The organism is Ruegeria sp. CJ2, from assembly GCF_056536745.1.
The window spans coordinates 1-57,671 of sequence record NZ_JBQFQF010000014.1 but is presented as its reverse complement, the minus strand read 5'-3'; the positions used below and the strand labels follow the sequence as shown (position 1 = coordinate 57,671).

Here is a 57,671-nt window from a genome sequence, read left to right as displayed (position 1 = left end):
CGACTATATCATCAAACCCTTCAACGACCTTGAGCTTTTGGCGCGTATCCGAGCGGTCATGAGACGTCGGCAAAGCGGCCAACAAGGTCAAAAACGCCTGAACCGGTTTGGGCCGTGGGAGCTTGTCGAAAACGAGCGGCATCTCAAGCACGATGATGGGCGCATGATCACGCTGACCTCAAGCGAAGCACGCGTCATGCGGTTCTTCGTCGAAAATCCCGACGTTCTTTGCACCCGAGAGGACCTTCTGGCTGTCGCTCGCACCAGACAGCATGGCGGCGCCGGCGATCGCAGTGTCGACGCCCTGATCAAACGGCTGCGCTCCAAAATCGAAGCCGATCCTGCGAACCCCGATCACATTCGCACGGTGTGGGGACAGGGCTATATCTTCCGGCCCGGCTAGGTGTGTTTGTCAATCGGTAGGAACACGCTTGCCCTCAGCCCCCCGCCTGTGCGGTTTTCCAAGGTAACAGTCCCCCCCTGATCAACAACGATGGTTCTGACAATCGCCAGACCCAGCCCACTGCCCGGCCCCTCTGCGCCAAGCCGCTGAAAGGGCTCAAAAGCGGTCTCAAGCTGTTCGGCCGGAATGCCGGGCCCTTCATCATCGACATGAATCGCTGCCGTGTCGTCGGATGTGGTCAAGGTGACTATTGTGGCACCCCCATATTTGACTGCATTCTCCAGAAGGTTCCGCAGGACCCGCGTGATGGCGTTGTGACGCCCGCGCACGATGGCAGGGTGCTCGATATGGCACGTTACATCGCGGCCCGCGTCAACCTGTTCATCCACCAATGCCTCGATCAGCGAGCGCAGGTCGATCCTTGCGATCTCACCGTCATGGTGCGTCGCGCGGTTCAGGCTTGTGACAGACATGACAATCTCACGAACCGTGTCCAGACGTTCGAGAAGCCGATCCTTGGTCTCTTCCGGGCTGACATTTTGCAGCACGTCATTCATGCGTTCGATCGGGCCTTTCAGGTCGTGACCCAGACTGCGCAACAGGGTTGTTTTGTATTCGAGGGCTAAAACGATCCGCGCTTCCATGCGGTTGAACGCGATGATCGTATTGCGGATGTCGATAGCACCCGTCTCGATCAGCGGTCCGACCTCTTCGCCCCGGCCAATCAGTTCGGCATTGACGGCCATTGCGCTGAGCGGACGCATGACTTTCTGAATGAGAAGCGCAAGAATACAAAGCAGTGTCAACGCGACCAGACTGTCGATTGACCCAACAACGACCAAGGGCACGATGCTTTTGTTTTTCATAAGCAGGTAACAGTTCAGCCACTCATCGTCATCCTTGAGCCGAACCGAAAAAACGCTGACCAGAAACGCGTCAACGCTTTGTGGATCCAGAGGTTCCCCAGAGTGGCTTTTGAACAGTTGCAGCAGCGCGCTTTGGTCGTGTCTTGCATCAACGACCGTGTCCGCGACAGACAGGTCCGCGACGGCGATCCCTCGGTGCTCTAACCGCGCCGTCAGCCAGTCAGCCAGTTCTGGGCGATGACGGCCCCCTGTCAGATCGGTTGCTGCATCCCGCGTGCCGACTCTGACGCTCCATTCTGCGGGAAAGAAGCCTAGCGCTGCTTCGGCGCGGCTGTCTGGCGTCAAGTGGGCCAGGGTCGAAACGACCTGAGCAAGAAAGGCATCACCCCGATGCCGGATCTCTTCAGTGCGAGAATTGCGGATATGAACCATGTCCGTGACAACCGAAAACACGCCAACAATCGTCCAACTGACGAGCACGATGCTCATAATCTGTGTTCGAAGTGTCAGATCATTCCAGCGCATCGCGCGTAGGCCCCTTGTCCATCCCCTTAGATTGGACGCTAGTCCAAATTTGACCGCTTTCCCAAGCGGAAATTGCATCTTCGTTTCAGTAATGGATGTGAAGGATTTTGACCCTGTCCCGGAACGGGGCAAAGCGCGCAGCACAGCCACCTCGCCCCCTAGAGGGCAGAAAAGCCAATTGAATCAAAGTGTGACAAAGCCTTGGGTCATTCGCCTACGGCTCCCACGTATTTCCCACAGACATCAATTGGAGGCCCGTTATGAATTCGCATTCGTCCGTTCATCCTCAGCTCACTGCAGCCAAGCACGCGCTGAGACGCAATCTGATTGCCACCGGTATTTTCAGCGGTGCAGTGAACCTTCTGATGCTGACCGGTCCGATTTTCATGCTGCAAATCTATGACCGTGTGATGGCCAGCCAGAGCGTGAACACGCTGGTTGCCCTCAGCACGCTTGTTGCTGGTCTGTATCTTTTCATGGCCCTGATTGACGGTGCCCGGACCCGCGTCTTGGTCGCCATGGGTCATCGTTTTGAACAAAGTCTGGCCCGGACCGCGTTTGACTGTACCCTCGCGGAACCTTCCCGTATGCGTACCGGTGGAAACCCTGCTGCGGCCATTCAGGATGTCGAGAAAATTCGTGGGTTCCTGTCAGGTCAGGGCGCGGGTGCGCTTTTTGATCTGCCTTGGATTCCGGTTTACTTGGGTCTGGTTTTTGCCATGCATATGTGGCTGGGCTTGGTCGGTGTCGTAGGCGCGCTGGCGCTGGTTGCCATCGCGATTGCCACCGACATCAAAGTGCGCGCTGCCGCTTGCGTTCAGTCCGAGCACTCTGGCAAACGCGCGCGTCTGGCTGAAGCCAGCCGTCGCAACGCCGAGATGATCCGCGCCATGGGCATGCAGTCCAATCTGGGTCGGACCTGGCAGGACGTGAACGACCTGCATCTTGGCGCAAGCGCAAAAGCCGCAACAACGGTTGGCGTTTCGGGCAGCTTTACCAAGGTTTTCCGTCTTGCGTTGCAATCTGGCGTTCTGGCTGTCGCCGCGTACCTGGCCATTCTGGGGCAGATCTCGGCGGGTTCGATTGTGGCAGCTTCGGTCATTATGTCCCGTGGCTTGCAGCCCATCGAAACCCTTGTCGGAAGCTGGCGCAGCCTTGTGGCGGCGCGGCAGGCCTGGGCACAGTTGAAGGACACGCTGTCAGGAACCGAAACGGCGCAAGGAATTTCGCTGCCCAAAGCCTGCAAGTCTCTGACCGTCGACGGGCTGATCGCTGCCCCCCCGAGCGCGACGACCGCAGTTCTAAAAGGCGTTGGGTTCGATATGAAGGCGGGTGAAGCTCTGGCTGTGATCGGTTCGACCGGAAGCGGTAAATCGACCTTGGCGCGCACACTGGTTGGTGCGTGGTCGGCGGCCAAAGGCAACATCAACCTCGACGGTGTGCCGATTGACCAGTATCTGCCCGAAGAGCTTGGCCCTCAGATTGGTTTCTTGCCGCAGGATGTAGAGCTTTTTGACGGCACGATCGCCCAGAACATCGCCCGCTTCGATCCCGAAGCAAAAGATGAACAGGTGATCGCAGCGGCCAAGGCTGCCGGGGTCCATGAGCTGATTGCCAGCCTCAAAGACGGCTATGCCACTTCGGTTGGCGAGCGCGGAGCGGCTCTGTCCGGTGGTCAGCGGCAACGCATCGCCCTTGCCCGCGCGCTCTATGGCAATCCCTTTTTGGTGGTTCTGGACGAACCGAACTCGAACCTGGATGCCGTGGGCGAGGCAGCGCTGAACCAGGCGATCCAGGCGGCCAAGGCACGCGGCGCGATTGTGATCGTCATTGCGCACCGGGCCAGCGTGCTGGGTTCAGTCGACAAGATCCTGATCATGGAAGACGGCCGCGCCGGAGACTTTGGCCCCCGCACCGAAGTGATGGAGAGGCTGCATCAGCGCAACCAAGCCGCCGCTGCCGCTCAGTCAAACCAGACGGCAGTCGAACAAACACCACAGGCAGCCCCCGCCGAGGCGAAACCTGCTGCCGTTGCGGGCTGATATCAGCCTGTTCTGAAACCGAATAGATGGAGGAGATCATGAATACCAACCAAAGTTCCAACCCCTCGACCGAAGGCTTTAAGGACCGCTCTGTCCGATCCATCGGATTTGGTCTGGCCGCCATCGCTGTGCTGGCCATAGGCTTTGGCGGATGGGCGACGACAGCGCGCATGTCCGGCGCTGTGGTGACGGCTGGCAATGTCGTCGTCTCGTCAGACCTGCGCGCGGTCCAGCATCCCGATGGGGGTATTGTCGGCGACATCAACGTCAGAAATGGAGATCGCGTTCAGGCCGGGGACGTCGTTCTGAGGCTTGATGACCAGTTGTTGTCGGGTAGTCAGGCGCTGGTCGATGACAGGCTTGTCGCGATCGAAGCGCAACTGGCCCGTCTGACCGCCGAACGAGATGGGTTGGATGACCTGGTCTTGTCCGATGAACTCGTCTCACGTCAGGACGAGGTCAAAGTGCAACGCGCGTTGACGACCCAAAAGGCGGTGATGGACGCGCGGCGTCTGTCCCAGGACGGAGAGGTTGCCGCGTTGACCGAACAGATTACGCAGATTGAACAGGAAATTACCGGCCTCGACGCACAGCGCACTGCAGCGGACGAAGAGATCGAGTTGATTGAAAAGGAACTTGTCGGTCAGAAACATCTGCTCGAGAAGGGTCTGACGCCCGAAACCCGGGTTATCGCGCTGAAACGTCAGCGCAGCGGTCTGGTCGGCAACAGCGGGGGCCTAATCTCACGTATCGCCGTCGCCCGTGGTCGGATCAGCGAAACCCGGATCAATATTCTGCAGCTTGAAAAAACCTTCCGCGAGCAGGTCATGAACGAAATCTCGACGCTTGAGGTCGAACTGGATGGCCTCAAGGAACGCCGCAGCGCTGCGGAACTGCAGTTGTCGCGTGTCGATCTTCGAGCTCCGGCCGATGGCATTGTGCATGAAATGATGGTGCATACGGTCGGTGGCGTTGTGTCCCCGGGCGAGACGTTGATGCAGATTGTGCCCGAAGGGGACGGTCTGGTGGTGACCGCCAGCGTCATGCCGCAAGACATCAACAATGTCGCGGTGGGACAGTCTGCCAACGTCGTCATCGCGGCCTTCGACCATCACATAGCGCCCCGGCTGGATGGACGGGTTGAGTTTGTCTCGGCTGATCTCAAGACTGATCCGATGACCGGAATGCAATATTACGAGGCCCGGGTCGCTCTGGACGATGATGCGTTTGCTCTTTTGGAAGAACGTCAGCTCAATCTGCTGCCGGGTATGCCAGCCGAGGTCTATATCGCGACCGGAGAACGGACTTTGTTCGAGTATCTGATCGACCCGCTCAGCAAACAGATCAGGACGACATTCCGCGAGGCCTAGAAGGTTTCGTGGGGCGGTAGACACCGCAAGCGATATGCGCATGAAACAGGTACGGCCAGCATCAGAAATGGTGCTGGTTTTTTGCGATCTGGTGTTCAGCGAATTTGACGCGTTTCTACGGGGGGAAGGATAAGTTCAATTCGAATTTTTTGTCATACTTTGTAACATTTTAGCCCTCGTTTTCGCGTTGTAACAGCGGGCCTGAATAACCACCTTTTTATCATACCCGAGGAGGAAGTTCTCAACAATTTTTTGGGTGTCAAACAACATGTGAAACAAGGAGAAATACTATGAAACATGCAACCGCTACGAGCTTCGAGTCGGCCAATGACGACGTCATCGCCGTTCCCCCGATCATGCCTCTTCCCAAGTGCGGCACCGAGGTCCCAAACGATGGTGAAGACCTGGTGGCAGTGAACCCCCTGCCCCTTGGTGCGGTTCCTGCCGAAGGTTCTGGTGACGACGTCATCGCGGTGCCGCCGATCATGCCTGACCCGAGATGCGGGACCGAGGTCCCACAGGATGGCGAAGACCTGATCGCAGTGAATCCGCTGCCTCATGGTGCGGTTCCTGCCGGTGAAGGTGAGGATCTGGTTGCAGTGGCTCCTCTGCCGCATGGCGCAGTTCCTGCCGGTGAAGGTGACGACGTCACTGCTGTTCCCCCGATCATGCCCGATCCCAGATGCGGTACCGAGGTGCCTCAGGATGGTGAGGACCTGGTCGCGGTGAACCCCCTGCCCGTTGACCCGATCGTTCTGGACATGGGTGACGACGTCATTGCCGTTCCCCCGATCCTGACTGATCCCAGGTGCGGTACCGAGGTCCCGGAGGACGAGTATGACCTGACGGACATGACGCCCCCGCCGCTGTGCGAAATCGTTCCGACCATGGGCGGAGAAGACATCTGCGGAACCCCCGTTCCAACCGATAGCTTCTTTGTAGACCTGGTCGCCTAAGTGGGCGAAACCACCGCGATCACATATCGCGGCTCAACCAAAATCCGGGCGTCTGTGTTTCGATCAAGACTGACGCCCGGACAAACAGAGAGACTAGTAATGAGTTACCGGCTGGGGCCTGAAACGGCGCCAGCCGGATTGCCCCATTTCGGATCGGATGAAATAGATTTTTGTCATACTTTGTAACAACTTAACGCGCTTTTCACCGTTGAGATCAACGGTCTGAAAAACCACATCTTTCCTATGAACTGTGATGCGTATGGGTCCGTCGTTCGGGTCCTGATCATCCGGAAAAACAGGAGGAAAGACATGAAACATGTTAGCAAATCTAAGGTTCATTCCGCTGCAAAAGGCACGGTGAACGTAACGATCGGACTCGGCGAAACCGAAGACGAACTCATTATTGTACCGCCGGTATATCCTCAGCCTGAAGGCGCTGATGAAATCTCGATGCACGACGAGCAGGTCGGAGGGTTTCTGACCCTTGACGCCGATGCGGAGCATACAACCGTATCCGCGGATGAGGCCGGTCTTTGGCTCGACAGTGGCAGCACGTCAACCGTAACACCCCCTGCGCCCGATCAGAGCTGGGCGCGCAGCGGCACCGAGTTGAACAAGTTCAGCTATGTGTTCAGCGTGAACAAGTTCCTGTCTGCTGGCGAATACCGTATGGCCGAGGGGCAGACCAACTTCACGAACTCGGTCCAGAACGGGGCGAAGTCCAACGAGAAAAAAGCCTATACCAAGATTGTCGGCAACAGCGGTGACAATGTCATCTATGGCATGGGATCTCTGACCTACCAGCACCGAGGAGAAGATATTCACACCTATATCCATGATGACCTTATCTATGGCGGTGCTGGCAACGACATCATTTATGGCTTCGCGGGCGATGATGTTCTCTTTGGTGAGGCGGGCAATGACGTCCTCTATGGCGGAGACGGAAACGACTACCTGTCGGGTGGTGAAGGCAAGAACGTCCTCGTCGGTGGTGCTGGCAATGACATTCTGGTTGCCGGGAATGAAGGTGACAAACTCTTTGGTGGCACCGGCAGCGACCAGCTTTATGGGGGGGACGGCGACGACATCCTGTCATCGGGATATATCGAGGCAGGCAGCGCGGATTTCCTTCACGGTGGCAAAGGCGCTGACACCTTCATCATAGGAGCCGTGCCGGAGCCAGCACCGGTTGTGCCTGGCACCGAGTCGTCAGGCGGCCCATCCGCAGGTCTGATCACGGGTCTGACCGGTTTCGCGGTTGCCAAGATGATGCCCGGCAAAAAATTCATGGAGTATGTGGCCAAGACCGTGGTCGGCGGACTGATCGACATGTTCAAAACGGACGAACAGCCGGTTCATACAGAGGAACCGACCGCATTGGCGCTGGTGACGATCAACGACTTCAACCCGCTTGAAGACAAGATCACCGTGCCGGTGAACGTGACAGGTCTTGTGGCGATTGATATTCAAGCGTCGATGGTGGCCAATGCCGCCTTTGACCTGGTGACAATTGATCCCGCCGACAACAAGCCCAAGGTGATCGCAACATTTTTCTGGGATGATGCCGCGAACATCTTCCCGTGGGCTGAAACCATCTCGCAGGGGAATGCGGATGCGTTTATCCAGCGGTTGCGGGAAACGGCAATCATCAGTGGTCCGGATGGCGTGCAGTACGGCATGGGGCAGCGGATTGATCTGGGCCTGAGTGCCGAGGAACTCGCCGGGCTTGGAACCAGCAAGTTCGTCTCGTTTGGTGCCTTCGGCGGTATTTCGATGGTCGGCAGCGATGACGGTGACCGGCAGCTTGGTACCAACCATAACGATGTTCTGCAGGCCTATGTCTCGGAGCGGGATATATATGGCGGTGACGAGGCCGAAATCCGCAACGACGGGAACGACGTGCTGCACGGCTTTGGCGGTGATGACATCCTTGCAGGTGGTGGTGGCTTCAACAAGCTCTATGGTGGCGAAGGCAATGACACCGCCTGGTATGGTGATAGTCTGAGCGGCATTTATGTCGACATGACCGACAAGAAGACTGATACCCACGGCGACTATTACTGGGCGTGGCACGGCAACAGCGCCGGTTCTTTCGACATCCATGCGGAAGATCGTGACACCGAAGGGCATGACTTGCTTTGGAGTGTCGAGAACATCCATGGCAGTGATCATGACGATGTCATCATCGGCGACGACGATGACAACATCTTCACCACCGGTGCAGGCAATGACGTTCTGACAGGTGGCGGCGGTGCCGACACGTTTGTCATGACCGGCGGAGAGAACGAGATCACCGATTTCAGTGCCGAAGACGGCGACCGGATCGAAATCGACATGGGAGCCTATGGCATGACGAACTGGTTCGATCTGGATCATCGCATTGAGAACGGAAAGATCGTGCTGTTCAGCAAGGCGACCGGCGAGGTCATCGTGCGCTATGATGATGACGGGAATGGCTTTGACATTTCCCTGATCGACCTGCGCAGTCTGGTTGGTAGCGACGAAGACGGCTATCAGGTTGTCTATGAACCGCCTTTCGGCGCGAACACGCTGGAGTGGTTCGAGAAATACGGCAACCAGATCAGCGTTGAAACCGGCGAAACCGTCCATGGTACTGATAGCTGGGACTATATGATCGGTGGCGAAGGCAACGATCTGACCAACCTCTATGGCGGCGGCGGAGACGACTATCTTGTCGGCGGTGGCGCTTCCTTCACCACTCTGGATGGGGGCGACGGCAACGACATCCTCATGATCCGCAAAGGGGCGATGATCACCAATGCCTACGGCGGTGATGGAGATGACGTTCTGATCCTGGATGCGGACCAGCAGATGCAGGCCGGATTTGCGAGCCTGTTCGGTGGGGAAGGCAGCGATACCTTTGTCATCACAGGTCCGGGCAGCCAGTATGGTGGTCAGGTGATCCGGGACTTCGACGAAAATGACTCGATTGTCCTCGATCTGGACGGGTTCGGGATCTCATCTCTGGACCAACTTCATATCGAATGGCGTTCCAATACGCATTGGGTCACGGCAAACGGCCAAAAGGTCATCAGTGTTCAGGGGGTCGATGAGCATTTCGACGTCATGCAGCACATCAGCGAACTGACGGTTCAGCAATCGCAGGACTGGGGTCTCTGATCATCGCTTAACCTACAAAACGCCTCAGCCGGTCCGGATCGGCTGAGGCTTTATTGACAGCTTCGATCGGGCAGTGACGCAAAGTTAATTTTTGCGTCATTCTCAATTTGGCAAAGACCCGCGCAACCGCGCCAATCAATTGCCGAAAATCCCGATAACCCCATGACATATGGCGATTTTCTGCGCATCGAAAAGGGCAATCTAGGCCCGTATCCGCGCAGATAAATTTGTTAATGAACTCTTAACGTGCCCTGAACATCTAACTTGTTACGCAAGTTGGGCCCGACGTGATCGGGCTTAGAAAGCCGCAAAAATTGGGCTGAAACAAAGACAAGATGGGAGTCTATTTCAAGATGAGTAATGGTACATATGAAGAGTTTCGCGACGCGTTACGCGCGTTTGAATCTGGCTGGGACCGGGAACGCTATGACGCTGGGGTCATCCAGGATTGGCAGTTGAACCAATGGGCCGGAGGAGAGGTCACGGATTTCTATCCAAACTATTCCAGTTGGTCGGACCTGAGCAGCGATGAATGGGACGCCATGTCTTATCGCTCGATGAATTCGCTGGGTTTCGTAGGCTATCAATTCGGCGAGGCACTACTGATCGACCTGGGATATTACACCGACGACGTCTATTACGGAAACGGTGCCGCGTCGAACACATGGGACGGGACCTGGACCGGAAAAAACGGGGTCAACTCTCTGGCGGACTTCACCACCGCCGAAGCGCAGGAACGCGCGATTCAAGAAGCCTTTGGATATAACCTTCAGGTCATCGAAACCGGGCTTGGGTATCAGGGGGAAAGCCTCTCCGACTATCTGGGGACAACCCGGACCTATATGGAAAACGGTCAGGAGGTTTCGGTCACCCTCACTCTAACCGGCATTATGGCCGCTGCGCATCTTCGCGGCGCGTGGGGAACATTGTCGCTGCTGCAAGGCGGAAATGTCTCGACCGACGAATATGACACCTCGATCCTGCGCTATGTTTCGCAGTTCGGCGGGTATGATGCGCCATCGGTTGAAGATGCAATCAAGGTCTACACGGATGGTGTTCTGCCCACGGATACAGGCGATACCGGGGAAACCTCTCCACCCGTTGTTCCGCCAACTACCCCGCCGACGCCAACCGAACCGACCGGCAACGGGACGGCCAATACGACCGAGGCGACGGCTGATGTGGTGATCACCTGGGCGTGGGGGTCCAACACCACGGTTCCCGAATTTGATCCCGCGACAGATACGATCTTTATCTCATGGGTCGGCGCAGACGCGCTGGATGTCAGCGAGGTGAATGGCTCGGTCGTGTTCGCAATCCCGTCGAACAACCAGACGACAACGCTCAGCGGTGTGACCCTTGCCGAGCTCAGCGCGGCCAATTTCACCATTCTGGACGCCACCGCAGCGACCGAAGTTCTGAGCCTTGTCGGAGGCACCACCACGCCGGACCAAGGCGGCCACGGCCATCAGCACATGCATGTTACCCTAAACCTTGCCAGTGCCGCGCAAGTCATCGACGGGTTCATGCCTGCGATGGGGGACGTCATCGAAATCGGCGCGGATATCACCGCCGAAGCCTTCGCGATCTTTGAAGAAAGCGGAGATGCCTTGGGCCATACTGTTCGGATCGAATTGAACGACGGAAGCGGAACCAAGCAGATCACTTTCACCGGATTTGGTTTGTCTGATCTCGATATCAGCAACTTCTCGGTCACCGATCAGGCGGTTCTGAACGAGATCTCCGCGGCGCTCGGGCAAGTCGTTACCACGCCGGGCACTGGGCAGGAATACACCCTTGCCTATGATACGGATGGATCGAACCCACCGGCGATCAATGGAAACACGGATGCCGGAGGGTTGAAATACCGCGCCGACAGCAATGCCGACGACATAACCGGCTTCCGTCCCGGTATTGATGAGCTGGATTTTGGCGGAACCTCGGTCCACGGCATGATCGTGACCAAATCGCTCGCCGGAGAGATCGTCATCGACAGTCCGTGGTCCGATGCAGCGCAGATTGTTCAGGGCGTGACATTTCAGGACGTCACGATTGATGATTTCGGCATCGTCGGGAACGAGCACCTGCGTCAGGACATGGGCGGCGTCATCAGTTGGGAACAGGGGCTTGGCCCGCGCGCGGCTGACACCGTTTATGTCCGCAGTCACGAATACGGCGTGCATGAGGTGATCGACGGGTTTGACCCCGCCACCATGAAGCTCAGCTTTCTCTACTTTGGGACACGCGAACGCCTGACCGTCGAGGACAGCAGCGAAGGTCTGCTGATCTCATCCCTTCCGACCGGGCAGAGCATCACACTGACCGGTGTATCCAAGGCCGATCTGATCCCGGGTCTGGTCGAGTTCCACCACGACCAGGTGATGGAGGATAATCTGGAGGTGCCCTTCGGTTTCGATCAGAACGATGTGACGCTGGTTGACCGCACTATGTTGCTGACCCCGCAAGCTCCTGTGGGACAGACAACGGACGGGGATCAAACCAGAACCGGCGATTTGACCGGAACCTCTGCGGGTCCGGACAATGGCGATGGCACGGGTGACGGGTCCTCCGGGTCGGGTGACAGTCAATCCACCGACACCCAGACGTTTGGCGCGGGAGCGGATGTCGCCGAACTTACCTGGAACTGGGGCGCGAAGACCGCGATCGCCGGGTTCAATCCAAACGAAGATGTGTTGGACTTCAATTCTCTGGGTGCAAGCGATGTCGCGGTCAGCGAGATTGGCGATGATCTTGTGTTTGAGGTTGTCGGCAACGGGGCCCATACGATCACCCTCAGGGATGTTCAGGCAGAAGACCTGAGCCTTGGCAATCTGACGGCCGACGTTTGGAACTCGATCGACGAGGCGAACAGCGCGCTGGTGAGCCAGCTTGAAAACCTCGGGATGTCGATCGCCTGATTTGTTGAACGCCAAACGCCCGCCCGGTTTCTGGGGCGGGCGTATTCGATCAGAAACATCGGGACCTGTCGCAAGGGGCGAATGACTTACGGTTTTTTCAAATCGAAAACTGGGTCGTCATCTTTCTTGAAACGCCATATCCCAAAGAAGTGATCCGCCTCGCTGTGTTCATCTTTGCCCGATACCGATAGAGGTGGTGAGGTGAAAAGACCTGAACAACATCGGCGAACGGGGCCACCCGTTTCGTCCATTTCCAGTTTTGGCAAGCTGAACCTGAAATGGCCGCTAATCTCTGCGACCGACCCGGGCCTTTGCAACGGAACAACACCAATTGCGCGACCGTGAACTGGACAAACACCTATATAATCCAAGCCGGGTCGATCTGATCTCAACCAAACAGGAAGATACGCATGTCCTTGTCACAGATTTCATTGCCCGAATTCGCTGGTGCAGCAGTGCTTATCACGGGAGCATCAACCGGCATCGGGGCCGAGCTTGCGCGTGCGTTCGCCCAGCAGGGTGCCAAGGTCGGGTTGCACTACAACTCTTCCAAGGACGCGGCCGAGGCGCTGGCGGACGAAATCCGCACGTCAGGTGGCACGGTCGAGCTGGTCCGCGCGGATGCGAGCAACCCCGAGGAACTGGCCGCCGCAGTCAAGGACGTGGCCAACCGTCTGGGTGGGTTGCGCGGGTTGATCAACAATGCAGGCGGCATGGTGCGTCGCGTCGCCTATGAGGACGCAACCGACAAAGATTATGACGAGATCATGGACCTGAATGCACGGTCTGTCCTTGTCGCCTCGAAAGCCGCCTTGCCCTATCTGAAGCAAGACGGTGGATTCGTCATCAACACCACGTCCATTGCGGCGCGAAATGGGGCAAGCAACGGCGCCGGGCTATATGGTTCATCCAAATCCTTCGTTTCAAACGTCACGCGGGGGATGGCAAAGGAATGGATCGCTTACGGCATTCGCGTGAACGCCGTGGCGCCCGGCGTGATCACTACGCCGTTTCACGAGCGGTATTCGACGCAGGAACAATTGGACGCGATGCGGGCAACGGTGCCACAGGGCCGATTGGGGATCGCAAGCGACTGCGTCGGCGCGTTCCTGTTCCTCGCATCGGATGACTTGGCCGGGTATGTCATCGGGCAGACCATCGAGGTGAACGGTGGCCAGCTTATGCCCTAGCGATACAAAGGTGTTCGAAGGACTTCGTCGCCTGATGGGTGAAACGAAAGCTGACGGCCCCTGAGGTCAGCCAATCCGCCGTCAGCCCCGTTTTATTGGCTGCAAGTGTCTTAATTCCGAAGGTTTCAAATCGGCGACGCAGGACCTGCTGTCGCTTTCGGATCTGCCCTTCGAGCATGTCCTGCCCATTCACGGTCTGCCGGTGATTGGAGACGCTAAGGCGCAATACGCCCTGGTCATCAGAAAGTTTGCGCGCAAAGGCAGGCCGTGACGCGTTTGGGTCAAGTAACCCAAGCGGTATCCAACCCAAATTACATCGTTGCGCCCCGTTTTGCCCCGGTGACGTGTCTTACTTTTGAGTGATCAAAATGAGGATTTGAGAATGGCCAAGAAAGTAATCGTTCTGGGTGCCGGGCGGGGCGTTGGACGCGCCACGGCGAAGGCTCTGACCCGCGAAGGACATCACGTTGTTGCGGTGGCGCGGACAGCGTCGGACCTGGCAAGCATGTCTTCTGAAATGCCGGGGATCGTAACCGAAGAGATGGACGCGTCCGCCGATGGTGCGATTTCGGAACTGCTTGGGAAGCACGCCCCCGACACGGTTTTGCAGATCGGTGGGATCAAACCGGAGCTCGGATTATTGAGCGCCTATAGCTGGTCAGATTTCTGCGCGCCTTGGTACAGCGACACGAAAATGAGTTTTGAACTGGTGCAAGCCGCTTTGAACGGAGCCATGCCAAGCGGTGGCACCGTCATCGCATTTGCAAGTGGAGCGGCACTGAATGGCTCACCGTTGTCCGGGGGTTATGCCGGGGCAAAACGAATGCAGCATTTTGCGATGAATTATGCGCAGATGGAATCGAACAAGCGAAATCTGGGGCTGACCTTCACAACGATCTATCCCCTGCAGTTGATCGAAGGGACACAGATCGCGCAGGACGCAGCACATGCCTATGGACAGATGCGGGGCGGTGACGCAGCCGGTTTCATGGCCCAGTGGGAGAATCCACTGACGCCCGAGGCGATTGCGCATCACATGTGTGGGGTGGTTTTGGAGGCCAAGGCAGGAACCTATGGTATCGACGGTGCCGGCATGAAAGACTTGCCCTGATATGAAGCCTTCTGTGCCGTCGACCCGTCCCGACCTGATCAAAGCGATCACCGCATTGCGCCCGGACCTGCATCGGTTTCTGTCGCGCATGATGGGATCGGTTTTTGACGGCGAAGACGTTCTGCAGGACGCGCTGATTTCCGCTTTGAAAGCGATCGACGCCGGAGCCGAGGTCAGCAACCTGCGCGCGTGGTTGTTTCGGATCGGTCGGAACACTGCGCTCAACGCCATCCGCGCCCGGAATTCGGAGCAGGCCATGAAGGATCGTTTGACTCAATACGAAGCCATCACGCGTAGATTGCCAACCTCTGGCGGCGCATCGGATGCGCTGCGCCCGCTCATGGCTCTGACGCCACGACAACGCAGCGCGGTCATCTTGTTTGACGTTCTGGGTTACAGCGCGACGGAAGTTGCGGATATCTCGGATGCAAGCGTTGACGCTGTGAAATCGACACTCAAACGAGGTCGCAAGGCGCTGAGAACAGCGCCGGAGGCCCAACCGGGCGATCTGAGTGACAGGGACAAAGCCCTGATGGAGCAATATACCGCCTGTTTCAACGCCCATGATTTCGATACGATCCGCGCGATGCTGGCAGATGAGGTTGCCTTGGACGTGGTCGGCATAGAACATCGAAATGGCGCGGCTGCCGTCGGTGGATATTTCACCAATTACGCGCAGGTCGCCGATTGGCTGATGGTACCCGGCCATGTTGATGGCACACCAACAGTTCTGGTCTTTGACCGCCAAAACCCTGGTGACGAACCAGCCTATGTCATTCGGGTCGCTTTCACGGAACGGAAGCTTTGGCGAATACAAGATTTTCGGTACGCGAGATACATCATGCAGGATGTGCAGTGGCAGAAAATGCGGTGAAAACTTGTGATTTACATCCGAGTGAAATGGACGTTGGCCTATCTCTGTCGCGCGATTGATGAATATGGCAGGGCACCTGAATTCGAGGTGGCTGCGTTCCTACGCACGCAACAAACCTTTGCCTTGTGAACGCCAGTGTTTTCAAAAGCGATAGAAGCGTTTTGACGTGTCATGAAACACGTCCTTTTGGCTTGCACCCGGAATCAGTTTCTGGTGCCGTAAAACGAGCTCTTCATACGTAGAAGACAGGCTGTCGACCGGAAAATTCGATCCAAACATGCAGCGTTCGGCTCCAAACTGGGACAGGCAGGTTGATATGATCGGCGCAACACTGTCAGCGCTCCAGTTATGGTCGAACATTCCTAGGCCAGAGAGTTTGCAACAGACCTGCGGCAGGCCGGACAATGCCGTCAATTCATCTGCCCACTTTTGCAATCCCTGTGGCGTCCGATCGTGTGGCGAACCTGCGTGGCACAGTGCTATCGGGGTGTGCGGAGCCTGCGCAACAACCTCAGCGGTTTGGGCCATAAGTTCTGGCACAAGCTGAAGGTCAAAGGAAAGGCCGCGCGTACCCAGTTGCTTCAGACCATCCAAGAACGCCGGGTCTTTCAGCAGCGCGTTCGTCCCATTTGTCGCATCTTCGCCCGGCGCCCGGCCAATGATCTGACGAACGCCCCGCACCGAAGGCAGCGTTTGAAGACGGTCGAGCTGTTGATCCAGGTCTTTCGCAGTCAGATCGCAGAAGGCCACCTGCACCAATGGCCAGTCGGGGAATTGATCAGCCACGGATTGCACCCATTGCGCCTCGGCCCAGGGGTCGGCCGCGCCCACCTGGATGTGGACCGACGCGGTCATACCTTGCGCCCCGGCATCTGCTCGGAATTCCGGCAAAAGATAGTCGCGCTGGATCGGCGTGGGGTCTCCGAAGAAACGGACCGCACCTTTCTCCATCAGCCAGGGGTAAGTGACGGCCGACAGGTCCCACAGGTGGTGATGCGCGTCGATACTCATGGTGTTTCGACCCCCGTGGTGCGGGTCAGGATATCGACCCCCTGCCCGCGCCAGAAATGCAGCAGGTCGATGAAAATCCAATTCTCGGCAAGCTTGTCACCGGCGCGCCTGTAGATGTCGATGACCCGAAACTCACCGGGTTTGCCGGTGGCGGGCATCCCCATGAAACCACCTGACGGTACAGCCGTGAAGTTCGGCCAGCCGAAGAACCCGCCATACAGCCCCTCGGCCATGCGACAGACATGCGTGGTTTTGGATCTGTCGGTAAAGCCAGCCCGAAATGGGCCCGAATGCTGTTTGGCGTATCGTTCAATCGTATAGGTCGCCCCGATCCCCTCGGGGCCCCACCAGATCATGTCGTCATGCCATGTTCTGGCCAGCTCATCCTCCAGCGACAAGCCGCTGTTCCATTGACCCAGATCCGTGATCATTGCGTTGATCAAGGCCAACGTCTTTTGGCCTTCTTCCGGCGGCTGAGGGTCGAGCAACACACCGTCATGCGGCATCGGTCCGGGCTGAACCAAATGCGCAGCGGTCTGTGGGGGGAACGGGTTTTGGCCAGCCTGTACCATCAGATGCGGGATGTCGAAATACATCGCCGTTTCCGTGATCGTGTTGTTCACCACCTTGTAGAAGGCGCAATACCGCAGGAAGGCCATTTTGCCAGTGGGCCGAATGCCCAGCCACGGCCGATCGAACAGACCCATCAGATGCCCCATGCAAGCGACCCAAACCCCGTCCTCGTCACTAAGCGAATTCTGTCCCGCAAACAGGATATCGACCCGGTTTTGTAAGCGGGTCAGGCTAGTTTTGAGCGGCTGCCAAAACTGTTGGGCGACGTTTTCGGCCCCGGTGATTTCATTGAATGGATGAAAGCCCCGCCACAGCATATCTGGGGCGCAGAATTGGTTCATTGCATTGGGCAGATCAGCTTCAATCGCGGAATGGAACGCGCGGACAAGTTTTTTTTCGGCTTGGGAGTTCAATGTCTTTTTCCTTTTTTGCCAGTGTATTACGAGCCTTCTCATCCCGGTGTGAGTCGAAATCTCAGCGTAGTTTTGCATACGTATGCAAAAATGTCTTGCCAGAAATGATGTACGTTGATTACATTTTTGCAAACGTATGCAAGCGAATCTTTCTCGGGGGGATCATGGCGGAAATTCAGCTGCGCAATGTTGGCAAGCGCTGGGGCTCTTTCGTTGGGGTCCATAATTTCGATCTGACCATCGCAGACCGAGAGTTCCTGGTTCTTCTTGGCCCATCAGGGTGCGGCAAGACCACGACCATGCGCATGATCGCGGGGCTTGAAGATGTCACGGAAGGGGACATTCTGATCGACGGAAACGTCGTCAACGATCTGGAGCCGAAGGACCGGGACGTGGCGATGGTGTTCCAAAGCTATGCGCTTTATCCGAATATGAACGTCTATGAAAACATCCGCTTTCCTCTGAAAGTGCGCGGGATTGATCCCTCGACCCATGACAAAAAAGTCCGCCGGGCCAGCGCGATGGTGGAATTAGATGACTTCCTGCACCGCAAACCTGCCGAACTGTCCGGTGGACAGCGTCAGCGCGTGGCGCTGGCCCGCGCTATCGTGCGCGAGCCGAACGTGTTCCTGATGGATGAACCGCTGTCCAATCTTGACGCCAAGCTGCGGGTATCGACGCGGGCGCAGATCAAGAACCTCAGCCACGAACTGGCGGTTACGACGATCTATGTGACCCATGACCAGATCGAGGCGATGACGCTGGCTGACCGCGTCGTCGTCATGAAACAGGGCGTGGTTCAGCAGGTCGGCAGCCCGACCGAGATTTACGACCGGCCTGCCAATACGTTTGTCGCCAGCTTTATCGGCTCGCCGGCGATGAACCTCATGGACGGAGAGGTGTCAGACGGTGTGTTCCGCGCCGAGCACGTCCAGATTCCGGTCGATGCCCCCGACGGCCCCCTGACCTTGGGTTTCCGCGCCGAAGACGCGGGGCTTGCCGAAGGACAGGGCGAAATCACGGCTCCGATCTACACGCTCGAACTGCTGGGCGATGCGACCATGATCTCGGTCCGCGTCGGTGGAGCTCTGGTCTCGGTGAAGGCCGACAAAGCATTCCGCGCCGAGATTGGCGAAAACGTCTCGTTCTCGGTGCCGAAAGACATCTGCCACCTCTTTGAAGCTGAAAGCGGTGCGCGGATCGGGGCGTAGCCCCATAACAGCCCAACCGGGCAAACAACCGGTCCGGACGTCGACGACGGACCGATCCTGACAGGGAGTAACGCATGAAACTCAAATCAATCCTCTTGGCTGGTGCCATGTCCTTTGCCGCCGCAGGCGCATGGGCGGACTGTGCCTTTGAAAACGATGTCCCGCTAAAGTCGCTCTCAGCCGGGTTTGAAGCCTGGAAAGCCGTGACCGACGCGATGGCCGAGTGTGGCAATTTCAGCGCCTCGCTCGATCAGGAATTCCGCGAAAAGCAGCCCGAAGCGTTTGCGGCTGATCCCGCGCTCTACCAGATTGGCGGCGTCTCGAACGCCACGCTGGTGCCGTTGCTGAACGCGGGCACAATCCGTCCGCTGGATGATCTGGTTGAGAAATACGGGCAAGACCTGCTGCCGAACCAGTTGATCAAGGTGGACGGCAAAACCATGGCGATTGCCATGATGGTGAACGCGCAACACCTGATGTATCGCGATGACGTTCTGGCCGAGCTGGGCATCGAAGAGCCCAAGACCTACGCCGATGTTCTGGCCGCAGCCGCCAAGATCAAGGAAGCAGGCGTCATGGACTATCCGATTGGCGGTACGTTCAAGACCGGTTGGAATCTGGGTCAGGAATTCGTCAATATGTACCTTGGCGAAGGCGGTCAGTTCTTCGGTGACGGCAACATGCCTGCGATCAACAATGATCAGGGCGTCGCCGCGCTCGAGATGATGAAGGCCATGACCGAGTATATGGACCCGGAATATCTGGTGTCGGACTCGACCTATGTTCAGCAGCAGTTCCAGCAAGGCAAGATTGCGATGGCGAACCTGTGGGCCAGCCGCGCGGCTGCGATGAATGACGAAGCCGAAAGCCAGGTGGTTGGTAAGGTCACGATGGCCGCCGCCCCGATGGGCTCGTCCGTTCCTGCAACCACGATCTGGTGGGACGGTATCGTGCTGGCCTCGAACATAAGCGATGAAGAGGCCGACGCCGCCTTCCGCGTCGCGCTTGAAGGTATGGACGGTGACATGGTCAGCGCCAATAACGACACGGCGGTCTGGCTCAGCACGGCGTATACTCCGGGCGACCTGGCGGCCGGTGCCGCGGCCTCGGCCGAAGGTGGCGCGAAAGCCTATCCTGCGTCCGGTCCGATGGGCATCATGCACACCTCTCTGGGCAATGGTCTGGCGGACTATCTGACCGGTGCCAAGGATGCGCAAACCACACTGGCCGACATCGAGGCGGATTACATCACCGCCGCGAAAGAAGCTGGTCTGATCAGCAACTGATCCTCTCTGGGGAGGGCCCTCGTGCCCTCCCGCTTTTTCCACCCGAGAACCATGAGAAAGGCAGAGCCATGAATTTCCGGACATTTGCCGCCTTTGTCGGCCCCTCTGTCTTTATGATGCTTCTCTTTATCGCGTTCCCGCTGGTCAGCGTGTTCAAGCAGAGCTTTTACATCACGCAGCCGATCTACGAGACGGTTGAGAAGGAAACCTGCACACCGGGCTTTATTACCCAGACCTGTGTGACCGAGCAGGTCTCGCAGCCGAAACTGGACGAACACGGCGAGATTATCACCCAGACCCGGTATGTCGGATTGCAAAGCTATCGTAACGTGCTGGAGCCGGAGCGGGCTTGGCGGGCGATCAGCGACGGGAATTGGCAGGTTCTCTCCACGATCAACTTCTGGAAAGCACTGCGCTTCACGCTGACCTTCACGCTGATCACGTTGCCCTTGGTGGTCGGATGCGGGCTGGGCATCGCGGTTTTGATCAACAATGCGGCCCGGTCGATACGAGGCCCCGTGATCTTTGTCTCGCTGCTGCCCTTCATCATCACGCCTGTGATCGGCGTCTTGTCGATCAACTGGCTGTTTCGCGGTGACGGGATCATGACAGCGTTGATCGAATGGTGGCTGAACCGCGATATCGCGTTGTTTGCACAGGCGCGGACGATCGAAATCCTGATGATGCTTTACCGCGTCTGGCACGTCGCGCCTTTTGCCGCCATCGTCTTTTATGCGGGTCTGCAAACGGTCAATCAGGACAGTCTGGAAAGCGCCATCATCGACGGGGCAACCCGCTGGCAGCGGATGAAGTATATCGTGATCCCGCATCTGATGCCGCTGATCATCTTCGTGTCGATGATCCACCTGATGGACAGCTACCGGGTGTTCGAAGAGATCGTCGGCTTCTCGAGCCAGGGCTACGTCATCTCGCTGCAGTGGCTAACCTTCGATTACCTGACGCCGGATCAGGCGGGCAACCGGTCGATCAGCCGGGCCTCGGCCAACTCGATGCTGACCATGATCGGTGTTGTCATCCTGCTTATCCTGCCGCTGCGCCGTACATGGCGCGATCACAAAGGAGGCCACTGATATGTCCTCGCGCGCGCTTCGCCAGCCTTTCAGCCTGCGGTTGACCTCGAACATCTTTCTGGCGCTCTGGTGCCTGATTGCAGCCTTCCCGATCTTCTGGATCGTGGTGATGAGCTTCAAGTCACCCGTCGACGCCTTCGACAGCAACGCGCTGAACGTGATCTTTGGACCCGCGACCCTGGGCGTCGGAAAGGGCTTGTCCCTGCTGGACATCGTCTTCGGTATCGCGGTGATCTGGGGAACGATCACTCTGGCAACCAAAAGGCTGCCGTCGATGATCAAATCCTACGCCAAGCCCGGGCAGGAGTGGTTCGGGTGGCTGATCGGTGTGCTGGCCCTGCTGGTCGGTTTCCTGTTGGTGTTCTTTGTCGTACTTCCCGCCATTCTGAATGTGCTGAATCCGGTATTCGGTCCTTTGGGGCGGGACGTGCTGGGCCTGACCACCGAACATTACAAAACGGTCTGGATTGACCGGGGGTTCTCGAACAACTTCAAGAACTCGCTGATCGTCACGACCGGGGTGGTCACCGTGTCCCTGACCGTCGGAACGCTGGCCGGGTACGGTCTGGCGCGGTCTGGGTCGACGCTGGCGTTCTGGATCCTGATCGTGGCGTTGGTGTTCCGCGCGCTGCCGCATTCGGTTCTGGTTGCAGGCTACCTGCCGGTTTTCATCAATTCGGCCGAATGGCTCAGCCCCATTCTGGGCGATAATGCACCGACCCTTTATGGCAAGCCTTTCGCGGTCATCGCGGTGCTGGTTGCGATCAACCAACCCTTTACCATCTGGATGCTGCGGTCCTTCTTCCAGAACATTCCTGCGGAACTGGACGAGGCCGCCCGCGTCGATGGGTGCAGCCATTTTCAGGCGTTCCGCCGTGTGATCATGCCGGTCATGTGGCCGGGGGTTATCACTACCGGACTGTTCAGTTTCCTTCTGGCTTATAACGATTTTCTCGTCACCGCGCTGCTGCTGGATGCGCAGAACCAGACCATGGTTCCCGCCATCGTCGGCATGTTCAACCGCGAGACCACGACCACCGATCAGGTCGTCGCCGTGGCCGCCGCCGTGTCGATCACCGCGCCGCTGATCTTCCTTGTCCTGATTTTCCAGCGCCAGATCGTCAGCGGTCTGACAGCCGGGGCGGTAAAAGGCTGATGAGCAACCACGCCCGACATAACGCCATGTCGCGCCACCCGGCGCTGAACAGGATGCCCAGAGATTTTCTGAGTGTCGGGGGTCACGCCCCCTACACCACCCTCTGGCAACCTGAAAGGATATGGAAATGAAAGGTTCGCGCCCCGAACAAGCGGTTTTGACCCGTGACACTGACCTGAGCAAAACTGACGACACGCGCCGGGTTATCGAAACCATGGTGGACGGTCTGAATGACCATCGCATTGACGACATTGGCGAGTTCTTCGCGCAGGGCTTTCGCTGGCTGGGCAATCAGGGCTGCGGCACGAAGACGGGTCTGGAGGAATTCCAGAACAACTGGCAGCGCCCGTTTCAGGCGGCGTTTTCCGACAAGGTCTGCATTGATGAGGCCCGCCTTTACATGGGGGAATGGGCCGCCGCCTTCGGCCGTCAGGAAGCAACCCATTCGGGTGAATTTCTGGGTATCGCCCCGACAGGAAAGCGGGTCGAGATCCGGTACATGGATTTCTGGAAAGTCGTCGACGGCAAGATCGTCGACAACTGGGTGAACGTGGATTTTGCCCATGTCGCAGCCCAACTGGGCGTTGACCTGTTCAACGGCCAGGGCTGGGAAGCATTTGACCGGGGGGAAAAACGTCCGCCTCGGCCCGAAAACTGAGGAATGAAAAATGGCAATCGAGTATCTCAAACGCGGCAAGTCCGACGCTGACCGGGCCGAAGATGACGCCAAAACCCGCGCCGTTGTCGAAGCGACGCTGAAGGACATCGAAACCCGTGGTGACGACGCCGTGCGCGAGCTGAGCGAGAAGTTCGACAATTATTCACCGGCCTCGTTCCGGCTGTCGCAGGACCAGATCGAAGACCTGATCAGCCAGCTAACCGTGCGTGAGCTGGCGGACATCAAATTCGCGCAAGAGCAGGTGCGCAACTTTGCGCAGGCGCAACGGGATTCGATGCTGGATATCGAGGTCGAAACTCTGCCGGGCGTTATACTGGGCCACAAGAATATCCCCGTGCAGTCCGTTGGCTGTTATGTCCCCGGCGGTAAGTTCCCGATGGTGGCCAGCGCGCATATGTCGGTGGCCACGGCGTCCGTTGCGGGTGTTCCACGCATCATCGCCTGTACACCTCCGTTTCAGGGCAAGCCAAACCCGGCGGTCATCGCGGCCATGCATCTGGGCGGCGCGCATGAGATTTATGTCATGGGCGGCATTCAGGCTATTGGCGCAATGGCGCTTGGCACTCAGACAATCGACCCCGTTCATATGCTGGTCGGCCCCGGAAACGCCTTCGTCGCTGAAGCCAAGCGCCAGTTGTTTGGCCGTGTCGGTATCGACCTGTTCGCAGGCCCGACGGAAACGATGGTGATTGCAGATGAAACTGCCGCCGATGCGGAACTGTGCGCGACCGATCTGCTGGGTCAGGCCGAACATGGATATAACAGCCCCTGTGTGCTTCTGACCAACTCGCGCAAACTGGCCGAGGATACTTTGGCCGAAGTTGACAGGCTGCTGGACATTCTGCCGACGGCGGACACCGCCAAAGTGTCGTGGGCGGAATATGGCGAGGTCATCGTTTGCGACACCTATGACGAGATGCTGAAAGTGGCGGACGACATTGCCTCGGAACACGTGCAGGTGATGACGGATCGTGACGACTGGTTCCTTGAGAACATGACCTGCTATGGGGCGCTGTTCCTTGGGCCCCGCACCAATGTGTCGAATGGGGACAAGGTGATCGGGACAAACCACACCTTGCCCACGAAGAAAGCAGGGCGCTACACGGGCGGTCTTTGGGTCGGCAAATACCTGAAGACGCATTCCTACCAGAAGGTCCTGACCGACGAGGCCGCAACACTGATCGGTGAATATGGCTCGCGCCTGTGCATGCTTGAAGGGTTTGTGGGGCACGCGGAACAATGCAATGTGCGCGTCCGCCGGTACGGGGGTATCAACGTGCCTTACGGTAAGGCCGCGCCGTATAGGGATGCGGCGGAATGAGTGATCGGCACAGTCTGCACAAAGACCTGATCGCCCCGCTGAGGGCGGCGATGTACGACTTTTCCGAAGCTGGGGTGCGTCGCTCTCTGGCTGATCTTTGTGAACTTGATGCCTTGTTTCGCCTATGTCATCCGTTCGGCGACACGACCGGCAGCGATACCTACTACGACCGCGTCTACAAGGGCTTGCTGACGGCCTGGCCCGATCTGGAGCGGCGCGACTATATCGTCATGGCCGGCCCGGATGAGTTTGGCACCGATTGGGTTGGGTGCGGCGGGTATTACACCGGCACCTTCACCGGACCATGGCTGGACATCCCGCCCACAGGTCATCAGGTCACGATGCGGTTCCACGAATTCTACCGGTTCGAGGATGGCAAAGTGGTCGAGATGCAGGCGCTTTGGGACATCCCCGAAGTGATGATGCAGGCAAATGCGTGGCCCATGGCCCCCAGCCTTGGCCGCGAATGGCACGTGCCCGGCCCTGCGACCCAGGATGGGTTTGTGCCCGGCCCCTACGATGCGGCCAAGGGCAAGGAAACCTGTCAGCACATCATCGACATGCTGGAATACCTCAAGAAACACCCATCAGAGGGCGGCCCGGACGTGATGGAGATGGAGCGGTTCTGGCATCCCCGCATGAACTGGTACGGCCCGTCGGGGATCGGCACCGGACGGGGTATTTCCGGGTTCCGCAACTGGCATCAGATTCCATTCCTGAACGGCATGCCCGATCGCGGGCAGTATGTGGATGACATCACCTATCACTTCTTCGGAGATGGGGAATACGCGGCCGTCACTGGTTGGCCCAACATGATCCAGACCGTGACCCATGACGGCTGGATGGGTATTGCGCCGTCGGGCAAGAAGATCACCATGCGCAGCCTCGATTTCTGGCGTCTCGAAGACGGCAAAATTCGAGAAAACTGGGTGCTGGTCGATCTTCTGGATGCATACCGTCAGCTTGGCGTTGACGTCTTTGCCCGTCTGCGGGAATTCAATAAGGCCCGTAATCTGGGCCGTATCGAAATACCTGACGGAATGAGCCAATGACAGACCTGCCCCGCACGCCCTCTTTTTCCCTAACCGGCAAAACCGCCCTGGTGACCGGAGCTTCCTCGGGCATTGGGCAGGGATGTGCCGTTGCTCTGGCCGAGGCCGGGGCTCATGTGGTGTGTGCGGCGCGCGGGGCTGATCGGTTACAGGGCACGGTGGCCGCGTTGCAATCGAACGGCTGGTCCGCAGAAGCTTTGGCGCTTGATCAAACGGATCTGGATGCGTTGAAGGCCCTGTTTGCATCCCGTGTGTTTGACGTGGTCGTCAATTCCGCGGGATTGGCACGGCACAGCCCTGCAACCGAGACAACGCCCGAGGATTTCGACGCGGTCACAAATCTGAACCTCAGGTCCGCGTATTTCCTGTCGGCTTATGCAGGCAAGGCTTTGATCGACGCGGGCAAGCGCGGCTCGATCATCCATATCTCAAGCCAGATGGGTCATGTCGGCGGGATTGACCGGGCGGTCTATTGCGCGACCAAGCACGGGCTGGAGGGCATGGTTAAGTCTATGGCCATCGAATGGGGCAAACAGGGCGTACGGATCAACACCGTGTGTCCGACCTTCATCCGCACGCCACTGACGCAATCGACATTCGACAATCCCGAACGGGCCGCATGGATCATGGACAAGATCAAGCTGGACCGCGTGGGCGAGGTCGAGGACGTCATGGGTGCCGTGCGCTACTTGGCGTCGGACGCCTCGGCGCTTGTGACCGGAACCTCCATGTTGATCGACGGCGGGTGGACGGCTGACTGATGGCTGAGAAAGTCACATCCCTTCAGGTCGCAGAGCGCGCAGGCGTCAGCCAATCCGCCGTCAGCCGCGTTTTCACGCCCGGCGCATCCGTCAGCAAGAAGACCCAGGAAAAAGTGCGCAAGGCCGCCGAGGAACTAGGGTATCGCCCAAACGTGCTGGCCCGCGCCATGGTCTCTGGCAAAAGCCGCATTATCGGCTTGGTGGTCGGTTATCTGGACAACTACTTTTATCCCGAAGCGTTGGAAAAACTGTCGAACGGTTTGCAGGAGCATGGCTATCACGTTCTGATATTCATGGCCTCTCGGTCGGCGGGCAATATTGACGACGTGATGGAGGAGATTCTGGATTATCAGGTCGACGGCGTCGTTTTGGCCTCGGTCCCGATGTCTTCGGATATCGCGATGCGGTGCCAACAGGCAGGTGTCCCGGTTGTCCTGTTCAACCGCAGTCAGGATATCGAAGGGATCACCACCGTCACATCGGACAACTACGCAGGCGGACGCAAGGTTGCCGAATTCCTGTTGGCGGGCGGGCACGAGCGGATTGGCTATATCTCGGGGTGGCAAGGGGCCTCGACCCAGCGAGACCGCGAGGCGGGTTTTCGGGCGCAACTGTCCGAAGTGGGCCGATCCGTATTTGCCATGCAGGACGGGATGTTTCACACCGAAAACGCCCAAGCTGCTGCGCGTCAGATGTTTGATGTGGACCCCGGCAAACGCCCTGACGCGGTATTTGTGGCCAATGACCACATGGCATTGGCCGTAATGGACGTGATCCGGTTTGAACTGGGGTTGCGCATCCCCGAAGATGTTTCGGTCGTCGGATATGACGATGTTCCTCCGGCAGGATGGCCAGCCTATAACCTGACAACGATCCGACAGCGGGCCAATCTTATGGTCGCTGAAACCGTCGCGGCCCTGCTGGATCACATTCAAAATCCCGATGCAGCTGAGCCACGCAAGGTCGCGATTGACGGCCCGCTGGTCGTGCGAACCTCGGCGCGGCTGCCGCGGGGTTGGACTCCACAAAGGACAGAAACATGAAGGGCTTTGATCCGAAATTCCGGGATTTCCCGGACTATATCATCGGTATCACCAAGGAAATCTGGGAAGATCGCGGCATCGCGACCTTGCACGACTATTACGGTGAGGACATCGTGGTCCGGTCACCCGGTTCCGTTGTTCTGGGGAACCAGAATGTGATCGGCGCGACCATGGCGACCTTGGCAGAGTTCCCCGATCGTCAGCTTCTGGGTGAGGACGTGATCTGGTCCGGTACACCGGAACAAGGCATGCTCAGCTCTCATCGCATTCTGTCTACGGCCACACATCTAAGCGAAGGTGTCTATGGCAAGCCCAAGGGAACCAAGCTGCAATACCGGATCCTCGCGGATTGCCATGCCAAGGATAACAAGATTGATGATGAATGGCTGATCCGGGATCAGGGGGCGATCGTCCGTCAGTTGGGTTGGGAGCCCAAAGACTATGCCGCAGATCTGATCGCCCGCGAAGGTGGCCCTGAAAACTGCGTCCGGCCCCTGACTCCGTCCAACGATATCGAAGGTCCCTATAAGGGAAACGGAAACGACAACCCGTGGGGCCAGCGCCATGCCGATCTGCTGACCCGTATGATGAACGCGGATATGGGCGCGGTCGAGCGTGACTATGACCGGGCCGTGCAATCGGAATATCCGGGTGGTGTCACGGGGCACGGTTGGGATCCGGTCGACCGGTTCTGGATGTCCTTGCGTGCCGCGATGCCCAACGCCACCTTCACCATCCATCACCAGATCGGGCGCGACGATCCCAACATGCCGCCGCGTTCTGCCCTGCGTTGGAGCCTGCACGGAACCCATGACGGTTGGGGCACATTTGGTGCGCCCACAGGGGCCGAACTTTATGTTTTGGGCATCAGCCATGTCGAGTGGGGAGAGTTGACTGGCGGCGACATCAGGGTTCGCCGCGAGTGGACCCTGTTCGATGAAACCGCTGTTTGGAAACAGGTGCTGCTGGCCACCGGGGACGTGTAATGCCGTATAGCCTTGCCTTGCTCGACACCAGTGAAGGAACCCGGCGACTGCATTGTCACCGGGCGTCTTTGCGGGCAAGGCGGCTGAACAATCGTCCTCCGGGTGTGATGGGTTTGATCGACCTGTCGCACCATTATTCGTTTCGGAGACTATCATGAGCACAATCCAACACCGCATCGTTCGCTATGGCGAACTCCGGCCCTGCAAAACCGCCTTTATCGACGCCCACACGCCGGGTTCGGACCAAAAGGAAAACTTCACGATCATTGGTGGCGGGGTGTCCGAGTCGCCTGATCAGCACGTCCACATCACCGACAAGATCGGATTCAACATTGGCGCGGCGGGGCAGCCGCCAAAGTGCCGCAACTCGCTGCATAGCCATACCACGGCCGAGGTGTTCTTTGTTGCCAAGGGCCGTTGGCGCTTTTTCTGGGGTCGTTATGGGACGGCGGGTGAATTCATCGCTGAAGAGGGTGATATCTTCAACATTCCCACAGGCATCTTTCGAGGCTTTGAAAATGTCGGTCAGGACTACGGCATGATCATGTCGATCCTTGGCGGGGATGATGCAGGCGGTGGGGTGACGTGGGCCCCGCAGGTGATCGAGGACGCGCAGGCGCATGGGTTGATGCTGGGCGATAACGGGGTTCTTTATGACTCCAAAAAGGGGCAGGACTTGCCCCACAACGTGCGCCCAATGCCCTTGCTGACCGAAGAACAACTGAAAGAGTATCCCGAGGTTCCTGTCGAGGATGTCGTCGGTCAATATGTCGCGCGGTATTGGGACCTTATGGCGTTGTCGGCCAACAAACCCGCGCAGGTGATCGGCGAGTACGGGATGATCAAAGACAAGCCCGGGTTCGAGGTTGATTTCCTTGGGCGCGGCTCCTCTGTGACCGACCCGGTGAAGGCCGAAAAGCCGGTGGTTCTTATGCCCGCAAGCGGCCACTGGCGTATTGCGGTCGATGGATATGAGACCACTTTGTCCGCTGGTGACACCGCTTTGGTTCTTCCCGGTGAGGCCTATAGTGTTTCACCGTCGATGACCGGGCAGGCAGGCTTGTATCGCATCACCGCAACCGACGATCCGGCAGGCGCAACCTGGACCGGGCAATAGCAAATCGGAGGCTCCGCATGACCAAAATCCAGACCACACATGTGGGGTCTCTGCCCCGAACTCAGGACGTCGTGGACTTTATCTTTGCCCGTGAAAACGGAAATACCTTCGATCAGGGTGCTTTCGATGCCTGCATGACCGATGCAGTTGCAGAAACAGTGCGCAAGCAGGTCGCGGCTGGGATCGACCATGTAAGCGATGGGGAAACCTCAAAGATTTCCTACGCAACTTATGTCAAAGACCGCTACACCGGTTTTTCCGGCGACAGCCCGCGCAACGCGCCAGCCGACCTGAAGATGTTTCCCGGCTTTCTGCAACGGCTGGCGGATGACGGCGGCACACCCCAATATGCGCGGCCGATGTGCACGGGCGAGGTCCGCTCAAAAGGGCAAAGCGAGCTTGAAAAGGACATTGCGAACCTGAAGGCGGCGATGAAACGTCATGAGGTTGATCGCGGCTTCATGAACGCCGCATCTCCGGGTGTGATTTCGCTGTTTCTGCAGAACGATTTCTATCCCACGCGTGAAGCCTATCTTTCGGCCTTGGCCGATGCGATGAAAGAAGAATACGAGACGATTGTGGCGGCGGGTCTGGACCTGCAACTCGATTGTCCCGATCTGGCCCTGTCGCGCCATATGTTGTTCACGGACCTGACCGACGAGGCCTTTGTTCAGATCGCAAACATGCATGTCGAAGCTTTGAACCACGCGCTTCAGAATGTCCCGCAAGACCGCGTTCGGGTGCATATCTGCTGGGGTAACTACGAGGGGCCACATTGTTGCGACATCGCGATGGACAAGGTGTTCAGCACCCTGATGGCCACCAAATCGCGCTGTGTGCTGTTCGAAACTTCCAACCCACGCCACGCGCATGAATGGACCGTGTTCCGTGATCGCAAGGCTGAAATCCCCGATGACAAGGTCCTTGTCCCCGGAGTGGTCGATACAACCACCAATTTTGTCGAGCACCCCGAGCTGGTCGCCCAAAGGATCAGGCGCTTCACCGACATTGTCGGCGCGGATCGGGTCATAGCCGGCAGCGATTGCGGCTTTGGAACATTCGCGGGTTTTGGCGCCGTGGACCCGCAAATTGCCTACGCCAAGCTTCAAGCCCTGTCCGAAGGCGCAAAGCTGGCCTCGGCATGATACCGTTGGTCTTGCTGCCGGGCATGATGTGCGATGCCCGACTTTTTGGCCCTCAGATCGAGGCTTTATCGGGCCGGTTGCCCGTGATGACATGCCCGTTGACCCGGCACGACAATGTGCAGGACCTGGCAGGTGAGATCCTGCGCCACACCCCTGAGGTGTTTGCACTGGCGGGGCTGTCCATGGGCGGTATTGTGGCAATGGAAGTGGTGCGACAGGCCCCTGAACGCGTTGCAGGGTTGGCCCTGCTCGACACCAACCCTTTGGCGGAAAACACCGAGGTCAAGATCCGGCGCAAACCGCAGATGGCCGCCGTTCAGGAAGGCCGGTTGTGGCACGTGATGCGCGACGAGATGAAGCCGAACTATCTGGCGGACGGCCCGCATCAGGGGGCCGTTCTGGACTTGTGCATGGCCATGGCAACGGATCTGGGCGCGGACGTGTTTCTGCGCCAATCCCAGGCCCTGATGGACCGCCCCGATCAACGCGCAACCCTGTCCGCCTATTCCGGGCCGGCGCTGGTTCTGTGTGGCCGGGAAGATGGCTTGTGCCCGGCCGAGCGGCACCAGTTGATGCACGATCTGCTGCCTGACAGTACGCTCAAGGTCATCGACGGTGCCGGACATCTGCCCACCTTGGAAAAACCTGACGAAACGACGGCGGCCTTGACCCGCTGGTTGGAGGACACATGACACCCTCACTTTTGGAATTGCTCCGCAAGTTCGATACACCCACCGTCTGCAACGCCATCGAAGTGGCGCAAGGCAAACGTGGGTTCGACAAATTCACCCGCGGTACCATGCAGTGTTCTGCGCCCAATGAACCCGCGGTCGTCGGCTATGCGCGCACGGCCAAAATCGCGGCGGTTCATCCGCCCACCGAACCGCCCGAGGTCATCAAGACCCGCCGCATGGCCTATTACAAATACATGGCCGAAGCCCCCTGCCCCGGTGTCTCGGTGATCGAAGATCTGGATTATCCCGATTGCATCGGTGCCTATTGGGGCGAAATCAACACCACCGTTCACAAGGGGTTCGGACTAGCCGGAGTCGTAACCAACGGTGTCATGCGTGATCTCAGGGACCTACCCCAAGGGTTCCCCGTTGTTGCCGGTTCCATCGGTCCAAGCCACGGTTTCGTCCACATCCGCGAGATTGATACCCCGGTGTCAGTATTTGGCCTGACAGTTCATCCGGGCGAGTTAGTCCATGCCGACCGTCATGGTGCGTTGGTCGTGCCCGAGGATGTCGTCGATCAATTGGAAGCGGCCATACAAAAACTGTTGTCAACAGAACGCATCATCTTGGACGCAGCTCGTCGTCCGGAGTTTGATTTCGAAGCCTTCGAAACCGCCTGGGCCGCCTTTGAAAAAGCCAGGGTTTGAATGGCAACGTCACAGGCCAAGTGCGAATTCTGCGTCAGAGGTGATGTTTGCATGAAGGATGCCGAAGGGTCTGCTGGTATTTCTTGATTTCGGAGTGCCTCGGCAAACGGTCAGACTTACACGCCCTTACCCATAGCACCCGAGGCCAGAAATTGGCTCGGGTGCGGTGCGCAAGACAAGTTTGCAAATTTGGAATAGCGGTCGGCGTCAGTTCACCAATCCTGACTCTCTTGCCGAAATCAGATAGTCCGCTTCGATGTCAGCCAAGGCTTCGCTGGCGGATTTCTCACCGTTCAGGAAGGCAGGAATGCCGTTTCCAAGCGCGGTGTGCATGATCGCCATCGCTTGGCTGGACGGATAGAAAACAGCCCCGCCCTGCATGGTATCGACCACGCCTTGCGCTTCCGGTCCAGGTTCATACCCGTCGACCAACCAAACCGCGAGGTCGTTGTTGGCTTTCACAGCCTCGGTATCGGTGCCTTCCATCGCGATCTTAAAGGCGGCTTCGGCGGCTTCGTCACTGATGTTCTTTGAGATGGCCCAGCCACCCCACCAGTTCGACGAGGCCGGGCGGCCACCTTCAACCGGCACTGGCGCTATGGACATGGTCACAAGGCCCACCACCTGGCTTTCCGCTTCGTCGTCCATGGCTGCCGCGCGCGTGGCCCAGAGGTTGGCCATGGCGATCTTTCCTTGCTGAAACTGCTGTTGCACATAGGTAGAGTCCGACACCGAGTATTCGGGATCCATATAGGCGGTCAGTTTCTTCATGGTTTCCAGCGCGGCAACGCCGTTGGCGTTGTTGATGGTGGGCATGTTGGCGCTGTCAAGGAATTCACCCTTGTAGCCCAGATACATATTCACGAATTCCTCGGCCACATTCCAACCGGATTTGTAGGTTCCGCCAAGCGGATAATCCACGACACCTGCTGCCTTGATCGCTTCGGCAGCGGCCAGTACATCGTCATAGGTTTCGGGGGCCTCAAGGCCGAGGTCGGCGAAGATGTCCTTGCGGTACATCATATGCTGATTGTTCACCCGCGTCGCAATCGCCATGATTTGACCGTCATAGGTGATGAACTGGTTTTCTCCCAGTGACGCACCATGTTTTTCGACCAGATCATTCAACGGGCGTATCGTGCCGTCGTTCAACAACGATACGATACCGCCATTTGTGACCATAACAATCTGGTACAGCGCCGGGTTTACTTTCAGCGCCTCGTTGATTTTCTTCTGGAAGTCGGCATCCAATTCAGCGGTGAAGTTCCCGCATTCGGCCATAGCCTCAGTTTCCGCTTTCACCGCAGGGAAGGAATTCCCCAGAAATGAAATCGGGATCGTGTTCTCAAACGCGCAATCTGCCCAAGCAGCACTTGCGGTTAACAATAGTGCCGTAATCGTTCCAAGCGTTCGCATCACTTTTTCCTCCCTGATTGTTTCTCATGCTCCGAAGGCACGGGTCAGCCTGTCCTGACGTCGTGGCGGCATGTTTTCGTCCAGTGTTTTCAACAACCGCTCGCGCACCATGAGATGCGCGGCGTCATCCCAAATGTTGTTCATCTGATGGGGATCATTTTCGTAAGCATAAAGTTCACCCGCGCCATTCGGGTATTTGTCGGTCCGGTCATACCGCGTACAAATGAAGTCGCGGGTCACGATGGATGACATAGCGATGGTCTGGCCGCTGTGTTCCTGTTCCCATTCGCAGATGATGAAGTCGCGCTCTTCATCCACATGGGTCGGCAGGACATGACCTTGCATCCATGAGGCAGGTTCGGCCCCTGCCGCACGACAGAAGGTTGGGGCCAGATCCACAAGGCTGACGGGTTGCCCATAGGTGTGGGCCTCGTAGTCAAAGTCTTTCGATGGCCGCCAGATCAGAGGCACGCGCATCAGGGCATCTACGTGGAACGGTCCCTTGAACAAAAGGCCATAATCCCCCTGAAGCGATCCGTGATCGCTGGTAAAGATGATATGGGTATCTTCCAACCACCCCCGCTCGGCCAGTTTTTGCAACACATTGCCGATGGATTCATCCACAATTTCATTCATGATATGGACCATCGCGTTGATCTCGCGCACCTGATCGTTTGTCATGTCCTTCGGCACGAACGTGTTCGGCATCTCGCTGTTGGGATAGCGCGTGCCTTCGTAATATTCCGACCAATGTTCGGGTTTGGTGGCCAGCAGCTTGCGAATAGCCTCAGGTGTTCCGGGATGCGCCTCCGGCAGATCAAGGCCGTCCCATTTCACCCGCGCTTTTTCTGAACTGGGTGGCTGGAATGGGTGGTGTGGATCGCCGAAACTGAGCCAGAGGAACCAATCCTCGTCATCTTGCCGCCCGTCCAGCCATTCGTTTGACCGATCCGCCAGCCAATAGGAGTGATAGAACTCTTTTGCGATCTGGTTGTCATGGACCTGGATGGCACCTGTATCTCCGCCACCCTTGGTATTCAGCTTTCCGTCATCACCTTGCTGGCTGAGATAATGCTCGAACTGACCGGGGCAGTTGCGCTCCATCCAGACCTGATAATGGTTCCGTGCCACCCCTTTGCCATGGGACGAAATCAGCACATGTTCGAAACCCCTATAGGGTCCGGTGTCATCCCGCCCCGCCGAACCAACCTCCCAATACTTGTCGGGTTCACCCAGCACGGGTTGCAGGTGGCTTTTACCGATCAGGGCGGTTCTAAATCCTTTTGCGGCCAGATGCTCTGCGAATGAAGGCGCGTCCTCGGGCAGTGGCACACCATTCACGTATACGCCGTGCGTCGCGGGGTATTGCCCAGTCACCATCGTCGCCCGAGAGGGCATGCAGGTGACGTTATTCACATAGGCGCGCTCATACAGGATGCCCTCTTCGGCCAGGCGATCCAGGTTCGGTGTCCGCGCCACCTTGCCGCCCATACAGCCCAAAGCGTCAAAGCGTTGCTCATCAACCGTAATGAATAAAATGCGTGGCATAAGAGGAGTCCCCGTTTGATGTGCACCGACAATACAGCGACTTTTCATGCTCGAATAATATTGTATTGTTGCACATCATTCGAAAATGATATGATCTGCGCCATGCTGAACCCAAGACATCTTGATGCTTTCGCCGCGGTGGTACGCACGGGGTCGACGATTGCCGCTGCGGACGCGTTGAATACCTCGCAACCCAGTATCAGCCGGATGCTGGCCGCTCTCTCTGCCGAGACGGGGATCACCCTGTTTGAAAAGTCTTCGCAACGGTTGCGCATCACGCAGGAAGGCCAATTGTTTTATGAAGAGGTGGTTCGGTTCTACGATGGCTTGGACCACTTGCAGGGTCGTGTCGCCGAAATCAGAACGCTCGCCAAAAGCGAGTTGCGCGTGGCGTCGATCCTGGCCGCCTCGATCGAGGTTGTCCCAAAGGCGCTCTGCGCCACTCAGGAACAACACCCACGCCTGAAGACGATCTGCAATGTCAGATCGCATAGTCGCGTCGTGGACATGGTCGCCGCAGGACATGCCGATATTGGCGTATGCAACAAGATCAAGCTGCCGGAAGGTGCCAAGCAGGTGCATGCCTGGTCTCCCAAATGCGTGGTCGCAATACACCCCGACAACCCGCTTGCAGAGAAAACGGTCGTGACGTTGAGCGATCTCGAAGACGCAAACTTTGTGTCATTGGGCGAATTCTTCAACAGCACCTATGCGGCTGACCCGAATGTCGCAGAGCGTTTGAATACGGCGACACAGGTGGTGAACCTGTCCTTACCCGCAGTCTGGCGTATCCGCGACAACAAAGGCGCGGCGGTGATTGATCCCTTCACTGCCAGTCTCGCATCACAAATGGGGCTTCTGGTTAAGGAATTTGACGAGGAGGTAACCTACCCGATTTCGCTGATCCAAACCACAACCGTCCCACAGTCTGTCACCGGGCAACAAACACTCGATTCAATTGCGGCAGAAATTGAAAACTTGTTGCAGCTTCACACGCTTGAAGCGTCGATGCCTGAAACCCCGTTTGGCGGGGTCAATTCCAGTGGCTATGGCCGCTAACGGGTTACGGAAGGCCTCGACAACTATATGGACGTCAAGAATGTCTGGCGCGCTGCCACCATTGCCTAAGGGCGACAGGGCAAAGTTTGCGACAGAACCGTCAAACCACTTTCAGAAGATAGGTCCGCATCGCTTCGGACTTGCCCTTCAGAAAGAGTTCACTTGTTTCGAAGTCGAGCCTTCGAGAGCTCAGTTTGTTGTATACAGCTTCTGACAGAAGGATTTCATTTTCCAACGCTTGGCTTTGGAGACGGGCAGCGGTGTTAACAACGTCACCGACGGCCGTAAAACTTCTGGATGAGCCAGTGGCCATCTCTCCTACCTGCGCGACGCCCAGATTTATTCCGATCCCAACGCCCAGCATACTGGGTTCAGATCGTATTCTGTCCAACAGACGTTGAGCTGCCCGAAGCATTACGTCGGCCGTTTGGTCCCTGAGCGACGCCATCTGAACTGGATAAATCGCCATGACCTGATCTCCGATAAACTCGATCAAAGCATCGTCACGGGCAATTTCTTTTTCGGCGATACCATAGAACCGAGTCAGCATGTCGGCGGCTTCGGCGGGTGAATGCTGTTCGGACCAAGGCGTAAAGCCTCTCAGGTCGGCGAACAGCAACCCTACCTCGGCATCAAGTGTTTTCGTCGGCAAGCCTTCAAAACAGCTTCTACAAAAGTTCGGGTTTTCCGAGGAGGGTTTAATGCCCAAAACCCTGCCAAAACCGCGAAAGGGAACCAGGCATAGACGGCACCTGGGCGATGCAGGAAGCAACCGAGTGAACATCCGAACACGCCCCACGAAACCGCTCTGGCAAAGACTGAAGGCGAGTGGCTGATTGTCCGACGTTAACTTTTTGATCAACCAAGCGTCGTGATTGTAAATCAAAACTGTAAAACCAATAACGAGACACAGAAATAAAAGGGCGCCTGCGAGGATCGAAAACTTGAGCCCCACGTAGATCGCCGCGGCCAGAAACGCGATCTGAAAGGTTAAAACACCTGCTTCGATGAGTCGGGCGTTTCTCATCATCAATCCTGTCGAAAGATATCCGGCATCCTATCATTTTTGGCGATTCGTAAAAATATGGGCCACGTTATCTGCGCCTAGTGGAAACTATGTTCGGTTCAGGTCTTGTTGGAGCCCTCGGTCGTTCCTGTTGATTGCGTCGATCCAGATTGAATTTCGGCGTTTCTTGGAATGACAAACCGTTCTGACGTAAGCTCCATCAATGGAACGTCGACTTGCCGCGATCTTGGCCGCCGATGTGGTTGGCTATTCACGCTTGATGAGCGCAGACGAGGTCGGCGTGCTGCGTGCGCTCAAAGCCCTTCGGTCAGAGTTGTTTGATCCGCTGATTGAGGCGCACCATGGTCGCATCGTCAAACTGATGGGTGATGGAACACTCGTGGAGTTCGCGTCGGTTGTGGATGCAGTGAACTGCGCAACCGAGATTCAACGTGAATTGGCGGAGCGAAACGACGGCCTGTTGCCGGAAGAGCGACTTGACCTGAGGATCGGCATAAACCTTGGCGACGTGATGATCGACGGCGATGACCTTTATGGTGACGGCGTCAATGTCGCGGCGCGGCTTGAGGAGTTGGCGGAGCCGGGAGGTGTTTGCGTGTCTGAAGCTGTTGCAACTCAGGCAGCGGGCAAAGCGAATGCGGGATTCGAATATCTGGGCGAATCTCGCTTGAAGAACATTTCAGAACCGGTGCGGATTTATAATGTGAACCCCCAAAGCAGGGCGATCAGCCGCCAGAGCTGGAGCCGGAAACACGGGACTGTGGCAGCAATCGGCGGAGCGCTTTTGACCATTGCGGTGTTTGCGGTTTGGCAATTCGCCCCCGGACCGGCGTCCGAAGATGCAGCTTCGTTCGACGAATCCATGACGCTGGTCCGGCCAACGGGACCGACGATTGCAGTTTTGGCATTCGAGAATTTGAGTGGGGATCCGGCGAAGAACTATTTGTCCGACGGCATCAGCGAGGATGTGATTATCGAACTCGGACGCTACCGCGACCTCAACGTCTTGTCGCGGCATACCACCTTCGCCTACCGCGGGCAGCATCAGGATGTGCGCGGGATCGGTGAATCCTTGGGGGCAGATTTCGTGCTTGAGGGAACTGTACGACAGGCGGGTGATCGTCTGCGGGTCACCGCGCGCCTGATTGACACTCAAAGCCGAGCACAGGTCTGGTCCGAGGCATTCGATGAGAAACTGACAACTGCCAATCTATTCGATGTGCAATCTCGGATCACAGAGCGGGTTGCAGTTGCGATAGGCGACACGCGGGGTGCCATCAGGCGCACCGATGAAAAGCGAGCCAGGGCGAAACCACCTGAAAGGCTGTCATCGTATGAATGCACTATGTTTTATGACGATCTGTACGATAGGCCGGATGTTCAAAAACGGGTCCACGGCTGCATTGAAAGAGTGGTCGCAGAAGAGCCCGACTATTGGCGCGCATGGGCACAACTGGCCGAAGCATTGCGTGTAGATCTAAGTTTTTTCGGCAATCGCTACGCCGGCACCTATGACGAAAAACTCAACCGGGCTTTGGCCGCTGCCAACAAAGCCAAGGCACTGAACCCAAACTCGGCCCGCGTCCGATTGATCTTAGGTACTCTTTTGCTCATGAATGGGGATCGTGGCGGTTTTCTCACCGAGGCTGAAGACGCTCTCGTGGTTGGTGGCGACCGCAGTGTGGAAGCTGAAATCGGGTACTGGCTGATCTGGACCGGGCAATTTGACATGGGTGCGGCGCTTATCAGGCGGGCAATCGACCTTGACCCGGGGTCGACCTTCAAGGACTGGCACCAGGCGCTCTCGGAATACCACTTTCACAAAGGTGAATACGAACTTGCGCTTGCCGAAGCGCAAAAGGGCGTGCTGCTGGATTATTGGTGGTCAATGCTCCCCGAAATTGCCGCGCTCGCTGAACTTGGACAGGCTGACGAACTTGAGCGCGCCCTCAACCGGCTAGAAGCCGCACGTCCCGGCGTGAAAGTTGCCGATATTGTGTGGGTGTATCGCCGTTATCAGCGTCCGGACTCTCTCATAGCGCCCTACGTTGACGCCTTCCGAAAAGCAGGGTTGCCGGAAGGCACCTACCGGGCACTGGATATGAATGACCGGGGCTAGATCCGCCGGATATGTTCGCGGCGCACGCTCATGGAGTTTATCGGGACGATGCCAGGCTCGCTTGCCCGGTACTATGGCGGAAGCTACAGTCAAGGCATGAAGTGCTAGTGGGGAAGCGCGAATGTCAGTTCAAACCGGTTATTTACTGATCGCCGATATCACCGGGTATACCGGATATCTGACGCGGTCAGAGTTGGAGCATGCCAACCCGATCATACGGTCACTGCTCGAGGCGATTGTTATCGAGTTGAAGGACCCGATGAAATTGCGGGGCCTGGAAGGTGACGCGGTTCTTGCCTATTCAAGCGGGCCATTCCCTTCTGGCGAAACCTTCCTCAACATATGCGAAAGCCTCTATCGGGCGTTCGCCGAACGCCGCCGGAACATCGTGCAAAACACGACTTGCCCCTGCAACGCCTGTCGCAACGTCGCCGATCTCGATCTGAAAATCCTTGCGCATCACGGGAAATTTGAAGAGCTGTCGATCGGGCCGATGAAGGATATTTCCGGCGCCGATGTCATATTGGTGCATCGTATGGCGAAGACCGACGTTAAGGAGGAAACCGGTATCCGCAGCTACGCCCTGTTCTCGGAAGACGCGTTTCAGGCAATGGGCATCACATCGGATCTCATGCAATATAGCGCTCAGTTCGAGCATTTTGGTGACGTGCCCATGCGGGTCTACGACCTTGCAGCGGCCTGGCAAAGATACCGAGAGATCGCCGGGCCGGTGCGCGTGACCGATGAGGATGCCGTCTTCACAACCCGGCACATTCTGAAGGCCCCACCGGTGGTTGCCTGGGAAATGCTTACGGACCCCACGCTCAAGATGCGCTGGATGATGTTGAGAGACGCTTATCGGGAAGGGGATGTGTCGCGAACGTCGGCTGGCGTGCGTCTGCATTGCATTCATGAAGCGGCTCATTTTCAGATGCTGATCGTCGATTGGAATCCATTCGAATATGTGACCGATATCCTCCACAATTCGTCCATCGAGGGCCTTACAAATCTTGAGACCTATGAGTTGGCCCCGGTGGAAGGAGGGACCGAGATTGTCTATCGGATGGGGCGGTTGACGGACGCCGACGGCAAACATCATCCCGCAGAGGAATCTGCGGTCATTGATCTGTTCGAAAACTTTTATCCGGTGGCTTTCGGAATTCTGGACGACATGGCGTCGGAGCTTCATCAAAACAAACAAGAGTAGCCGAAAAATTCCGGTCGACTGACAGTCGGAACTTCCATCGAGGGGTATCCAATCCCCGTGAAACCTATCTCGTAGGGTTATCTGTCGTTCGACCGATCAGGATCGTGTTTCAGGCAATTCTACCCCTAATCCAAAAGGGGAAGCATCATCACGAAGGAGCTGAGGCCATTCAATGCGTTAAGGGACTGGTCAGATTGGGCGTCTCAGTAACGGAACGGATTTGTTTCAGAGTCTCAAATTCCCTCGACGCGATGTGAATTGGCAGCGCGCGCATAGTCTGCTCAGACTCCTTCCATCTTAGATTTGGACAGGACTTTCGCCATGACGATCAAACGCCGCCAATTCATGAGGCTGGGACTTGCTTCTGCAGCCGCACTCTCATTCGGAACTCCTGCTGCATTTGCCGCAGACAAGGAACGCACCGGCAGTCTGTCCGGGCGTCGTGGGTATAACGTGAAGGGGACGGTTTCGGTCACCGGCGATACCGTCACACTCAAAAGCGACTATGTTTTTGACCCCGGTAAGAACCCACCGGACATCAAAATCGGTTTCGGCAATGGTGAGACCTATGCCAAAGGCTCAAAGATTCACGACAAGCTGACCGTCAAGAAAGGCGAAGCCTCGTTTAAAATCCCAGCCGGGATCGACATCTCCAAGTACAATGAGCTTTATATCTATTGTGAGAAGTTCACTGTGATCCTGGCCGTGGCCCCGCTGAGTTAAGCGGCCTCTGAAAGCATTGGAAAACCGCCCGCCAAGATGGGCGGTTTTCGTCTTTTTACCCGGCATCCGGGGAGGACAGATTTGTACCGTCAGGATTCCTTCTTTGACCTGTCAGGTTGGGGGCAGGTCGGGTTGACGTTACTAAGCGCCATCCTTTTTCTGCTGATGGTGCTACTGGCTCGGCGTGTCTTGCGCCGTTTCCCGATCTGGGCGCGGTTCTTCGGGGCGCTTTCCCTGTTCTGGCTGTTCGTGTGGCTGTCGCCGCAAATCTATTACATGTATTACCGGTTGGTCATTCCGGACCTGCCATTGCAATGGGTGATCTGGCCGCCCCGAGATCCTCTCAAACCTTTGGAAATGCTGGTTTTCTCGTATGAACGAAATCTCAGCGCCCACGGACAGGGCATCCTTGGCTGGGCGGTCATTCTGGCGGCTGTCCTACCACGCAGGCGAGCGGGTTGATCAGGGGGTTAGCTCTGTTCCCTGGTCGGCTCGATCTGATCAAAAATCGCCGTACATATCTGGTCCATTTCCAGCGCAAAGAAGTTTTTGGCAGCGGCCTCATTCGGATGGTACGGGTCCTTGACCATGCCGTTCTTGTTCAACCGGAAATATTCCTTGTTGCCCTGGTTGGCCGCGACCGTTTCGGGCGTGGCACCGGGTATGAACGAGCACCGCAATCCCGTGACCTTGAACGCGTCCATCAGGTTCTTTTGCGCCCGCAGACGCAGATCCACGATCTTTTTCTTGTAAGCAGGCGCGGTGGTCATGAAAATGCAGGGCAGGTCCGGGGGCAGTTGCGCCTGAAGGCGTTCAACATCCCGGACGGCGGCTTTGGGGCTGTTGGCCCACCGCTTGGCCGAGTTGCCCAGAAAGGACATGAGGATCAATTTAGGGTCATAATAACCGTCCCGCAGCATCTCTTCGAGCGGCGAGGTTTTGGCGGCGCAGAACTGATATTCCTTCCCTTTGCCAATCTGCACATACTTGTTGTCGGTTTTGTTCACGAACCCGTAAGTGCCAGCGTTCACGTTCCATTTCGGATCCACCTTGCAGATCGTGTCCTTTGCCCGCCCCGACCTGGCGGTCCACGAGTCGATTGAACTGGACCGGACACCAATCACCCCGACCCGCATTTCCCCAAGGCGTTCAAGGTGCTTTTTCTGCCGGGCATCGGGGTGGCAGTGCTTTTTGATATCACTGAAAAACTCCAGAAAAGCCGGGCCCGACCCAAAGGATATCTGGCTGTCCCCGATAATCAGGATCTCGGGCGAGGTGAATTCCCCTGCGCCTGCCCCCGGAGTGGTAAAGGCCAAGGCGCAAACAGTTGCGATCATCTTTTTCAACACCTGCATATCCCCCCTGCAGTCATTGCGTCTATTTCACGGCCGAAAACACCGCGTCGCAGAATTCGGTCGTGTTGATCTCAAGAAACGCCCGAACCGCAGCCGGGCTTGGATGGTGCGGGTCCTTGACCTTGCCCGCGTCGTTGCGCCGAAAGTAAGCGGGCTTGCCTTCAATCGCGGCACGTGTCTTGCTGTTGAACCCTTCGACCACGGCACATTGCGTTCCTGCCTGCCGCAAGGCGCGGGCGATTGCGGTTTGGGCCTTCATCCGTTTGTCGTTGGTCTTTTTCAGATAGACTGGCACGCTCGAGATGAAGATGCATGGAATGTCGTCCGGAATTTGCTCCAGCGTGCGGCGTGCATCCTGTTGGGCCAATTCGGGCGTATTCGCCCAGCGATCGGATGAATTGCCCAGAAAGGTCAGGACCAGCAATCCGGGACTGTAATACCCGTCATCAAACATCGCCTGAAACGCAGTCTGTTTGGGTTTGCAGAACTGATAGGCGCTGCCCTTGCCGATCTGGATGAACACGCGGTCGCGTTTCCCTTCGATACCATAAGCACCAGCGTTGACCCCGAATTTCTTGTCGACATCGCAGATCGCGCCTTTTGCAGCCCCATTGGGCGATGTCCATGACTGCAAGGACGTCGAGCGGACGCCGATCGCAGCAGTCTCGCGGTTGCCTAACTTGCCCAAGGCCTTTTTGCGTTCAGGCGTTATCTTGCACCGATCCTCCAGCTCATCGAAGAATCTCAGGTACTCTTTGCCTGCGCCGAACGAAATCTGGCTGTCCCCCAGGATCAGAATATCCGGTTGCGCCGTCGCGGGCTGTGCACTCAAAACCGAAACAGCGGCCAGCCAAAGTCCAAAAACTGATGTTCTGAGCAATGCCACACATTCACCTTCTACAGTCGCGACCGAGACCGGACCAAACCCGGCACTTCGCGCCACAATGCGCGATCATGCGGTGTAACACCAATCAATACCTGGTTATATCCGCCGCGCCTGCGGAAAATCGAAATATCATGACAGTGCGGGCGCGATGGTTTAGGTATTCACCTTAGCAAAATACCCAAGTCTCGGTGGGCTCCTTGGAACAAGTTACCTTTACGTTTGAGATGGGAGTGGTGTGCGTTCTGTTGGCCTTCACCGTCTTCTTGTTCGTTACAGAGATTGTCAGAATTGACCTCTCCGCCATACTGGTTCTGGTCCTTGTCGGACTTCTCAGCTACGCGCCGGGGCTTGAGAACCTGGCAGATGTTACGCATCTGTTTGATGGGTTTGCGTCAAACGCTGTGATTTCGATCATCGCGGTCATGATCGTCGGGGCCGGTTTGGACAAAACCGGCATCATGAACAAGGTTGCCGCGGTCATTCTGAAATATGGCGGCACGGCCGAAAATCGGGTCCTGCCGATTATTTCGGGAACGGTCGGGGTTATTTCGTCATTCATGCAGAACGTCGGGGCGGCCGCACTGTTTCTACCGGTCGTCAGCCGCATTTCCTCGCGGTCGGGGATTCCACTGTCCCGCCTGCTGATGCCCATGGGGTTTTGTGCCATTCTCGGCGGCACGATGACTATGGTTGGGTCTTCTCCGCTGATCCTACTGAACGACCTCGTCCAGACTGCAAACGAAGGGCTGCCTGAAGGCCAAAAAATTCAACCCTTTGGCCTGTTCTCGGTCGCGCCAATCGGGGCGGCCCTGATCCTGACCGGGATCGGGTACTTTCTGCTCTTTGGGCGCTGGGTGCTGCCCGGAGATACCGGATCCGACAACACCGGCACAGGGCAAGGAACGCAGGAATACCTGCAACGGGTCTACGGGTTGCAGGCAGAAGTTTTCGAAGTGATCGTGTCAGAAAAAAGCCCGTTGGTCGGGCAGATACTGGCTGACATCAACCATGAAAATCATCTCTACATAATATCCACCTTCTATCGCGGTAAGACGTCCATGGTTCAGGTGCTGACCGCCGAGATCGCCGCTCCGTGCCGGCTTGCCATCATAGGAAATCGCTTGGTCGTCGAACAGTTTGCCGAGAAATTCGGCCTGACGGTTCTTCCTGAACTGGATATCTTCGTCGAAGAATTTGCACCAACCAATGCAGGAATTGCCGAGGTTGTTGTAACACCTGACAGCAAGCTGATCGGGAAATGCCCCCGCGAGCTTTTGTTCCGCAAGACCTATGGCATGTCGCTGCTTGCTATTCACCGCGGAGAAGAAACACTCAGCCACGTCGAGACTGAGACGCACGAATCTACTCAGATCGGGCTCGAAAACTTTCACGCGGGCGACATGCTTGTTGCGCATACAAGGTGGGACAACCTGATGCGGGTCAAGAGAGATCCCGATTTTGTGGTCGTGACAACCGATTTTCCACAGGATGAGCTGCGGCCCCAGAAGGTCGGTTGGGCTTTGGCCTTTTTCGCAATTTCGCTGTCGATGATACTGTTCACCGACGTTCGCTTATCCCTTTGCCTTCTGACAGGCGCCGCCGGAATGATGCTCACGCGAGTACTCAGTGTCGATGAGGCATACAGGGCGGTGGGTTGGAACACGGTTTTTCTGCTGGCATGCCTCATACCGCTGGGACAAGCGGTGCAAAATACCGGGACTGCGGCGTGGATCGCCCAGCAAATCATGATCATTTTGAACGGTTGGCCAATTTGGGCGCTTCAAGCCGGTGTCGCGATCTTGGCCACCGCGTTTTCACTGGTTATGTCAAATGTCGGGGCCACCGTTCTGCTCGTGCCCCTTGCGGTTTCGATTGCCGTAGCCGCCGGCGGAAACCCCGCGGCCTTTGCGCTTACAGTTGCAATCTCGACCTCGAACAGCTTCATCATTCCAACCCATCAGGTCAACGCGCTGATTATGGGGCCCGCGGGGTATAAGGTAATGGACTTCGTGCGCTCCGGCGGCATCATGACTGTTCTGTTTTTGTTGGTTTCCTTGGTGATGCTCAACGTGATTTTCTGAACAGCCTGTGCAAAACGGACATCCGAGCAAGCGCATTATCCTAAGCCGTTAAGGGTCAGATGCGCGGACATTGCCGCAAAATAAACTGCCTGAAAAGTTCCACTGGTTGTTCTGGAAGAGTTTCAGTGTCGAACAAAGCTGTCGATGTTAGCAATCATTTTGGCAAAATCGGGCTCTGACGAGAATAGCAAGTGGTTGGGGCTATTCAATTGCACGAACGACGCATTCGGAATCTGGGACGCCAGTCGTTTTCCCTCCGAGAGCGGGGCCACCGCATCCCTGTCGCTGTGAAGAACTAGTGTTGGCAAAGAAACTTTCGGTAACAGTCCGCTGACGTCAATATCGTCAAACAAAGCGCGAAACTGAGCGATATTCTCTGCTGGCCCGCAGAGCTTTTGAAACTCATTAAACCATTGCATTTCTGCCTTGGTTGCATCCGGCATGAACATCGTGGTCAAGATTTGCCGTATTGCAGGATTTTCGTTTCCCCAGCTATTGCGGATCAAATTAACAAGGGCCTCACTTTCCTCAATCTCTGCGTCATTGCCGCGATGTTTGCGCCCTCTTGAGTATCCTCCACTTAATACGAGATGGGAAATGCGTTCCGGATGTCTAAGCGAGTAAGCCACCGAAACAGACGCGCCCTGCGACAAGCCCAGTATTGCCACCTTTTCATAACCGTAGGCATCTATCACGACTTCCATGTCGTCGACCATGCGCTCAAAACTAATGTCAACATCCGTCCATTGAGACAGACCATTTCCACGCTGATCATAGCGAATGACGGAAAACTTGTCTGACAGGTGTCGTATGTAATCGCCATAAGCTGGGTTCTGCCAATCTTGTTCCAAGTGGGTCATCCAGCTTCCGGAAATCAGCAATGGGGGCCCTTCGCCGGAAACAGTATGGGCTATGGATGTTCCATCCCTTGAGTGGCAAAATTTTACGGGAGGCAACGGATCAGGTTGGTCTGGGAAATGACCAGAGTGAGAAATCTGATCTTCACTGGAAAGAATGGAAACCGGCCCGATCAGCCTAAATCCGCGTCGGCCCACGGTCTCAATGTAACGCGGGTTTTTTGCATCATCGCCAAGCGCTTTTCGAATCTCGAAAATGTACTCACGCACAAGATCAGGATTAACGAACAGGCCGTGCCACGCACCTCGAAGAATTTCTTCCCGAGACAGGACCGCCCCGGACTTGGAAATCATATACTCTAGCACTTCGGTTGCTTTTGGCGATAGCGTCGATTGAACCTGTCCTGATGACAAACTGCCATCTTTAAGATTCAATACCCATCGCTTCATGCATGCCTCCAACGCTGCCCACAAGGTTCAACGATACGACAACGATAAGTCAACGGCGTCGTCAGCTTAATACGGATACCCTAGACCGCAGAGCCAATCAGGAAATTGCGCTATGCCTCAAATATCAACGAACAAACTGAAACGGACAACAGCAACTAGAAATCATGTAACCATCGGCGAAGCTGGGCCGTTGTTACTGCGGCTTGCAAACCAATTGGAGGAAGCGATTTGCCACGCGCTGATGGATGGCAACGTCTCGTTAGCTGAAAGGTTGGTTGTGTCACAAACCGAGTTAAAGAAACTCGCCTTAACTTTTGATGGGCACAACTCCTAAACCAATTGGCGACCAAGCCAGTCGATTTAGTGGTCAACGAAGTCACAAGGTATGAAACACAGCGGCCGTTGTATGGCGGGTGCGATAATCTGCGTCCTGCGACTGACACATTCTCATTCGAAAGCACGTTACGGGCTATACATCTGCACCAAATACCATTATCGGCGGGTCTTTCCCGGCATTTGGTGACCCATGCAAGACTTCTCCGCCCTTCCGAAAACCCTATCCCTAGCGCTAACCCAAAAAGGCTATAGCGGTTTGACGCCTGTACAAAAGGCTGTGTCAGACGAAGCGCTGGCGGGAAAAGACCTGCTTGTCTCTGCGCAAACCGGGTCCGGCAAAACCGTAGGCTTCGGGCTGGCAATGGCGAAGGAGCTTCTCGACAAGCACGGTCGGTTTGACCGACCAGCCGTGCCGCTGGCTATGGTCATCGCACCCACGCGCGAGCTGGCCTTGCAAGTCCGGCGAGAGTTCGACTGGCTGTTTGCCGAGGCCGGGATCGTCACTGCGTCGGCCGTGGGTGGCACGGATGCGCGCACCGAACGCAGGACGATCGAGCGCGGTGCGCATGTCGTGATCGGCACACCTGGACGCCTACGCGATCATATCACACGCGGGGTCATCGACCTGAGCGATTTGAGGACCGCCGTTCTCGACGAAGCCGACGAGATGTTGGACATGGGGTTCGCCGAAGACCTTCAATACATCCTTGATCAAACGCCTGAAAGCCGCCGCACCCTGATGTTCTCGGCCACTGTTCCGCGCGGTATTGCCAAGCTTGCGCAGACTTACCAGAAAGAAGACGCACAGCGGATCAAGGTCGGCAGCACAGAAGCTCAGCATTCGGACATTACCTATAGCGCCTTGAACGTGGCGCCGTCAGATATCGAAAAAGCGATCATCAACTTGCTGTGCTATCACGACGCACAGACCACGATCGTGTTTGCAAATACCCGATCCATGGTTGCGCGTCTGACAGCAAAATTCTCCAATCGGGGGTTTTCTGTCGTCTCTCTGTCAGGGGAACTTAGCCAGACAGAGCGCACCAATGCACTGCAAGCCTTGCGTGACAGACGCGCGCAGGTCTGCGTCGCAACGGACGTGGCCGCCCGTGGCATTGATCTTCCGGGGTTGGAGTTGGTGATCCATGCCGATCTGCCTTCGAATGCGGAAACGTTGCTGCATCGCTCGGGGCGCACGGGCCGCGCCGGGCGCAAGGGAATGTCCATCCTGATTGTTCCAGGTCGGCACCGCTCCAAGGCGCAACGATTGCTGAAAACGGCCAAGTTGGAGGCCGAATGGGGCGTCCCGCCCTCGGCGGATGAAGTTCTTGCGCGGGAAGAGGCGCGCATCATTTCCAATCCTGCCTTGGATGAGGTGCCAAGCGCCGAGGAAACTGCTTTTGCAGAACGGCTGCTTAAGGGAAGGACACCAGAACAGGTCGCGGCAGCCTATTTGCGCCTCTACCGAGAACGCCACTCAGCGCCGGAGATTCTGGGAACGGTGCCGGAGCCTGGAAAACGCAAACCTGATACGCGCGCGGCGTTTGGGCCAAGCACTTGGTTCTCGCTTTCCCTGGGTCGCAAACAGCGCGCAGAGCCGCGTTGGTTGTTGCCAATGCTGTGCCGCAATGCGGGTCTTTCCAAAGACGCCATCGGCGCAATCCGCGTTCAATACCAAGAGACCTTTGTCGAGATTGCCAATGATGCCGTGCCCGCAATGAAACAAGAATTGGGGGCTGGGCTCACCATAGAACAAGGCGCGACCCTGACCGAGCTGGCGGGCACACCAGATTTCGATGCCTCTCCTAAGGGGCCGCCTGCGGCAGCACATTCATCGGACGACGCCGCCGAGACCAAAAAGCCGCGTTCAGGCAAACCGTCAAAAGCTGCGCGCAATTCCAAACCTTCAGAGCAAGATACCCAATTCGCGCCCAAACACCCAAAGGGCAGAGGGAAATCCGCCGCAAGCAAATCGCATAAGCAAGCGCGCAAAGACAAACCAAAGCAGGCCAATGCATCGGACGCGCAGCGGACAAGCGAGCGCGGAACGGCAAAGCCACAACCCGCAACGAAGGATCAGAAGCAGCAAAAACGAGACAAGAACGCCTCGGACGCTTCCAAATCTCTGAGAGAGCGAAAGACGCCTCACAACGCCAAGAACAAAAACACCGCGCGTTCGAAAAGCAGAAACGTCAAGGGCGGAGAAGCAATACCTTTCCGCAAGCCCTCAAAGAGAAGTTGAGCCGTCAGATACCTGTCAGTAGGCGGGGGGACAAAACCCGATCCCCCTGCCCCCAAAGGCAATTGGACTCGCGCATCGCGTATCGCCAGCACAGGATGATCTGAATAACCCTTTCCTTCGCAATGGTGGTCTTTCACTTCTACGTGGTCATTCGGAGCGCCGCAGCTTTGAAAAACATGGTTGGCGCTGCGCATCAGGAAACGCTTCCTCCCGCGCCGGGCTATCATCTGAGAGCTCTGTAGGCGTCCAAAATCTCGTTGGCGAGCAGGTCGATATCAGGGTAGTCGGTTGCATGGTTGATCACCGAAACGCGAATGATCTGTCGATCGTTCCAAACGCCATGGCTGGGATACACCCGGGCCCTGTCTTGAATTCTTTCTAGGACCTTCGTCGTTAACTCGTCTGTTTCGAAGGCTATGGCGACCTGGTTCAGAACGACCTCATTCAATATCTCGACGCCCGGAACAGCGCCCAATCGGTCTGCCAAATGTGTTGCAAGGGCGCAGTGACGCGCAATCATCGACCGTACGCCTCGCGCCCCTAAATGTCGAATAATTGCATAGCTCGGAATGCCCCGCGCACGCCGGCTTAGCTCGAGCGTGGAGTCGCTTGGTTCCCAAGTCTCGCCCAGTTCTGGAAGATATGCGCCGCGCGCGCTCATCGCGGACACCAAGGCTGCACGGTCGCGCACAATGCAAAGCCCGGCGTCATACGGCGCGTTGAGCCATTTATGCAGGTCCACAGCCCAGCTATCTGCACCATCAACGCCTTCCACCCGATCGCGCAAATCGGGCACGGCATGCGCCCATAAACCAAAGGCGCCATCCACGTGCACCCAGCCACCCGCGTCGTGAACCATCGGAATGGCCTCTGCAAATGGGTCGGAGGCACCCGTATTGATCTGGCCAGCTTGGAGAATAACCAGTGGAGGTTGCTTGCATTCCGCGAGCGCCACTTCGAGCGCACTGATCGAGATGCGACCTTGATCATCGGTTGAGAGGCGTGTCGCTCGACCAAGCCCAAGCCCTGCGTAGCGCACGCCAGCCATCGGCGCGGAATGGGCCGCATCCCCCAAAATGACCGGAATGTCCGGTGCGCCGAAGAGACCATTCTCAACGACGTCCCATCCTTGTCTTTGCAGTAGGGCGTCACGTGCCGCGATGATGCCCTGGGCATTGGCAACAGTTGCCCCGGAAACGATCCCAACGCCGCTGTCCACAGGCAGGCCCAGAAGTTCAAGGCACCATTGGCAAACAGTTTGCTCGATTAGGGCAGCCGACGGGCTTTCCCAAGAAGAGGCAGAGTTTTGACCCCATGAGGTCACAAGAAAATCCGCAGCCGCGCCCACTGGCATAGAGCCACCACACACATAACCAAAGAACCTGGGGGACGTATGGGCATGGAGGCCCTTGCCAGCAATCGCAATCAAATCCTCGATCACGGACGATGCGGCTGTCCCTTGATCGGGAAGTATGCAGTCGAACTCCATAGCCAAGTCTGACGGGCGCAGTTCTGGCTTGACCGCGGCCTCCGCAAGGGTACCTCGGTACGCTACCGCCTCGAGTGCTGCGGTTAACATAGCCGTGCGGTCGTCTGCACTCAGCGGCGCTATCTCATTATCCGGCATGCAAATCTTTCTCGATCAAATTTTGTAGAAGAGAGGCTAGCTGGCGTTGGGAGAGCAGTCGAGCTTTTCCTCAGTCAACGCAGGTGTTTGCCTGCGGCCAGACCGGACATTCATACACTTGCTTTGACGGGCAGCGAGTTCCGTACGTCGGAAGTTGCAAAGCCCAGTTTGTCAGGCTTCAAAGCTCTCCATTTGAGGCTTTGCCGAGTGCAGACAACATTCAATAATTTGTTAGCTGGCTTCCAAGAAACTAAACACAAATACCTCAGTACCAGCAGCTCACCTCATCGGCTTGCACTGCCTTGCCACCGATCAGGAAATCTCGGCATCAGATTACTCTCAACACGAGCAGGGTTGAAACATTTGCCGCGCTTGCGCCGACACACCCAGACTGAGTTTAATCTCTATCGGACAGCTTCCAAATTTTCTGTTCACTAAATCCTCGAATGGCCCTTGAGCCTATGCTTTCAAGGTCAAACTGGTCTTTGAGGACCTCAGCGACCTCATCCTGCACAGTGATCTGCATGGGCTCCGAGAACTCTTGCAAACGCGAGGCGAGGTTAACCGCCGGACCAAAGATGTCGTAGACATATTTCTGGATACCAACGACAGATCCGACCACGGAACCGGAGGCCAGACCGATGCGGCACCGCCATTGATGCGGGTGGCTCAGATTGCGGCGGTTGAGGTAGCGCACGAAACGGATGGCCGTATTTGCAATCGCCTTGGCGTGATCCGGCGTCGGATCTGGCAATCCTGCCACGGTGATATAGGCATCTCCGATTGTTTTGATGCGCTCGCATCCGAATTGCTCACCGATCCGGTCAAACGCGCTGTAGATGTCGTTCAATTCCGTAACAGTGACACTTGGGTCTTGCGAAGCAACCATCTCGGTGAAGCCAACGAAATCCAGCATCAGCACCGACACCGGATCATAAAGCTGAGGCGTTACAACACCGAAGGTCTTATATTCCTCGTAGACAGATCGAGGCATCAAGTTCAGCAGCAGTTTCTCGACCTGTTCCTTTTCCCGTTTGAGCTCACGCGTGTTCCGCTCGACCATCATCGAGTAGGAATCGATCATGGATTCCAACTCTTTGATGCGGGTTATGTTCTGGCAGACCAACACCAGCACGTCGTCATGGGCGACCGTGAAATCCATCGCGATCACCAGGGTCCTGCGTTTCTTCTTGAAACTGATTTCCGAAGTGTGACGCCCGGCTTCGAGCAGGTTCTTTTGTACGGTGCCAACATCCAGATCGGGAAAAAGCTGCTGCAACTGGCGCGATTGGTTTTCACCGTTGAACCATTCGGTAAACGTGTCGTTGCAGAACCCGAATTGCAGCGTCTCGCGGTCCAGTAACGCGACACCGACACCGATGGCACGCAGGAGCTGTTCATTAATGGCTTCGATAGTCATGGATTACCTAACAATCAGGGGGCGACGTTTCCCGAATTCAGCGATGACGGCCGCAATATCATCGGTTTCCACCTTGTGTTGCTGCAGGGCGTCTTGCAAAACCACTTCCAACTCATCGAAATGCGCGTTGGATATGTCGAGATGCGAATGCAACTGGCGCAACTGGTTGTCGGTATAGGAAGCTGGGCCACCAAGAAGAGATGCAATAAATTTGGTTTGGTGATCGACCAATTTGGCCATATTCACCTCGTCGAAGAATGGGCCGACTTCATCATTGTCGAGAAGTATGTCGTAAAACGTGATCACGATCTTGCTGATGTTCGAAAACCCGCCGTATTTCTCATAAAGTGTGCGTTCAGCCATGCTGAAACCCTTTTCAAAAGCGATTGCTACAAATTCAAGTCACGCATTTTAACGGTAGATATCCAACACCAGCTGGCTTGCAACCAGAAGGTGTTGGACAAAAGCGCCGTAATATCAGCGACGTACGGCTACGATTTCGGCATATTCCGACGAGATACACAGGGTCTCATTTGTCGAAACATCAAACTTTTCGATTAAAGCCATGATGTCGTCACGCAACGCCGTCTGTCCCGCTGGATCAAGCGCGTCAAACGCCTTTTGCATGGGGCCGTAGAATGTTTGGAAGTATTCCAGAAAATGCTCTGCCGAGCGGTAGCGGAACATGAAGTTCTTGCGTTTGAACGATGCCACGTCACAGGTGCCTCCAAAGGTTTCGTCCACCCAATCGCGACTGCCCCAAAAAGCTGGAGAATTGACGCCTGCTGGCGGCGCAACGTGTTTGCCGATGGTTTTGAAAAGCAAACCGATAAAGCTGTCAGGGGTCCAATTTGCCATTCCGATCTTGCCGCCTGGCTTGACCACACGCTGCAATTCCGCAGCTGATTGCTGTTGGTTCGGCGTAAACATAACCCCAAAGGTCGAAACAACCGCGTCAAAGGACTGGTCGCCGAAAGGCAGGTTTTCCGCGTCGGCCACCTTGTAGGTGACGAACAGACCTTCAGCCTTGGCGCGCTGGCCGCTGGCCTGTAGCAGCGCCTCGACGTAGTCTGTCGAGGTGACATCGCAAAAGCGCCGGGCGAAGGCCAGTGTCGCGTTGCCGTTTCCTGCTGCGACGTCCAGAACCGTGGCACCCGGCATCATGTCCATGGCCTCGGCAAGCTCTTCACCGGTGATCTGAAGGGTCACACCGACCTTGCTGTAATCGCCTGATCCCCAGGCGACGTTCTGCTTTGCTTTGATGGCTGTAAAATCCGGTGCGGGAGTATTGGATGCTTGAACATTCATTTTTTTGATCCTCTTTGTGTTGTGCTGATCTGACTTCAGCGATTGCTTAAATTGCAGGTGGGTTACGCGGCTTTTTGATCCGGCCAACTAATATTCACCGCTGGGCGTTCGGAGTTGGTTACATGTTCGATAATTCTCGAGTTGACCCAGTCGGGCTGGAAAACCGGAGCCATGTGCCCCAGTTCCGGCAGCAATGCGACGCGTGCACTAGGCAGTGCCTTGGCAATAGACAGCGACGTCTGCTGGGCGATCTCAGGCGAGTCCAGCCCGGTCATCACCAGCGAAGGCATTCGCAGCCCGGACAGGTCCTTCAGGTCCCAGGTCTCGGCAAATCCGTTGGCAAAGTCGGTCATGACCGACGAGATCTGACCAGTAAACCGGTTCTGAACCGCACTTGGAAGGCTGCTCCAGAAACCGCCTTCATTCCAGAAATCCAGAAAGTGCCGCATACCTGCCGCGGGGTTACCATCACGAACCGCAGCCGTGACCATATCTGACAAACGATTGATTTGGTTAAACAGCCCCTGGCTGCGATCATCCCCGTGCTTGAGGAAATGAAACGCCGCAGGTTCATAGACCGTCAGGCTTTTCACCAGATCAGGGCGCAGCAGGGCAACCTTGAGTGCAATACCGCCACCGTTCGAATGACCGACCAGATGTACCGGGCGCTCTAGCGCCTCGATCTCGCGGATGACAGGGACCGCCGCAACTGCCGCGCCTGTCTGTGTCATGTCCCCCTCAACAGGGTTCCGGCCATATCCGGGCAGATCAAGCGCATGGACTGAAAACCGATCTTTCAGGTCTTCGGCCAGACGTTGCCATTGGCTGCCATTGGATGCGGACGAATGCAACGCGACGATGGGTGCGTTGGTTGTTTCAGTGAAGCTAAACGAAAAACTCATTGTTCTAACCCAATTACGTTTGTGATGGGCTAAAACTGGCTTTTGATTGTTTCAGTGTGATTTCGGAAAGGCCCGCATAGCGTTTCAGTTGTTGCTATGTGAATCCGTTCACACAACTCGCTATCTTGTTTGAAACACAACAGGATTTTGGACGTCTGTCACAAGAACGGACAGCTTGCGAAACAATTGAAACACGAGACGCCAATTTTGAAATGGCATTGAAACACTGCTATCGTAGACATTTAGGATGACACTGGGCATGGCCAACGATTTTGAAGAAATTGAGAAAGCGCGGGACCTTCTGCGCGATGCCATCGAGTCACTGAAAGAAGGGTTTGCCCTTTATGACGATGACCGTCGTCTGGTGATGTTCAACCAGCGTTATGCCGAAATGAACAAGGGGGTTTCCGACCTTCTGGAGCCCGGCCTTGATTGGGAAATCCTGATGCGCGAGACCGCGCGGCGGGGTATCTATGCAGGGGCCATCGGCAACGAACAGGAATGGGTCTCGGAGAGGCTGGCCAATGGGATCGAGTTTATCCAGGACTACGAACTGGTCGAAACCGACGGGCGCACCTACCTCGTCTCGGTTCATCCCACCAAGTTCGGCGGCTTTGTCGTTACGCGCGAAGATATTACCGAACGAAAGCAGGCCGAGGTTGAGGAACGCGATGGCGATCTTCTGATCCGAAAGGTACTGGATGCAAGTTCGGCCATTGTCACCATGGCGCGGATAGGTGATGGCCGGATACTTTATCGCACCCCTGCCGCGTTGCAGATGTTCGGCCCCGCCAAATCAGCCAAAGAGCACTATCTGAACCCCGATGACCGCGCCGATTTCATTACACTGCTGTTGGCCGACGGGCATGTGGATGACTACAAGCTTGATTTGGTGAATGCCCAAGGTCAGACCTTTCCGGCGTCGATCTCTTCGCAACTGATCGACTACAAAGGCGAAGAAGTTATCGTCACCAGCATCATAGACCTGACGGAGCAAAAAAAAGCGGATGCCCTTATCCGACACGTGATGGAAGCCTACCCAGCAGCCATCAACATGACTCATGCCGAGACCGGCAAAGTGCTGTTCGCTACGCCCGAAATCAAGGCTCTGTTTGGCGATGCGGACAGTTCCAAATCCTATTACGCAGACCCGTCCGAGCGGGAGCGATATCTCAAGGACCTACGACAGGCCGGATCGCTCAAAGACCGGCGGATGGAGTTCGTTGATGTAAATGGGCGCCGCTTCTGGGCAGCGGATTCATCGCGTCTAATCGAATTCAACGGTGAGCAGGTCATCGTCTCGAACACGCGCGATTTAACTGAAGAACTGGCGATCGAAGCCGAATTGACTAAGCAACGCGAGTTGCTGTTCCAGAACGAGAAGATGTCAGCTTTGGGCGAATTACTTGCTGGCGTGGCGCATGAGCTGAACAACCCACTATCAGTCGTTGTCGGCCATTCGCTGATGCTGAAGGAAGAGATCACTGATCCAGATCTAACCATCCGGATCGAAAAGATCGGTAATGCAGCTGAACGATGTGCCAAAATCGTAAAGACATTTCTTGCAATGGCGCGGCAACAACCCAGTAAGATCGAACCGGTCGATGTGCCTGCCATGATCGAAACCGCCGCAAGCGTGGTGGACTATGGCAGTACCTCAGGTGACATCAGCATCAAACGGTCCCTGCCCGTAGATTTACCGCCCATTGCAGGTGACGCGGATCAGATCACGCAGGTCATAATCAACCTGATCATCAATGCGGAACAAGCCATGGCTTCATCCGGTGTCGGTGACACGATTTTGCTGGCTGCCGAGGCTCTCTCAGACCCTGCGATGATCGAAATCACGGTTAACGATAACGGCCCGGGCATCCCCAAGAATATCGCCCCCCGTATTTTTGAACCCTTCTTTACCACCAAGGAAGTCGGTGACGGAACCGGCATAGGCCTGGCCTTCTGCCACCGGATCATTCTATCGCATGGCGGCCAGATCAGGTTGGACCAGACCAGCACATCCGGCACCTGTTTCCGGATCACCCTACCCGCTGCCAACACCCAAAGCCCAAAGGCGGACATGCCGCAGGAAGCAATCTCAACTTCGGCCAAGTACAGGGCCTTGGTGGTGGATGACGAGGTGGAAGTGGGCGAGCTGAACGCCGAAATTCTGCGGAAGGAAGGCTTTGACGTTGAATTCGTCTCTTCGGGTGAAGAGGCGCTAAGTCAATTACGCGCATCACGCTACGATATTTTCCTCAGTGATCTGAACATGCCCGGTGTAGATGGCCGCGAGATATTCGAGACGTTGAAGACGGACTTTCCCGAAATGTTAGACAAGACTGCCTATATTACCGGCGACACGATGGGCGAAAGCTCTTTGGGCTTATTGAAGGAGTCGGGCTTGCCCTATCTTGAGAAACCTGTGTCACCGTCCGAACTCAGAACGCTTGCGGGACAGCTTCTAGCAGACCAGAAGGACCAATCTGATGGATGATCAAAAAACCCATATTCTGGTTTGCGATGATGAAATCGACGTGCGCGAGATGCTGCAGGAGTACCTTGGCAAACGTGGCTATCAGGTTTCGGCTGCCTCAGGAGGGGACGAACTTCGCGCCATCATCGCGGCAAGCAAGGTGGATGTTATGATCATGGACATCAATATGCCGAAAGAGGACGGACTGTCTATTCTCAGGTCTTTGCGGCCTGACAATACGACCCCGGTCATCATGCTGACCGCGGCGGGCGATGTGGTCGATCGGATCATCGGGCTTGAAATGGGTTCCGACGACTACCTTGGTAAACCGGTCGATCTGCGCGAACTGGAGGCCCGGATCAAGGCGGTTCTGCGCCGCGGGGCCGGAAGCGAGGCTGAAGCATCGGAAAAAAACAGCGGTGAACTCGTCTTGTTCGGTGACTATACGCTGGACAAGGACGCCGCAAAACTTCTGGCCTCTGACGGGACCGAAATTCAATTGACTGCGATGGAGTACCGTCTTCTCAAGGTTTTCTCTGACAACAAGGGGCGTGTCCTGAACCGTGACCAGTTGCTGGAACATGCCCATGACAGGTCATGGGACCCGTTCGACCGCAGCATTGACATCCGAATCTCAAGACTGCGCCGAAAGCTTGAAGCCAATCCCGAAAAGCCGGAAATCATCCGCACCGTGCGCGGGATTGGCTATGTGTATGATCCGAAGTAAGCCCGTCGCCATCGTTGTTTGATCGTCATGGCGACGTCGCCCATGCACGTCTGTCAGCCCGTAAGGGTCGCGCATGTCACCGCTCCGTTTTAAGGGCCGTGAATGACGCAGCGAAGCGAAGTACGATGCATCGTGACTCTAGAACCTGAACGTGGCCGCCACCGAATGTAGATTATGAGCCTCCCCAACTGAACTGGTCCACCGTTATGTTTAGGAAACGGAGGACCACGAATGGCAAACAAGAGACCGAAGCCCGAAGAGATTGTCTCGAAGTTACGGCAGGTTG

General features: G+C 56.6%; 46 protein-coding genes (1 of these 46 running past the window's edge). 32 read left to right on the top strand and 14 right to left on the bottom strand.

From position 1 onward, the window contains the following. Nucleotides 1-403, top strand: the 3' portion of a protein-coding gene (locus ACR0MS_RS17805) for a response regulator (protein ID WP_480576688.1). The gene continues 320 nt to the left of window position 1, outside the view; 403 of the gene's 723 nt are visible here — the last part of the coding sequence; its start codon lies off the left edge, out of view; it ends in the stop codon at nucleotides 401-403. Here the strand turns inward: ACR0MS_RS17805 and ACR0MS_RS17800 are convergent. Then, nucleotides 400-1,758, bottom strand: coding sequence for a sensor histidine kinase (locus tag ACR0MS_RS17800; protein ID WP_480576691.1), 1,359 nt, complete (start codon nucleotides 1,756-1,758; stop codon nucleotides 400-402). The two genes, ACR0MS_RS17805 and ACR0MS_RS17800, sit on opposite strands and share 4 nt — an antisense overlap. Before the next feature lie 296 nt (nucleotides 1,759-2,054). Here ACR0MS_RS17800 and ACR0MS_RS17795 point away from each other — a divergent pair, with 296 nt between their 5' ends. The 8 genes from ACR0MS_RS17795 (at nucleotide 2,055) to ACR0MS_RS17760 (ending at nucleotide 15,396) form a co-directional block, all read left to right on the top strand. After that, nucleotides 2,055-3,836, top strand: a complete 1,782-nt coding sequence (locus ACR0MS_RS17795; RefSeq protein ID WP_480576694.1) for a type I secretion system permease/ATPase — start codon at nucleotides 2,055-2,057, stop codon at nucleotides 3,834-3,836. A 38-nt stretch (nucleotides 3,837-3,874) separates the two neighbouring features. Continuing rightward, nucleotides 3,875-5,206, top strand: a complete 1,332-nt coding sequence (locus tag ACR0MS_RS17790; protein ID WP_480576697.1) for an HlyD family type I secretion periplasmic adaptor subunit — start codon at nucleotides 3,875-3,877, stop codon at nucleotides 5,204-5,206. A 290-nt stretch (nucleotides 5,207-5,496) separates the two neighbouring features. Then, entirely contained in the window at nucleotides 5,497-6,162 is a 666-nt protein-coding gene (locus ACR0MS_RS17785; RefSeq protein WP_480576700.1) for a hypothetical protein, read from the top strand. 309 nt (nucleotides 6,163-6,471) lie between these two features. Continuing rightward, a complete protein-coding gene (locus tag ACR0MS_RS17780) occupies nucleotides 6,472-9,303 on the top strand; it encodes a calcium-binding protein (RefSeq protein ID WP_480576703.1) in 2,832 nt (943 codons plus the stop codon). Between the two features lie 353 nt (nucleotides 9,304-9,656). Next, nucleotides 9,657-12,221 (top strand): hypothetical protein, encoded by a 2,565-nt coding sequence (locus tag ACR0MS_RS17775; RefSeq protein ID WP_480576706.1) that lies wholly within the window; start codon nucleotides 9,657-9,659, stop codon nucleotides 12,219-12,221. A 410-nt stretch (nucleotides 12,222-12,631) separates the two neighbouring features. Further along, nucleotides 12,632-13,411, top strand: coding sequence for an SDR family NAD(P)-dependent oxidoreductase (locus ACR0MS_RS17770; RefSeq protein WP_480576709.1), 780 nt, complete (start codon nucleotides 12,632-12,634; stop codon nucleotides 13,409-13,411). A gap of 382 nt (nucleotides 13,412-13,793) precedes the next feature. Next, nucleotides 13,794-14,522, top strand: coding sequence for an SDR family NAD(P)-dependent oxidoreductase (locus ACR0MS_RS17765; RefSeq protein ID WP_480576712.1), 729 nt, complete (start codon nucleotides 13,794-13,796; stop codon nucleotides 14,520-14,522). A 1-nt stretch (nucleotide 14,523) separates the two neighbouring features. Then, nucleotides 14,524-15,396, top strand: a complete 873-nt coding sequence (locus ACR0MS_RS17760; protein WP_480576715.1) for a sigma-70 family RNA polymerase sigma factor — start codon at nucleotides 14,524-14,526, stop codon at nucleotides 15,394-15,396. A gap of 141 nt (nucleotides 15,397-15,537) precedes the next feature. Here ACR0MS_RS17760 and ACR0MS_RS17755 read toward each other — a convergent pair whose 3' ends face one another. Together ACR0MS_RS17755 and ACR0MS_RS17750 are read right to left on the bottom strand one after the other, a co-directional pair. Next, complete coding sequence (locus ACR0MS_RS17755; protein WP_480576718.1) at nucleotides 15,538-16,407, bottom strand: amidohydrolase family protein; 870 nt, start codon at nucleotides 16,405-16,407, stop codon at nucleotides 15,538-15,540. Then, the gene (locus tag ACR0MS_RS17750; protein WP_480576826.1) at nucleotides 16,404-17,435 is read right to left on the bottom strand and encodes an ester cyclase; all 1,032 of its coding nucleotides are present in this window, start codon (nucleotides 17,433-17,435) and stop codon (nucleotides 16,404-16,406) included. Before ACR0MS_RS17750 ends, ACR0MS_RS17755 begins: the two co-directional genes overlap by 4 nt. A 122-nt stretch (nucleotides 17,436-17,557) precedes the next feature. Here ACR0MS_RS17750 and ACR0MS_RS17745 point away from each other — a divergent pair, with 122 nt between their 5' ends. The 14 genes from ACR0MS_RS17745 to ACR0MS_RS17680 all read left to right on the top strand — a co-directional run bounded on the left by ACR0MS_RS17745 (nucleotide 17,558) and on the right by ACR0MS_RS17680 (nucleotide 31,625). After that, nucleotides 17,558-18,604 carry an ABC transporter ATP-binding protein gene (locus tag ACR0MS_RS17745; protein ID WP_480576721.1) on the top strand — a complete coding sequence of 349 codons (1,047 nt, stop codon included), beginning with the start codon at nucleotides 17,558-17,560 and terminating at the stop codon, nucleotides 18,602-18,604. A 74-nt stretch (nucleotides 18,605-18,678) separates the two neighbouring features. Beyond that, the gene (locus tag ACR0MS_RS17740) at nucleotides 18,679-19,890 is read left to right on the top strand and encodes an ABC transporter substrate-binding protein (RefSeq protein WP_480576724.1); all 1,212 of its coding nucleotides are present in this window, start codon (nucleotides 18,679-18,681) and stop codon (nucleotides 19,888-19,890) included. 68 nt (nucleotides 19,891-19,958) lie between these two features. Then, nucleotides 19,959-20,981 carry a carbohydrate ABC transporter permease gene (locus ACR0MS_RS17735; protein WP_480576727.1) on the top strand — a complete coding sequence of 341 codons (1,023 nt, stop codon included), beginning with the start codon at nucleotides 19,959-19,961 and terminating at the stop codon, nucleotides 20,979-20,981. Between the two features lies 1 nt (nucleotide 20,982). Then, on the top strand, nucleotides 20,983-22,137 hold the full coding sequence (locus tag ACR0MS_RS17730) for a carbohydrate ABC transporter permease (protein WP_480576730.1): 1,155 nt from the start codon (nucleotides 20,983-20,985) through the stop codon (nucleotides 22,135-22,137). A 127-nt stretch (nucleotides 22,138-22,264) separates the two neighbouring features. Beyond that, nucleotides 22,265-22,795, top strand: a complete 531-nt coding sequence (locus tag ACR0MS_RS17725) for an ester cyclase (RefSeq protein ID WP_480576733.1) — start codon at nucleotides 22,265-22,267, stop codon at nucleotides 22,793-22,795. 10 nt (nucleotides 22,796-22,805) lie between these two features. Then, nucleotides 22,806-24,137: a histidinol dehydrogenase gene (gene hisD / locus ACR0MS_RS17720; protein WP_480576736.1), complete on the top strand. Its 1,332-nt coding sequence runs from the start codon at nucleotides 22,806-22,808 to the stop codon at nucleotides 24,135-24,137. After that, on the top strand, nucleotides 24,134-25,189 hold the full coding sequence (locus ACR0MS_RS17715) for an ester cyclase (protein WP_480576741.1): 1,056 nt from the start codon (nucleotides 24,134-24,136) through the stop codon (nucleotides 25,187-25,189). Before hisD ends, ACR0MS_RS17715 begins: the two co-directional genes overlap by 4 nt. Further along, nucleotides 25,186-25,950, top strand: a complete 765-nt coding sequence (locus ACR0MS_RS17710; RefSeq protein WP_480576744.1) for an SDR family NAD(P)-dependent oxidoreductase — start codon at nucleotides 25,186-25,188, stop codon at nucleotides 25,948-25,950. The genes ACR0MS_RS17715 and ACR0MS_RS17710 overlap by 4 nt, the downstream gene beginning before the upstream one ends. Beyond that, the gene (locus ACR0MS_RS17705) at nucleotides 25,950-26,993 is read left to right on the top strand and encodes a LacI family DNA-binding transcriptional regulator (RefSeq protein ID WP_480576747.1); all 1,044 of its coding nucleotides are present in this window, start codon (nucleotides 25,950-25,952) and stop codon (nucleotides 26,991-26,993) included. Before ACR0MS_RS17710 ends, ACR0MS_RS17705 begins: the two co-directional genes overlap by 1 nt. Then, the gene (locus tag ACR0MS_RS17700; RefSeq protein WP_480576750.1) at nucleotides 26,990-27,979 is read left to right on the top strand and encodes a nuclear transport factor 2 family protein; all 990 of its coding nucleotides are present in this window, start codon (nucleotides 26,990-26,992) and stop codon (nucleotides 27,977-27,979) included. The genes ACR0MS_RS17705 and ACR0MS_RS17700 overlap by 4 nt, the downstream gene beginning before the upstream one ends. Nucleotides 27,980-28,133: 154 nt before the next feature. After that, entirely contained in the window at nucleotides 28,134-29,096 is a 963-nt protein-coding gene (locus tag ACR0MS_RS17695) for a cupin domain-containing protein (RefSeq protein ID WP_480576753.1), read from the top strand. Nucleotides 29,097-29,113: 17 nt separating this feature from the next. After that, nucleotides 29,114-30,241: a cobalamin-independent methionine synthase II family protein gene (locus ACR0MS_RS17690; RefSeq protein ID WP_480576756.1), complete on the top strand. Its 1,128-nt coding sequence runs from the start codon at nucleotides 29,114-29,116 to the stop codon at nucleotides 30,239-30,241. After that, complete coding sequence (locus ACR0MS_RS17685) at nucleotides 30,238-30,933, top strand: alpha/beta fold hydrolase (RefSeq protein ID WP_480576758.1); 696 nt, start codon at nucleotides 30,238-30,240, stop codon at nucleotides 30,931-30,933. Before ACR0MS_RS17690 ends, ACR0MS_RS17685 begins: the two co-directional genes overlap by 4 nt. Further along, nucleotides 30,930-31,625, top strand: a complete 696-nt coding sequence (locus ACR0MS_RS17680; RefSeq protein WP_480576761.1) for an RraA family protein — start codon at nucleotides 30,930-30,932, stop codon at nucleotides 31,623-31,625. The genes ACR0MS_RS17685 and ACR0MS_RS17680 overlap by 4 nt, the downstream gene beginning before the upstream one ends. 207 nt (nucleotides 31,626-31,832) lie before the next feature. Here the strand turns inward: ACR0MS_RS17680 and ACR0MS_RS17675 are convergent, their stop codons facing one another. Further along, nucleotides 31,833-33,041 (bottom strand): ABC transporter substrate-binding protein, encoded by a 1,209-nt coding sequence (locus tag ACR0MS_RS17675; RefSeq protein ID WP_480576764.1) that lies wholly within the window; start codon nucleotides 33,039-33,041, stop codon nucleotides 31,833-31,835. A 24-nt stretch (nucleotides 33,042-33,065) separates the two neighbouring features. Beyond that, on the bottom strand, nucleotides 33,066-34,589 hold the full coding sequence (locus ACR0MS_RS17670) for a sulfatase family protein (RefSeq protein ID WP_480576767.1): 1,524 nt from the start codon (nucleotides 34,587-34,589) through the stop codon (nucleotides 33,066-33,068). Between the two features lie 102 nt (nucleotides 34,590-34,691). Between ACR0MS_RS17670 and ACR0MS_RS17665 the strand changes: the two genes are divergently transcribed. Further along, on the top strand, nucleotides 34,692-35,648 hold the full coding sequence (locus ACR0MS_RS17665) for a LysR family transcriptional regulator (protein ID WP_480576771.1): 957 nt from the start codon (nucleotides 34,692-34,694) through the stop codon (nucleotides 35,646-35,648). Nucleotides 35,649-35,748: 100 nt separating this feature from the next. Here the strand turns inward: ACR0MS_RS17665 and ACR0MS_RS17660 are convergent, their stop codons facing one another. Then, nucleotides 35,749-36,675 (bottom strand): adenylate/guanylate cyclase domain-containing protein, encoded by a 927-nt coding sequence (locus ACR0MS_RS17660; protein WP_480579003.1) that lies wholly within the window; start codon nucleotides 36,673-36,675, stop codon nucleotides 35,749-35,751. Nucleotides 36,676-36,877: 202 nt separating this feature from the next. On the opposite strand from ACR0MS_RS17660, the gene ACR0MS_RS17655 reads away from it, so the two are divergent. The 4 genes from ACR0MS_RS17655 (at nucleotide 36,878) to ACR0MS_RS17640 (ending at nucleotide 41,186) form a co-directional block, all read left to right on the top strand. After that, the gene (locus ACR0MS_RS17655; protein ID WP_480576776.1) at nucleotides 36,878-38,794 is read left to right on the top strand and encodes an adenylate/guanylate cyclase domain-containing protein; all 1,917 of its coding nucleotides are present in this window, start codon (nucleotides 36,878-36,880) and stop codon (nucleotides 38,792-38,794) included. 121 nt (nucleotides 38,795-38,915) lie between these two features. Continuing rightward, a complete protein-coding gene (locus ACR0MS_RS17650) occupies nucleotides 38,916-40,001 on the top strand; it encodes a DUF2652 domain-containing protein (RefSeq protein ID WP_480576779.1) in 1,086 nt (361 codons plus the stop codon). Between the two features lie 321 nt (nucleotides 40,002-40,322). After that, nucleotides 40,323-40,724 carry a DM13 domain-containing protein gene (locus ACR0MS_RS17645; protein WP_480576782.1) on the top strand — a complete coding sequence of 134 codons (402 nt, stop codon included), beginning with the start codon at nucleotides 40,323-40,325 and terminating at the stop codon, nucleotides 40,722-40,724. 81 nt (nucleotides 40,725-40,805) lie between these two features. Then, nucleotides 40,806-41,186 carry a hypothetical protein gene (locus ACR0MS_RS17640; RefSeq protein ID WP_480576786.1) on the top strand — a complete coding sequence of 127 codons (381 nt, stop codon included), beginning with the start codon at nucleotides 40,806-40,808 and terminating at the stop codon, nucleotides 41,184-41,186. Between the two features lie 8 nt (nucleotides 41,187-41,194). Here the strand turns inward: ACR0MS_RS17640 and ACR0MS_RS17635 are convergent, their stop codons facing one another. Further along, nucleotides 41,195-42,079 (bottom strand): SGNH/GDSL hydrolase family protein, encoded by an 885-nt coding sequence (locus tag ACR0MS_RS17635; protein WP_480576789.1) that lies wholly within the window; start codon nucleotides 42,077-42,079, stop codon nucleotides 41,195-41,197. Nucleotides 42,080-42,101: 22 nt separating this feature from the next. Beyond that, on the bottom strand, nucleotides 42,102-43,022 hold the full coding sequence (locus tag ACR0MS_RS17630) for an SGNH/GDSL hydrolase family protein (protein WP_480576792.1): 921 nt from the start codon (nucleotides 43,020-43,022) through the stop codon (nucleotides 42,102-42,104). Nucleotides 43,023-43,162: 140 nt separating this feature from the next. Between ACR0MS_RS17630 and ACR0MS_RS17625 the strand changes: the two genes are divergently transcribed. Continuing rightward, nucleotides 43,163-45,046 (top strand): SLC13 family permease, encoded by a 1,884-nt coding sequence (locus ACR0MS_RS17625; RefSeq protein WP_480576796.1) that lies wholly within the window; start codon nucleotides 43,163-43,165, stop codon nucleotides 45,044-45,046. Between the two features lie 122 nt (nucleotides 45,047-45,168). On the opposite strand, the gene ACR0MS_RS17620 is transcribed toward ACR0MS_RS17625, so the two are convergent. Then, entirely contained in the window at nucleotides 45,169-46,353 is a 1,185-nt protein-coding gene (locus tag ACR0MS_RS17620; RefSeq protein ID WP_480576799.1) for an alpha/beta hydrolase, read from the bottom strand. A gap of 592 nt (nucleotides 46,354-46,945) precedes the next feature. On the opposite strand from ACR0MS_RS17620, the gene ACR0MS_RS17615 reads away from it, so the two are divergent. Further along, complete coding sequence (locus ACR0MS_RS17615; protein WP_480576802.1) at nucleotides 46,946-48,931, top strand: DEAD/DEAH box helicase; 1,986 nt, start codon at nucleotides 46,946-46,948, stop codon at nucleotides 48,929-48,931. 223 nt (nucleotides 48,932-49,154) lie between these two features. Here ACR0MS_RS17615 and ACR0MS_RS17610 read toward each other — a convergent pair whose 3' ends face one another. From ACR0MS_RS17610 to ACR0MS_RS17590, 5 genes are all read right to left on the bottom strand, one after another. Then, the gene (locus ACR0MS_RS17610) at nucleotides 49,155-50,558 is read right to left on the bottom strand and encodes a pyridoxal phosphate-dependent decarboxylase family protein (RefSeq protein WP_480576805.1); all 1,404 of its coding nucleotides are present in this window, start codon (nucleotides 50,556-50,558) and stop codon (nucleotides 49,155-49,157) included. Nucleotides 50,559-50,955: 397 nt separating this feature from the next. Continuing rightward, nucleotides 50,956-51,978, bottom strand: coding sequence for an adenylate/guanylate cyclase domain-containing protein (locus ACR0MS_RS17605; protein WP_480576808.1), 1,023 nt, complete (start codon nucleotides 51,976-51,978; stop codon nucleotides 50,956-50,958). Nucleotides 51,979-51,981: 3 nt separating this feature from the next. Then, entirely contained in the window at nucleotides 51,982-52,341 is a 360-nt protein-coding gene (locus ACR0MS_RS17600) for a group I truncated hemoglobin (RefSeq protein ID WP_480576811.1), read from the bottom strand. Between the two features lie 114 nt (nucleotides 52,342-52,455). Continuing rightward, entirely contained in the window at nucleotides 52,456-53,286 is an 831-nt protein-coding gene (locus ACR0MS_RS17595; RefSeq protein WP_480576814.1) for a class I SAM-dependent methyltransferase, read from the bottom strand. Between the two features lie 62 nt (nucleotides 53,287-53,348). Next, nucleotides 53,349-54,188, bottom strand: coding sequence for an alpha/beta fold hydrolase (locus ACR0MS_RS17590; protein ID WP_480576817.1), 840 nt, complete (start codon nucleotides 54,186-54,188; stop codon nucleotides 53,349-53,351). A 259-nt stretch (nucleotides 54,189-54,447) separates the two neighbouring features. On the opposite strand from ACR0MS_RS17590, the gene ACR0MS_RS17585 reads away from it, so the two are divergent. Then, entirely contained in the window at nucleotides 54,448-56,679 is a 2,232-nt protein-coding gene (locus ACR0MS_RS17585) for an ATP-binding protein (RefSeq protein ID WP_480576820.1), read from the top strand. After that, nucleotides 56,672-57,385 carry a response regulator gene (locus tag ACR0MS_RS17580; protein WP_480576823.1) on the top strand — a complete coding sequence of 238 codons (714 nt, stop codon included), beginning with the start codon at nucleotides 56,672-56,674 and terminating at the stop codon, nucleotides 57,383-57,385. Before ACR0MS_RS17585 ends, ACR0MS_RS17580 begins: the two co-directional genes overlap by 8 nt. The last annotated feature ends 286 nt before the right edge of the window (nucleotides 57,386-57,671 follow it).

Coding starts and splice junctions, on each gene's coding strand:
- ACR0MS_RS17665 (WP_480576771.1), top strand. CDS start 34,692: ATGCTGAACCCAAGACATCTTGATGCTTTCGCCGCGGTGGTACGCACG.
- ACR0MS_RS17655 (WP_480576776.1), top strand. CDS start 36,878: ATGGAACGTCGACTTGCCGCGATCTTGGCCGCCGATGTGGTTGGCTAT.
- ACR0MS_RS17785 (WP_480576700.1), top strand. CDS start 5,497: ATGAAACATGCAACCGCTACGAGCTTCGAGTCGGCCAATGACGACGTC.
- ACR0MS_RS17800 (WP_480576691.1), bottom strand. CDS start 1,758: ATGAGCATCGTGCTCGTCAGTTGGACGATTGTTGGCGTGTTTTCGGTT.
- hisD (WP_480576736.1), top strand. CDS start 22,806: ATGGCAATCGAGTATCTCAAACGCGGCAAGTCCGACGCTGACCGGGCC.
- ACR0MS_RS17735 (WP_480576727.1), top strand. CDS start 19,959: ATGAATTTCCGGACATTTGCCGCCTTTGTCGGCCCCTCTGTCTTTATG.
- ACR0MS_RS17715 (WP_480576741.1), top strand. CDS start 24,134: ATGAGTGATCGGCACAGTCTGCACAAAGACCTGATCGCCCCGCTGAGG.
- ACR0MS_RS17590 (WP_480576817.1), bottom strand. CDS start 54,188: ATGAGTTTTTCGTTTAGCTTCACTGAAACAACCAACGCACCCATCGTC.
- ACR0MS_RS17795 (WP_480576694.1), top strand. CDS start 2,055: ATGAATTCGCATTCGTCCGTTCATCCTCAGCTCACTGCAGCCAAGCAC.
- ACR0MS_RS17730 (WP_480576730.1), top strand. CDS start 20,983: ATGTCCTCGCGCGCGCTTCGCCAGCCTTTCAGCCTGCGGTTGACCTCG.
- ACR0MS_RS17745 (WP_480576721.1), top strand. CDS start 17,558: ATGGCGGAAATTCAGCTGCGCAATGTTGGCAAGCGCTGGGGCTCTTTC.
- ACR0MS_RS17645 (WP_480576782.1), top strand. CDS start 40,323: ATGACGATCAAACGCCGCCAATTCATGAGGCTGGGACTTGCTTCTGCA.
- ACR0MS_RS17620 (WP_480576799.1), bottom strand. CDS start 46,353: ATGAAGCGATGGGTATTGAATCTTAAAGATGGCAGTTTGTCATCAGGA.
- ACR0MS_RS17770 (WP_480576709.1), top strand. CDS start 12,632: ATGTCCTTGTCACAGATTTCATTGCCCGAATTCGCTGGTGCAGCAGTG.
- ACR0MS_RS17585 (WP_480576820.1), top strand. CDS start 54,448: ATGGCCAACGATTTTGAAGAAATTGAGAAAGCGCGGGACCTTCTGCGC.
- ACR0MS_RS17740 (WP_480576724.1), top strand. CDS start 18,679: ATGAAACTCAAATCAATCCTCTTGGCTGGTGCCATGTCCTTTGCCGCC.
- ACR0MS_RS17780 (WP_480576703.1), top strand. CDS start 6,472: ATGAAACATGTTAGCAAATCTAAGGTTCATTCCGCTGCAAAAGGCACG.
- ACR0MS_RS17680 (WP_480576761.1), top strand. CDS start 30,930: ATGACACCCTCACTTTTGGAATTGCTCCGCAAGTTCGATACACCCACC.
- ACR0MS_RS17710 (WP_480576744.1), top strand. CDS start 25,186: ATGACAGACCTGCCCCGCACGCCCTCTTTTTCCCTAACCGGCAAAACC.
- ACR0MS_RS17695 (WP_480576753.1), top strand. CDS start 28,134: ATGAGCACAATCCAACACCGCATCGTTCGCTATGGCGAACTCCGGCCC.
- ACR0MS_RS17790 (WP_480576697.1), top strand. CDS start 3,875: ATGAATACCAACCAAAGTTCCAACCCCTCGACCGAAGGCTTTAAGGAC.
- ACR0MS_RS17650 (WP_480576779.1), top strand. CDS start 38,916: ATGTCAGTTCAAACCGGTTATTTACTGATCGCCGATATCACCGGGTAT.
- ACR0MS_RS17705 (WP_480576747.1), top strand. CDS start 25,950: ATGGCTGAGAAAGTCACATCCCTTCAGGTCGCAGAGCGCGCAGGCGTC.
- ACR0MS_RS17610 (WP_480576805.1), bottom strand. CDS start 50,558: ATGCCGGATAATGAGATAGCGCCGCTGAGTGCAGACGACCGCACGGCT.
- ACR0MS_RS17755 (WP_480576718.1), bottom strand. CDS start 16,407: ATGAGTATCGACGCGCATCACCACCTGTGGGACCTGTCGGCCGTCACT.
- ACR0MS_RS17580 (WP_480576823.1), top strand. CDS start 56,672: ATGGATGATCAAAAAACCCATATTCTGGTTTGCGATGATGAAATCGAC.
- ACR0MS_RS17670 (WP_480576767.1), bottom strand. CDS start 34,589: ATGCCACGCATTTTATTCATTACGGTTGATGAGCAACGCTTTGACGCT.
- ACR0MS_RS17635 (WP_480576789.1), bottom strand. CDS start 42,079: ATGCAGGTGTTGAAAAAGATGATCGCAACTGTTTGCGCCTTGGCCTTT.
- ACR0MS_RS17725 (WP_480576733.1), top strand. CDS start 22,265: ATGAAAGGTTCGCGCCCCGAACAAGCGGTTTTGACCCGTGACACTGAC.
- ACR0MS_RS17775 (WP_480576706.1), top strand. CDS start 9,657: ATGAGTAATGGTACATATGAAGAGTTTCGCGACGCGTTACGCGCGTTT.
- ACR0MS_RS17700 (WP_480576750.1), top strand. CDS start 26,990: ATGAAGGGCTTTGATCCGAAATTCCGGGATTTCCCGGACTATATCATC.
- ACR0MS_RS17685 (WP_480576758.1), top strand. CDS start 30,238: ATGATACCGTTGGTCTTGCTGCCGGGCATGATGTGCGATGCCCGACTT.
- ACR0MS_RS17600 (WP_480576811.1), bottom strand. CDS start 52,341: ATGGCTGAACGCACACTTTATGAGAAATACGGCGGGTTTTCGAACATC.
- ACR0MS_RS17690 (WP_480576756.1), top strand. CDS start 29,114: ATGACCAAAATCCAGACCACACATGTGGGGTCTCTGCCCCGAACTCAG.
- ACR0MS_RS17660 (WP_480579003.1), bottom strand. CDS start 36,675: ATGAGAAACGCCCGACTCATCGAAGCAGGTGTTTTAACCTTTCAGATC.
- ACR0MS_RS17675 (WP_480576764.1), bottom strand. CDS start 33,041: ATGCGAACGCTTGGAACGATTACGGCACTATTGTTAACCGCAAGTGCT.
- ACR0MS_RS17760 (WP_480576715.1), top strand. CDS start 14,524: ATGAAGCCTTCTGTGCCGTCGACCCGTCCCGACCTGATCAAAGCGATC.
- ACR0MS_RS17595 (WP_480576814.1), bottom strand. CDS start 53,286: ATGAATGTTCAAGCATCCAATACTCCCGCACCGGATTTTACAGCCATC.
- ACR0MS_RS17765 (WP_480576712.1), top strand. CDS start 13,794: ATGGCCAAGAAAGTAATCGTTCTGGGTGCCGGGCGGGGCGTTGGACGC.
- ACR0MS_RS17605 (WP_480576808.1), bottom strand. CDS start 51,978: ATGACTATCGAAGCCATTAATGAACAGCTCCTGCGTGCCATCGGTGTC.
- ACR0MS_RS17750 (WP_480576826.1), bottom strand. CDS start 17,435: ATGAGAAGGCTCGTAATACACTGGCAAAAAAGGAAAAAGACATTGAAC.